56 protein-coding genes and 1 other annotated feature are annotated in these 57,671 nt (G+C 43.0%); of the genes, 38 read left to right on the forward strand and 18 right to left on the reverse strand.

Annotated features, from left to right (window positions below):
* Positions 1–94: 94 nt before the first annotated feature.
* Positions 95–1,012 carry a COX15/CtaA family protein gene (locus HPK16_RS00830; RefSeq protein WP_181675121.1) on the reverse strand — a complete coding sequence of 306 codons (918 nt, stop codon included), beginning with the start codon at positions 1,010–1,012 and terminating at the stop codon, positions 95–97.
* 323 nt (positions 1,013–1,335) lie between these two features.
* Between HPK16_RS00830 and cyoE the strand changes: the two genes are divergently transcribed.
* The 7 genes from cyoE (at position 1,336) to HPK16_RS00865 (ending at position 6,620) form a co-directional block, all read left to right on the forward strand.
* Positions 1,336–2,244, forward strand: a complete 909-nt coding sequence (gene cyoE / locus HPK16_RS00835) for a heme o synthase (RefSeq protein ID WP_181675122.1) — start codon at positions 1,336–1,338, stop codon at positions 2,242–2,244.
* Positions 2,245–2,366: 122 nt separating this feature from the next.
* Complete coding sequence (locus tag HPK16_RS00840; protein WP_181675123.1) at positions 2,367–3,419, forward strand: CAP domain-containing protein; 1,053 nt, start codon at positions 2,367–2,369, stop codon at positions 3,417–3,419.
* A gap of 69 nt (positions 3,420–3,488) precedes the next feature.
* Positions 3,489–3,938 (forward strand): YlbF/YmcA family competence regulator, encoded by a 450-nt coding sequence (locus HPK16_RS00845; protein WP_181675124.1) that lies wholly within the window; start codon positions 3,489–3,491, stop codon positions 3,936–3,938.
* 15 nt (positions 3,939–3,953) lie between these two features.
* The gene (locus HPK16_RS00850) at positions 3,954–4,235 is read left to right on the forward strand and encodes a YlbG family protein (RefSeq protein ID WP_181675125.1); all 282 of its coding nucleotides are present in this window, start codon (positions 3,954–3,956) and stop codon (positions 4,233–4,235) included.
* A gap of 277 nt (positions 4,236–4,512) precedes the next feature.
* Positions 4,513–5,085 (forward strand): 16S rRNA (guanine(966)-N(2))-methyltransferase RsmD, encoded by a 573-nt coding sequence (rsmD, locus tag HPK16_RS00855; RefSeq protein ID WP_181675126.1) that lies wholly within the window; start codon positions 4,513–4,515, stop codon positions 5,083–5,085.
* A complete protein-coding gene (gene coaD / locus HPK16_RS00860; RefSeq protein ID WP_181675127.1) occupies positions 5,078–5,578 on the forward strand; it encodes a pantetheine-phosphate adenylyltransferase in 501 nt (166 codons plus the stop codon). The genes rsmD and coaD overlap by 8 nt, the downstream gene beginning before the upstream one ends.
* The gene (locus tag HPK16_RS00865; RefSeq protein WP_181675330.1) at positions 5,574–6,620 is read left to right on the forward strand and encodes a SepM family pheromone-processing serine protease; all 1,047 of its coding nucleotides are present in this window, start codon (positions 5,574–5,576) and stop codon (positions 6,618–6,620) included. Before coaD ends, HPK16_RS00865 begins: the two co-directional genes overlap by 5 nt.
* A 145-nt stretch (positions 6,621–6,765) precedes the next feature.
* Here the strand turns inward: HPK16_RS00865 and HPK16_RS00870 are convergent, their stop codons facing one another.
* Positions 6,766–7,950, reverse strand: a complete 1,185-nt coding sequence (locus tag HPK16_RS00870) for a nucleotidyltransferase (RefSeq protein WP_181675128.1) — start codon at positions 7,948–7,950, stop codon at positions 6,766–6,768.
* A gap of 254 nt (positions 7,951–8,204) precedes the next feature.
* Between HPK16_RS00870 and HPK16_RS00875 the strand changes: the two genes are divergently transcribed.
* The 4 genes from HPK16_RS00875 to HPK16_RS00890 all read left to right on the forward strand — a co-directional run bounded on the left by HPK16_RS00875 (position 8,205) and on the right by HPK16_RS00890 (position 10,557).
* Positions 8,205–8,732, forward strand: a complete 528-nt coding sequence (locus HPK16_RS00875; RefSeq protein WP_181675129.1) for a YceD family protein — start codon at positions 8,205–8,207, stop codon at positions 8,730–8,732.
* 96 nt (positions 8,733–8,828) lie between these two features.
* Positions 8,829–9,005: a 50S ribosomal protein L32 gene (gene rpmF, locus HPK16_RS00880; protein ID WP_036064226.1), complete on the forward strand. Its 177-nt coding sequence runs from the start codon at positions 8,829–8,831 to the stop codon at positions 9,003–9,005.
* Between the two features lie 281 nt (positions 9,006–9,286).
* On the forward strand, positions 9,287–10,177 hold the full coding sequence (locus tag HPK16_RS00885; protein WP_181675130.1) for a 2-dehydropantoate 2-reductase: 891 nt from the start codon (positions 9,287–9,289) through the stop codon (positions 10,175–10,177).
* A gap of 14 nt (positions 10,178–10,191) precedes the next feature.
* Positions 10,192–10,557, forward strand: coding sequence for a DUF3397 domain-containing protein (locus HPK16_RS00890; protein ID WP_181675331.1), 366 nt, complete (start codon positions 10,192–10,194; stop codon positions 10,555–10,557).
* On the opposite strand, the gene HPK16_RS00895 is transcribed toward HPK16_RS00890, so the two are convergent.
* Positions 10,554–12,284 (reverse strand): ABC transporter substrate-binding protein, encoded by a 1,731-nt coding sequence (locus HPK16_RS00895; protein WP_181675131.1) that lies wholly within the window; start codon positions 12,282–12,284, stop codon positions 10,554–10,556. The genes HPK16_RS00890 and HPK16_RS00895 overlap by 4 nt on opposite strands.
* 101 nt (positions 12,285–12,385) lie before the next feature.
* Here HPK16_RS00895 and HPK16_RS00900 point away from each other — a divergent pair, with 101 nt between their 5' ends.
* Positions 12,386–13,633, forward strand: coding sequence for an MDR family MFS transporter (locus tag HPK16_RS00900; RefSeq protein WP_181675132.1), 1,248 nt, complete (start codon positions 12,386–12,388; stop codon positions 13,631–13,633).
* 60 nt (positions 13,634–13,693) lie between these two features.
* Here HPK16_RS00900 and HPK16_RS00905 read toward each other — a convergent pair whose 3' ends face one another.
* Positions 13,694–14,431, reverse strand: a complete 738-nt coding sequence (locus HPK16_RS00905) for an ankyrin repeat domain-containing protein (RefSeq protein ID WP_425487903.1) — start codon at positions 14,429–14,431, stop codon at positions 13,694–13,696.
* 493 nt (positions 14,432–14,924) lie between these two features.
* Here HPK16_RS00905 and mraZ point away from each other — a divergent pair, with 493 nt between their 5' ends.
* The 20 genes from mraZ (at position 14,925) to HPK16_RS01005 (ending at position 36,522) form a co-directional block, all read left to right on the forward strand.
* Positions 14,925–15,356: a division/cell wall cluster transcriptional repressor MraZ gene (gene mraZ / locus HPK16_RS00910; protein ID WP_181675333.1), complete on the forward strand. Its 432-nt coding sequence runs from the start codon at positions 14,925–14,927 to the stop codon at positions 15,354–15,356.
* 19 nt (positions 15,357–15,375) lie between these two features.
* Positions 15,376–16,311 (forward strand): 16S rRNA (cytosine(1402)-N(4))-methyltransferase RsmH, encoded by a 936-nt coding sequence (gene rsmH, locus HPK16_RS00915; RefSeq protein ID WP_181675133.1) that lies wholly within the window; start codon positions 15,376–15,378, stop codon positions 16,309–16,311.
* 18 nt (positions 16,312–16,329) lie between these two features.
* Complete coding sequence (gene ftsL / locus HPK16_RS00920) at positions 16,330–16,701, forward strand: cell division protein FtsL (protein WP_181675134.1); 372 nt, start codon at positions 16,330–16,332, stop codon at positions 16,699–16,701.
* Positions 16,698–18,944, forward strand: a complete 2,247-nt coding sequence (locus HPK16_RS00925; protein WP_181675135.1) for a penicillin-binding protein — start codon at positions 16,698–16,700, stop codon at positions 18,942–18,944. Before ftsL ends, HPK16_RS00925 begins: the two co-directional genes overlap by 4 nt.
* 231 nt (positions 18,945–19,175) lie before the next feature.
* Complete coding sequence (locus HPK16_RS00930; protein ID WP_181675334.1) at positions 19,176–20,663, forward strand: UDP-N-acetylmuramoyl-L-alanyl-D-glutamate--2,6-diaminopimelate ligase; 1,488 nt, start codon at positions 19,176–19,178, stop codon at positions 20,661–20,663.
* 51 nt (positions 20,664–20,714) lie between these two features.
* Positions 20,715–21,692, forward strand: a complete 978-nt coding sequence (gene mraY / locus HPK16_RS00935; protein ID WP_181675136.1) for a phospho-N-acetylmuramoyl-pentapeptide-transferase — start codon at positions 20,715–20,717, stop codon at positions 21,690–21,692.
* 34 nt (positions 21,693–21,726) lie between these two features.
* Positions 21,727–23,094 (forward strand): UDP-N-acetylmuramoyl-L-alanine--D-glutamate ligase, encoded by a 1,368-nt coding sequence (murD, locus tag HPK16_RS00940; protein ID WP_181675137.1) that lies wholly within the window; start codon positions 21,727–21,729, stop codon positions 23,092–23,094.
* Positions 23,091–24,185, forward strand: a complete 1,095-nt coding sequence (murG, locus tag HPK16_RS00945) for an undecaprenyldiphospho-muramoylpentapeptide beta-N-acetylglucosaminyltransferase (protein WP_181675138.1) — start codon at positions 23,091–23,093, stop codon at positions 24,183–24,185. The genes murD and murG overlap by 4 nt, the downstream gene beginning before the upstream one ends.
* Before the next feature lie 22 nt (positions 24,186–24,207).
* On the forward strand, positions 24,208–24,996 hold the full coding sequence (locus HPK16_RS00950; protein WP_181675139.1) for a cell division protein FtsQ/DivIB: 789 nt from the start codon (positions 24,208–24,210) through the stop codon (positions 24,994–24,996).
* A gap of 347 nt (positions 24,997–25,343) precedes the next feature.
* The gene (gene ftsA / locus HPK16_RS00955; RefSeq protein WP_181675140.1) at positions 25,344–26,618 is read left to right on the forward strand and encodes a cell division protein FtsA; all 1,275 of its coding nucleotides are present in this window, start codon (positions 25,344–25,346) and stop codon (positions 26,616–26,618) included.
* Positions 26,619–26,666: 48 nt separating this feature from the next.
* The gene (gene ftsZ, locus HPK16_RS00960; RefSeq protein ID WP_181675141.1) at positions 26,667–27,848 is read left to right on the forward strand and encodes a cell division protein FtsZ; all 1,182 of its coding nucleotides are present in this window, start codon (positions 26,667–26,669) and stop codon (positions 27,846–27,848) included.
* Between the two features lie 26 nt (positions 27,849–27,874).
* On the forward strand, positions 27,875–28,552 hold the full coding sequence (locus tag HPK16_RS00965; protein ID WP_181675142.1) for a YggS family pyridoxal phosphate-dependent enzyme: 678 nt from the start codon (positions 27,875–27,877) through the stop codon (positions 28,550–28,552).
* A gap of 19 nt (positions 28,553–28,571) precedes the next feature.
* Positions 28,572–29,063 carry a cell division protein SepF gene (locus HPK16_RS00970; RefSeq protein WP_181675143.1) on the forward strand — a complete coding sequence of 164 codons (492 nt, stop codon included), beginning with the start codon at positions 28,572–28,574 and terminating at the stop codon, positions 29,061–29,063.
* A gap of 56 nt (positions 29,064–29,119) precedes the next feature.
* Positions 29,120–29,368: a YggT family protein gene (locus tag HPK16_RS00975; protein WP_220132227.1), complete on the forward strand. Its 249-nt coding sequence runs from the start codon at positions 29,120–29,122 to the stop codon at positions 29,366–29,368.
* Positions 29,369–29,548: 180 nt separating this feature from the next.
* Positions 29,549–30,325: a YlmH family RNA-binding protein gene (locus HPK16_RS00980; RefSeq protein WP_181675144.1), complete on the forward strand. Its 777-nt coding sequence runs from the start codon at positions 29,549–29,551 to the stop codon at positions 30,323–30,325.
* 148 nt (positions 30,326–30,473) lie between these two features.
* Entirely contained in the window at positions 30,474–31,016 is a 543-nt protein-coding gene (locus HPK16_RS00985) for a DivIVA domain-containing protein (RefSeq protein WP_181675145.1), read from the forward strand.
* Positions 31,004–31,246, forward strand: a binding site (T-box leader). (Overlaps the previous gene by 13 nt.)
* Positions 31,247–31,422: 176 nt before the next feature.
* Positions 31,423–34,188 carry an isoleucine--tRNA ligase gene (gene ileS, locus HPK16_RS00990; protein WP_181675146.1) on the forward strand — a complete coding sequence of 922 codons (2,766 nt, stop codon included), beginning with the start codon at positions 31,423–31,425 and terminating at the stop codon, positions 34,186–34,188.
* Positions 34,189–34,256: 68 nt separating this feature from the next.
* Entirely contained in the window at positions 34,257–35,246 is a 990-nt protein-coding gene (gene dapF, locus HPK16_RS00995; RefSeq protein WP_181675147.1) for a diaminopimelate epimerase, read from the forward strand.
* A 16-nt stretch (positions 35,247–35,262) separates the two neighbouring features.
* Positions 35,263–35,955: a phosphatase PAP2 family protein gene (locus tag HPK16_RS01000; RefSeq protein ID WP_181675148.1), complete on the forward strand. Its 693-nt coding sequence runs from the start codon at positions 35,263–35,265 to the stop codon at positions 35,953–35,955.
* A gap of 366 nt (positions 35,956–36,321) precedes the next feature.
* Complete coding sequence (locus HPK16_RS01005) at positions 36,322–36,522, forward strand: cold-shock protein (protein ID WP_181675149.1); 201 nt, start codon at positions 36,322–36,324, stop codon at positions 36,520–36,522.
* Positions 36,523–36,652: 130 nt separating this feature from the next.
* Here HPK16_RS01005 and ilvA read toward each other — a convergent pair whose 3' ends face one another.
* The 9 genes from ilvA to ilvD form a co-directional block, all read right to left on the reverse strand.
* Positions 36,653–37,921, reverse strand: a complete 1,269-nt coding sequence (gene ilvA, locus HPK16_RS01010) for a threonine ammonia-lyase (protein ID WP_181675150.1) — start codon at positions 37,919–37,921, stop codon at positions 36,653–36,655.
* 21 nt (positions 37,922–37,942) lie between these two features.
* Positions 37,943–38,524, reverse strand: a complete 582-nt coding sequence (gene leuD, locus HPK16_RS01015) for a 3-isopropylmalate dehydratase small subunit (protein WP_181675151.1) — start codon at positions 38,522–38,524, stop codon at positions 37,943–37,945.
* Entirely contained in the window at positions 38,502–39,899 is a 1,398-nt protein-coding gene (gene leuC / locus HPK16_RS01020; RefSeq protein ID WP_181675152.1) for a 3-isopropylmalate dehydratase large subunit, read from the reverse strand. The genes leuD and leuC overlap by 23 nt, the downstream gene beginning before the upstream one ends.
* A 2-nt stretch (positions 39,900–39,901) precedes the next feature.
* Positions 39,902–40,954, reverse strand: coding sequence for a 3-isopropylmalate dehydrogenase (leuB, locus tag HPK16_RS01025; RefSeq protein WP_181675153.1), 1,053 nt, complete (start codon positions 40,952–40,954; stop codon positions 39,902–39,904).
* Positions 40,951–42,492 (reverse strand): 2-isopropylmalate synthase, encoded by a 1,542-nt coding sequence (locus HPK16_RS01030; protein ID WP_181675154.1) that lies wholly within the window; start codon positions 42,490–42,492, stop codon positions 40,951–40,953. Before HPK16_RS01030 ends, leuB begins: the two co-directional genes overlap by 4 nt.
* A gap of 115 nt (positions 42,493–42,607) precedes the next feature.
* Entirely contained in the window at positions 42,608–43,603 is a 996-nt protein-coding gene (ilvC, locus tag HPK16_RS01035; RefSeq protein WP_181675155.1) for a ketol-acid reductoisomerase, read from the reverse strand.
* A gap of 67 nt (positions 43,604–43,670) precedes the next feature.
* Positions 43,671–44,153, reverse strand: a complete 483-nt coding sequence (ilvN, locus tag HPK16_RS01040; RefSeq protein ID WP_036080183.1) for an acetolactate synthase small subunit — start codon at positions 44,151–44,153, stop codon at positions 43,671–43,673.
* Complete coding sequence (gene ilvB / locus HPK16_RS01045) at positions 44,154–45,857, reverse strand: biosynthetic-type acetolactate synthase large subunit (RefSeq protein ID WP_246369192.1); 1,704 nt, start codon at positions 45,855–45,857, stop codon at positions 44,154–44,156.
* Between the two features lie 18 nt (positions 45,858–45,875).
* Positions 45,876–47,567 carry a dihydroxy-acid dehydratase gene (ilvD, locus tag HPK16_RS01050; RefSeq protein WP_181675157.1) on the reverse strand — a complete coding sequence of 564 codons (1,692 nt, stop codon included), beginning with the start codon at positions 47,565–47,567 and terminating at the stop codon, positions 45,876–45,878.
* Between the two features lie 638 nt (positions 47,568–48,205).
* Here ilvD and HPK16_RS01055 point away from each other — a divergent pair.
* Both HPK16_RS01055 and HPK16_RS01060 read left to right on the forward strand, forming a co-directional pair.
* Positions 48,206–48,739 (forward strand): GNAT family N-acetyltransferase, encoded by a 534-nt coding sequence (locus HPK16_RS01055; RefSeq protein ID WP_181675158.1) that lies wholly within the window; start codon positions 48,206–48,208, stop codon positions 48,737–48,739.
* Positions 48,736–49,203, forward strand: coding sequence for a DUF6884 domain-containing protein (locus HPK16_RS01060; RefSeq protein ID WP_181675159.1), 468 nt, complete (start codon positions 48,736–48,738; stop codon positions 49,201–49,203). The genes HPK16_RS01055 and HPK16_RS01060 overlap by 4 nt, the downstream gene beginning before the upstream one ends.
* A 154-nt stretch (positions 49,204–49,357) precedes the next feature.
* Here HPK16_RS01060 and HPK16_RS01065 read toward each other — a convergent pair whose 3' ends face one another.
* The 3 genes from HPK16_RS01065 to zwf form a co-directional block, all read right to left on the reverse strand.
* Positions 49,358–49,498, reverse strand: coding sequence for a hypothetical protein (locus HPK16_RS01065; RefSeq protein ID WP_103034920.1), 141 nt, complete (start codon positions 49,496–49,498; stop codon positions 49,358–49,360).
* 13 nt (positions 49,499–49,511) lie between these two features.
* Positions 49,512–49,949, reverse strand: a complete 438-nt coding sequence (locus HPK16_RS01070) for a YueI family protein (protein ID WP_181675160.1) — start codon at positions 49,947–49,949, stop codon at positions 49,512–49,514.
* A 308-nt stretch (positions 49,950–50,257) separates the two neighbouring features.
* Positions 50,258–51,727: a glucose-6-phosphate dehydrogenase gene (zwf, locus tag HPK16_RS01075; RefSeq protein WP_181675161.1), complete on the reverse strand. Its 1,470-nt coding sequence runs from the start codon at positions 51,725–51,727 to the stop codon at positions 50,258–50,260.
* A 322-nt stretch (positions 51,728–52,049) separates the two neighbouring features.
* Here zwf and rnz point away from each other — a divergent pair, with 322 nt between their 5' ends.
* From rnz to HPK16_RS01095, 4 genes are all read left to right on the forward strand, one after another.
* Positions 52,050–52,964, forward strand: a complete 915-nt coding sequence (rnz, locus tag HPK16_RS01080; RefSeq protein ID WP_181675162.1) for a ribonuclease Z — start codon at positions 52,050–52,052, stop codon at positions 52,962–52,964.
* A 16-nt stretch (positions 52,965–52,980) separates the two neighbouring features.
* On the forward strand, positions 52,981–53,769 hold the full coding sequence (locus HPK16_RS01085; RefSeq protein ID WP_181675163.1) for an SDR family NAD(P)-dependent oxidoreductase: 789 nt from the start codon (positions 52,981–52,983) through the stop codon (positions 53,767–53,769).
* Positions 53,770–53,912: 143 nt separating this feature from the next.
* Complete coding sequence (gene dinB / locus HPK16_RS01090) at positions 53,913–54,983, forward strand: DNA polymerase IV (RefSeq protein WP_181675336.1); 1,071 nt, start codon at positions 53,913–53,915, stop codon at positions 54,981–54,983.
* A gap of 71 nt (positions 54,984–55,054) precedes the next feature.
* Positions 55,055–55,585, forward strand: coding sequence for a GNAT family N-acetyltransferase (locus tag HPK16_RS01095; RefSeq protein WP_181675164.1), 531 nt, complete (start codon positions 55,055–55,057; stop codon positions 55,583–55,585).
* 53 nt (positions 55,586–55,638) lie between these two features.
* On the opposite strand, the gene HPK16_RS01100 is transcribed toward HPK16_RS01095, so the two are convergent.
* Positions 55,639–56,871, reverse strand: a complete 1,233-nt coding sequence (locus HPK16_RS01100; protein WP_181675165.1) for a toxic anion resistance protein — start codon at positions 56,869–56,871, stop codon at positions 55,639–55,641.
* Positions 56,868–57,512: a 5-bromo-4-chloroindolyl phosphate hydrolysis family protein gene (locus tag HPK16_RS01105; protein ID WP_181675166.1), complete on the reverse strand. Its 645-nt coding sequence runs from the start codon at positions 57,510–57,512 to the stop codon at positions 56,868–56,870. The genes HPK16_RS01100 and HPK16_RS01105 overlap by 4 nt, the downstream gene beginning before the upstream one ends.
* Between the last annotated feature and the right edge of the window lie 159 nt (positions 57,513–57,671).

The raw sequence follows: 57,671 nt of genomic DNA on the forward strand, positions 1-57,671 counted from the left end.
CCGATTACCTACTTTCTGATTATATAATATACCTATTCTATCACAAAAAACCGCCAAACTCATCTGGAACGCGAGTCTGGCGGTTTTAATCGTACTATCTAATACGTAATCGATTCTGCTTACTACGACTAGCGAGCAGGCAAAGGTAGGTCATCAAGGCGAACATCATCGTGATAATGAGGCTATGTGCTAATGCGACGTAAAGATTCACGTTTGTTACAACAGACATGATACCTGTAAACGCTTGGGCAGCAACAAAGATGATTTCAAGTACCATCGCATATTTTAAGACGCGATAATGACTATATTCGCGGAACACAATCCATGTGACGTACAAAATCCAGACGACGAGGATCAGTGCTGCAAACCGGTGTAAGTATTGTACGTAATCTTGCACGTTGGTTGGCATGACGAACTTTCCATCTACAAATGGCCATGCTGGAACGGCGAGGCTGGCTTTTTCATGACGAACGAGCGCGCCTGTGTATACGGAAAGATACGTGTAGATCGTTAGTAGATAAATGTTGACTTTTAGCTTGGTGCCGATGACCATGTTGCGCGCGTCGAACTTGTTGTCTACTTCAAAAATAAGCAGGCAAAGTAGCACGATAGCAGCGTAACAAATGATGGAAATTCCGAAATGGAGTGCCATGATATACGGGTTTTGGCCCCACATAACAGCCGCCGCCCCCATAAAGGCTTGCAATACTAAGAAAGCAACAGCAACGATAGCTAACGGTTTTGTTTCGCGGCGATCTTTAATATAAATCCATGCTAAAATAGCTAAAACAATAACGAAAATCGAGCTAATTCCAGTTGTGAGTCGGTGCATAACCTCGATAATTTTTTCGGGTGTAATGTCTGTTAGGCGAACAAATTGGCCGTTACAAAGTGGCCACGTGTTTCCGCATCCGTCTGCTGAGCCGGTCTTCGTTACTAACGCGCCACCAAACACAACGAACGTCATGCAGAGGATTGTTAGGACGGACCAGACTTTTAGAAAAGTTTTCATTTTTTTATGGTTTCCCCCTTCAATATGTATTAATTCAAAACTGAGCATACATAAGTAGTCTGTATTGCCATATACCATCTTATTTTAACTTGTTTGCCAGTGTAAGTAAAGGGCACGGCTTGTGAAATATAAAGGAGAACCAAAAGTTACAGATACAGTTCTTCGTGCTCAAATGAAGTCCAAAGGCTTGACAAAGTAGGTGTTTATTTCCGATAATAGTTAGGATGGAGTTCATAGTAAGTTTGTGAACAAGTAAGCAATGTAGACGTGATTGTCTATGTGAATAATGTGTAAAGCGCAACAGATGTTAAGGGGGAAAACAAGTGAATCAAATGGATAAGACGGCAAAAATTGAAGATGCTACCAAGTTCACTGTGAAAGATTTTACGGAACTTGTGAAAATTGGGATTGTTAATTCCAACACGATTACGGCTTTTACGGGTATGTGGCTGGCATTTCAGTTAACAGGGGTTTCTTTTATACAGAATCTCGACATTCTTATTTTTACTATTTTAGGATCGGGAATGGTTGTGGCGGCGTCGGGTGCTTTTAATAATGTTATCGATCGCGATATCGATGGGATTATGGAACGGACGAAAAATCGTCCAACGATGACAGGTAAAATTTCCGGGAAACGGGCGCTACTTGTGGCCGCGGTGCTTGGTGTTGTCGGAGAGGCATTGCTATTTATGACTACGTGGCAGGCGGGAGTTATCGGGCTAATTGGTATTTTCCTATATGTCGTTGTTTACTCGATGTGGGCAAAACGAAAACTGGTCAGCAATACAGTTATTGGTAGTTTCTCAGGTGCTGTGCCACCGCTTATCGGCTGGTTTGCAGTAGAGCCAACGTTTAGCGCTGTGCCGATTATGTTATTTCTCGTGATGTTCTGCTGGCAACCGCCGCACTTTTATGCGATTGCGATTAAGCGGAAAGAGGAATATGCAGCTGCTGGAATCCCGATGTTGCCGGTTGTAAAAGGTATCGAACGGACGAAGTGGAGCACGCTTTTCTGGGTTGTATTACTAACTATTTTGCCATTCTTTATGTGGGAGTTGGGTCTCGTTTATGTGATTCTGGCTACCGTTTTGAATGTGATTTGGTTGGCGCTATGTTTATACGGATTTAAAATGGAAGATAGCATGAAATGGGCGCGGATTAGTTTTGTGTACTCGATTAATTACATGACGATTCTGTTCGTATCGATGGTTGTTATCGGTGTATTTTTATAAGAGGTAGGGCCTGACTTTCGAGTTGGGCTTTTATTTTGCAAAAAAATGTCGATTTTCTCACTAGTAATTTTCGGGAAAAGCCGATACAATAGAGGGAGTAGCATGAAGGAGTGCAGAAGTCTATGCGATTTATTTTACGAACAATTTGTGTGGTAGTGGTGTGTCTCTTTGTGGGCTACTATACGGATTTATTTTTTGAAACGCCTACGGAAGTGAATTCTGTGGATGATAAGGCAGTGCAACAAGGAAATGTGGATAAGAATAAAACGAATGAAAGTGGCCCGAATGCGGAGACTCAAGCGAGTCTTGCGGCTTATATTAATAAAGATGTGGCGCTACTTGTGAAGAAATATGGTGATCCTAAGCGAATCGATGCTTCGCCATATAGCTATCAGAATTATATTTTCCACCAGACGGATGATCAGTATATGCAGGTTGGTGTGATGAACAAGAAGGTGCAGACGATTTATGCGCTGGGAGATAAGTTGCCACTGAAGCCGTTTGAGATCGATATGCCGACGGAGAAAGTTTTTTTGAACATGAAATTGCAGTCGGAGATTACGTTTAATTATGAGGATAATTACTACCGGTTTGAGTTATCGGAGGATGAGCTGAATATTCGTCCGCTCGTGAGTTTGGGGAATGGTGTTTATGCGCAGGTGAACTTTGATAAATTTGAGTCAAAAGTGATTAGCGTTCGCTATTTTAATAAATTATCGCTTATAAAGATGCATCCGTATGAGATGACGTATCAAGGAGATATTTTTAAGGATACGGTGACGGATGAGCAGTGGGATAAGGTGGATAAGGCCTCGGATCAGCAGGTTTTTGATATTTCGAATATATTCCGCGAGCGTTATGGGAAGAAGCAGTTAGAGTGGAATGAAGATGTTGCGGAAGTCGCGTACGGGCATAGTGTGGACATGTATCAGAACAAGTATTTTGATCATAATTCGCCGACGTATGGGACGCTTGCAGATCGTATGAATCGCGCGAATATCGATTATATGAAGGCGGCGGAAAATATCGCTTCCAATTATTTGGATGGACCCGCGGCAGTGGAAGGCTGGTTGAATTCAGCTGGGCACCGCAAAAATCTATTTGATGACAGCTTTACGGATATGGGAGCTGGAACTTATCGGAAATTTTATACGCAGAACTTCTTGCAAAAGTAAAGCGTTTTTCAGGGAATCGTGCTATAATGGAGCATGTAATTTGATTTACGATGGAAAGAAGGTGGCAACATGCTTGCTACAATGGAAAATCTGGCGTTGCTTGACATGTCAGATGATCTTGCATCGATGATTTTGGCGTCGGCGGAGGCAGATCGATATCGCGAATGTCTGCACCAGATGACGACGAATTTGCTCACACAACAGCGTATTAAGCGCTTGGCAAAGATAAAGGAACAATACGATGAAGTGCAACGTTTTGGTCGCTATCATCCAGATTATAAAGAAGTGAATCGTCTGGCTCGTCAGTATAAACGTGATGTTGATATGGATGATCATGTCGCAGCGTTTCGACAAGCGGAGATGGATTTGCAAAGTTTACTCGACGAAATTAGTTTTATTTTGGCAGATGCTGTCTCGGAAAATATAAAAGTCCCAACTGGAAATCCGTTCTTTGAAACGAAATCTTCTTGCTCGACAGGTGGATGCGGTTCAGGCGGCGGTTGTGGCTGTTCAGCTTAAAGAGGGGGAAAGGCAATGGAGAATGAACGTCAATCCATCATTATTTGGATGAATCATTTGAAGCAAGTACGTTCTTTAAAGCGTTTTGGAAATGTGCACTATGTTTCTAGGAAGTTGAAATATGCGGTTTTATATTGCGATATGGCAGAGATTGAAGATGTTGCTGCCAAGTTATCGCGGTTCCATTATGTGAAACGAGTGGAACTTTCGTATCGGCCGTTCTTAAACACCGAATACGAATCGAAGAAAGACATGAAATTCCGTGACCGCATGGACGACGTACAAATCAGTATTTAGAAATAGATGATAAGCAAGATAAATCGGCGAGAAGCGTTCGCATTCCACAAGTTTGGCGGACTTCCGGTTCTCACATACACGAGTATGCTCCGCTTCCGGCTTCCACCAAACTTGTGGAATACAAACGCTTTCGCTCGATTTGTTTGAAGCCGAATTTTCATCTTACGCAGTTAAGTGATTTTATTTTGATTGGTTTTTAAATTTAGTGGCATGATTCGATTCTCGTTTTTTCGAGATTGGGTTGTGTCGCTTTCTATTTTTTGGAGGTACATAATAGATGAGAGTTATTGCAGGAGAACGTAAAGGGCATCATTTGAAGGCGGTGCCGGGAACGAACACAAGGCCGACGACGGACAAAATTAAAGAGTCGTTGTTTTCGATTATTGGGCCTTTTTTTGATGGGGAAAAGGTGCTTGATTTGTTTGCTGGAAGTGGTGGACTTGGCATCGAAGCGCTGAGTCGCGGGGCAAGTGAATGTGTGTTTATTGATCAAGCGCAGGCGGCGGTAAAGACGGTGCATTTGAATGTGTCGGCGTGTCATTTAGAGGAGCAGGCGCATATTTTTAGAAATGAAGCGAAACGGGCATTGAAGGTTTTGGCTAAGAATGAGTGGGCGTTTGATTTGGTGTTCCTTGATCCGCCGTATAAGAAGCAGCAGTTGGAGCAGTTGATGGAGTCGCTTTCGGAGCTTGAATTGGTGAATGATGCGGCGCTTGCGATTTGTGAACATGACGCGGACGCGGTTTTGCCAGATGCGGTTGCTGGATTTAAAAAAATTCGGGAAGAGCGCTACGGGATTACGGTGCTTTCGATTTTCGAATATGAGAAGGAAGTGGCTGAAAATGAATAAAGTGGCGGTGTGTCCGGGTAGTTTTGACCCGATTACGAATGGTCATTTGGATATTATTACACGTGCGGCGAAGGTTTTTGATGTGTTGTATGTGGCAGTTTTGAATAATTCGTCGAAAAAGTCGTTATTTGATGTGGAAGAGCGGATTTATTTGATGGAGCAGGTGACGAAGCATTTGCCGAACGTGCGCGTGGAGAGTGCGACTGGATTGCTAGTTGATTATGCGAAAGAGAAAGAGGCGGACGTGATTGTTCGCGGGTTGCGGGCGATTAGTGATTTTGAATATGAGATGCAGATTACGTCGATGAATCGGGTGTTGGATGATCATATCGAGACGTTTTTTATTATGACGAGTTCGCAGTATTCTTTTCTTAGCTCGAGTATTGTGAAGGAAGTGGCGCAGTATAACGGGAATATCGCGGAATTAGTGCCACCGATTGTGCACCAAGCGTTGTTAAATAAACTAGGAATACAGGAGAAAAAAGATGATTAAAAAGAATTGGAAAAAACTATTAGCCGGACTGATTGTGCTGGCGTTGGTTGTGGCATTTTTTGTGCCGTTGCCGTATTATGTGACACGACCAGGAAGTGCAGACAAACTTAGCCCGCTAGTGACGGTGGAAGGGCATGCAAGCAACAGTGAAGGCGTGTTTCGGCTGGTAACGATCGCAATGGGGCAGGCCAATATTTATTCGTACTTAGCAGCAAAAGTGTTGCCGTATCAGGAGATTGAGAAAGAATCAGACGTCCGTGGGGAAAATGAAACGGATGAGGAGTACAATGTTCGTCAGTTATCGCTCATGAATCAGTCTAAAAACAATGCGATTCAAGTGGCGTACAAAGCGGCAGGGCAATCGGTGAAAATCGAATATCGCGGTGTGTATGTTTTGAGTGTCATGCCAGATGTACCAGCAGCGAAAGTACTGGAAGCAGGCGATTTAATCACAGCCATCGACGGAAAGTCATTTGAATCAAGCAAGGAATTTATTGATTATGTGCGCAGTAAAAAAGTGGGCGATAAAGTCGAGGTAAGCTACAAGCACCAAGATAAGTCTGAAAAAGCATCGGTCGAATTAATCGATATTGATAAAAAAGGAACACCTGGAATTGGCATTTCACTTGTGGATGATCAAAAATTAGTGACAGATCCCAAAATCACGATCGATTCAGAGAAGATTGGTGGACCATCTGCTGGTTTGATGTTCACGCTTGAAATTTATAATCATTTTGGCAAAACGGATTGGACGAAAGGTCATAATATTGCAGGAACTGGTACGATTGACGTAGATGGCAATGTCGGTCGGATTGGCGGTATTGATCAGAAAATTGTAGCGGCAGACCGCGATGATGTGGAGATTTTCTTTGCGCCAGATGATACGATAACACCAGAAATGAAGAAGGCGCAACCTGGTGTTGTGAGTAATTATGACGATGCAGTGAAGACGGCGAAAGCGATTGATTCTAAGATGAAAGTCGTTCCGGTGAAGACATTCCAAGATGCATTGGATTATTTGAAAACGGTGAAAGAGAAATAGGTATACGAAAAACGAAGCAGAGACATAAGTAAAATCTAGCTTTGAAAACTCAAAAACAGAACAGCAGGAATCTTTGTATAGAGCCATTTTAGAAATGGAGTATGCAAAGATTCCTGCTTTTTTAAAATTCTAGAGCTCCTTTTGATCAGGTTCTTCTGTACGGAGAGGCATGAAAGTCACGCAAAATCTGGTTTTCTAGTGTAGGTGCAAAAGAGTATAGTTTTGTCGCGCGAATATCGTTTTCAATCAACGCAGGGCTTGCCTTCGAAGCTGTACTGACGATTGGTAACTCGATGTCTTTTTTGACCTGGCGGAGGTATTGTTGCCCAATGGCCGATATGCCTAGAAGTCGGATATAATTTTGCGTTGGTATCGTAGTTTCTGTCTGTTGCGCCAGTATTTGAAGTGCGGTGCGCTTGATGCGGGAGTTACTATAGCGTTTCGTTGTTGCGGCTGCTAGGAATTCATCGAAACTGGCCGCGTGAAGTGCCGCTTGTTGCAATCGGTTTTCGATGCCTTCTGAGACACCACGGATGTTTTGAAGCTGGGCGGCGGGTGCGGTAATAAGCTGGTATTTAAGTAGTGGCCAAAAATCGTCCCAAGACACAAAGGAATGCGTTTCGCGGAATTTCTGCAAAAGGAACAATGTGGAATCGGGAACGTATTGGCGCGCTTTTTCCCAGTCGTTGGCAAGCAACATGGTTCGAATAGCGGTTGCACTCGCGATAGAATGATGCGTTGGATCCGTGTCATGATAGGCCGCATTTTGTCGAGCCATTGTCGCAATTTTGATTTTTTCCCCTTGTTCAGCAATCGCGAGTGCATAGTGGAAACCGAGGATATTATTCGGCTGCGCTAAATCAAGCGTCAAATCGGGCGCTAGTTCGTGAAACGCGGCATTCCAAGCTGTTGCATAACTATTCGCCTTATCGTCCAAAAAACGCCGCATAGACGCTTTAAAGAGGACACTTTGTTCTGTCATTAGCTTGGCAGCAGAACTAAAAACATTTGCATCCCCATTTTCACTACCAAAAAAGATGGAATCGGTCTCTAATGCACCTAAAATTTCGATGGCTCCATTAGCAAAAATCGCGGCTTGCTGTGTTGCGAAATGGAATGGAAGTTCAATAACCAGATCCACACCAGCATCAACCGCCATTTGCGCACGCTCCCATTTTGGCAGAAGGGCAGGTTCACCCCGTTGCAAAAAAGAACCGCTCATCACGGCGATAATGACATCCGCCTGGGTCTGCTTCTTTGCTTCTTGTAAGTGGAATAAATGGCCATTGTGGAACGGATTATATTCTACGATAATGCCAGTTGCTTTCATTTTTTATCAACTCCATGTCACGATAATATCGATTAGCTCTCAAAGCTTGCTAAGTCTACTATTTGAGTTTAGCAAGTAAATCATGTTAGACTAAAAAAGGATGCCGTTTAAAGGGATTCGTTGGTTACTATTTCTGATTACTTCCAGAATACCACAAAATTGGGCGGGAGAACATGGTTCGCTTAGGAAATAGGGATTGACAAAAGGCTTAGAAAAGTCTATAATATTTTTTGTTGCGCTTGGAGTGATAAACGATGAAATGGTCATTAATTCAACTACAGAAATACCGTGGCAAGAAAGTGCCATTTGAACAGGAGATAGATGTAACGGAATACTTGAAAGAGCACAATCATGATGTTCGTTCAGCGAGCCTAGTAAAGGTTTCTGGAAACATTACGGTGCGTCAAGATTCGGTTTTGATTGACCTTGTTTTAGATGGAACCTTTGTATTGCCATGTGCCAGAACGTTTGAAGATGTTCTTTATCCGTATCATATCGAATCTGTGGAAACATATGTGAACAAAGAGGAGAAGGTACTGGACGAGACACATCATATGATGGACGGCGATAAAATTGATGCGTTGCCAGTGATTGAAGAATTACTTTTGTTAGAGATTCCGATGCAAGTTTACAGCGATAATGTAGAGAATGCGTTATCAGAAGGAAACGATTGGAATGTTATCACGGAAGAAGAGCTGGAGCAACAAGCGAAGCAAGAAGAAACAAAAGTGGATCCTCGTCTTGCGGGATTAGCCGATTTCTTTGAGAAGAAAGAAGACTAATTCTAAGAGCTGGAATATATTTTAAGAGAAAGAAATTTTTCTTAGATGGATTGCGATCAAGGAGATATCCTGAAGTCGCGAAGGAGGTGTATGGAAATGGCAGTACCTTTTAGAAGAACATCTAAAGCGAAAAAACGCAAGCGTCGTACGCACTTCAAATTACAAGTGCCTGGTATGGTTGAATGCCCTAATTGTGGCGAGTACAAACTTTCTCACCGTATTTGTCCTGAATGTGGTCAATATAACGGCAAAGAAGTAGTAGAAAGCAACTAATTTGCGTGAACAAAACAAGCGATACGTACGCTTGTCACATGAAAACCCCCAGAAGACGCCATGGATCTTCTGGGGGTTTTCTGTTGATGAACTTGCGATGCGTCCTTAGCTGAGTTAGGTCATCAATTTACATACCGACAAAGCAACCAAGCAATCCCCGGTGTCCTTACAATTCTGAGCTAAGACTCCCACCAAACCAAACACCGCCACTATCCTCAAAAATGCAAACCCCTACAAATTTTGCTAAAATAGAGTCAAGCTATACAAGAGGAGTGAACGACATGACTTACCGAGTAGGTATTATTGGAGCAGGCGCATTAGGACTCTTATATGCAGGTTTACTGCGAGCTAATGTGACGCTTTACACACGCACAAAGAAGCAAGCGGATATTATCGAAAAAAAAGACGGTATAACCCTTGTTTCCGATAATACAAAGACCCATATCAATGTTCACGCAACCCCGCTTTGTAACGCTGACTTCACAACCGTGGATTTCGTCATCATAACCGTGAAATCTTACCAGCTGGAAAATGTGATGGAAACCCTTAGGAAGGTACCTGCAAACATCCCGCTTTTATTCTTACAAAACGGTATAGCTCATTTAGCGCAGCTCCCTAGCCTGCCACAAAAAACAATCCTAATCGGAACATGTGAGCACGGCGCTGGAAAAATGGATGCGACAACAGTAGTATGGCGTGGTGTGGGTCAAACAAATTGGGCTGTGTATCAAGGCAAGGCGAACTCGAACTTACGGACTGTGCTGACGGCTAATCCAGATTTTCTTTTTTTAGAACAAGCGGATTTTGAAGAAATGGTTTATAATAAGTTATTGGCGAATGCGGTAATTAATCCGTTGACAGCCGTTCTAGGCGTGCCAAATGGTGCTTTGCTACATAATGAATACTGGTATGGCCTGTTAGAAAACCTAACGCGAGAAGTGGCAGACGTCTTGCATCGTGAGGACGCGCTAGAGAAAGTGACTGCGATATGTACAGCGACATCGGCTAATTATTCCTCAATGGCGACGGATGTGCGAGAGAAGCGGCAGACGGAGATTGCGAGTATTTCGGGAGCTGTAGTGACGCTCGCTCGGGAACAGGGAAAGGTAGCGCCGATTTCAGAAACATTATACGGCCTAGTGAAAGGGCTAGAAGGAGAATACTTACAGTGAGTTGGTTAACGAATATGACGGCGCTTGTTATCATCGCCCCAGTACTTATTTTTACAGTGACTTTCATGGTGACGCAGCATATGACAAAGAGAACGCCAAAAGCGGTGAAACGGAGCGCAGATGTGACGACGTTTTTCCTGATTTTAGCGGATCATTTTTTCATGATTGTGTTATTTGATCAGTCATTTTTATTGTATATTCTGTTGCTATTATTCTTGATTGGCATTCTATTTGTTGCGTTATACGCCAAGTCGCAAGGAGATATTAATTTTCGCAAAGTAATCCGTGGTTACTGGCGCATTTGTTTCTTTGCTTTTGCAATTTTGTATTTACTACTGTTCGTGATAGGTATTGTGAAAAGTATCGTATTAGTTTTTTAGTCAATCCATAGCTTTTTCAAGTTTAAGTGACCGTATAGATGTTTGTCTTCGGTCTGTATGGTGGCATGGATGAATTGATGTTTCGTGAGATGTTCTAAGAAAAGAAATAGGTGATTATCGCGCACGAAGCTCTCTATCTGGTCGTAAAAATGATCGCGATCACTGAATCGAGTGCATTGCCGCGCTTGATGTAGTAGCTCCTCTATTTGCTGGAGCTCTTTTTTTGCCAAAAAACGTTGTGGCGCCAGATTAGGGTTTCCGTAAAAATCCATGAAAGCCACCTCAATATCACTGCTTGGGACATCGGCGCCCATGCTAATATCAATATCTTCCCAGTGGCTTGTTTGATAAAATTCAGAGCTGATATCGATAATATGCAAGTCGAGTGAAATGCCAAATTTGGCTGCCTGCGCGACAATCCATTGGCCCTGGTGAATGGTTTTTATGTGTGACAGAATCGCAAATCGCAATGTTTCACCGCTATAATGAGCACTTTTAAGTAATGTTTGAATTTTGCTTGCATCCCTTTGTTGTGCGCTAGATTTATGAAAAAAGTAGCTGGAAGCCTCGGACTCCTCATGATTTTCTAGGTCACGGAGCATTTTCTGGGGATCGAGCAGGTGGTAAAAGGCTTCGCGGAATGCGGGATGATGTGCAAAAGCGCAATGCTTGAAATTAAACGTAACGATATTGACGCCATAATCTTTCGTTGCGTGATCTGTATAGTCTGGATTATCAGTATTTCCCATATTTGTGACAGTGATGACAGGGTTCGTCTGGTCCTTCACGAGCCAGAACTCAATACGATCGAGAAACGGACGTTCTAGGAAATGGGAATCGAATGCTTCTAAAACTAGTTTTTGAGAACTTCTTTGTGCTAATTGGAAGGCACCAGTGCTGATCCATTTATATTCGTCAAATGGGGTGTCGTGCGGCAGGATGACAAGATTTCCTAAACAAAGGTAGCGAATGAAGAAAGGATTTGGTTTACGGAGATGAATCGTGATTTTAGTTTCAGATAGGAGCTCGATTCGTGTGATATCCGTTAGATACCAATGGGTCACAGTTCCTTTTTGCATCGCTTTTTCAAGGGTGTGGCGAATATCGGTGCTCGTCAATGTCCTACCGTGATGAAAACGAATGCCTTTTCGAATGTAAAATGTCCAAATGGTGCTGTTATTCTCGGCTTTCCAATGATGCGCGATACAGGGCATAACGGTGTTGGTTGTCGTGTCAAAACGAACGAGCGGGTCGCCGAGCTGAAGTAGCAGGGAGCTCTCCATATTAATCGACGTATGAAGTGGATCAAGGATGCTAAAAGGGCGTGCAATGACGAGGCGCAATATATCTTGATCGCCTTTTTCGGTATGAAGTCCAAATAGTTCGTTCATTTCGGAGGACACGGCGCTAAACCATTCGCGTGGAATATCTAGCTGCAAAAGGGTGAGCAGTTTATCTAGATTTTCTTGCTCTACTGCGTTACGTATAAAGTCCTCGATTTCTGACTGGAAGCTCTGTGTGAATGTTATTTTCGACGCATTGCCCCGTCCACGACCAGGTTGATAATGGCAAAATTCGAGTTCTTGATATTTTTTTAGTTTTCGCTTGACGTTTTTGTCGCTGCATTCCCATTTTTCAGCTAGTTCGTTCAGGCGGAATGTGGCTGTGTTATCTATTTGTCTTTCCAATAAAAAAGCACGCATATCGTAATAGGCTAGATCACGCATGGTAGAACCTCCTTATAATATAAAAGGGGACAAAAATATATGATATTATCCCTTTTTCTCCTTTTTAAAACTAGTTATACTATGTTTAGGAGGTGAAGTCAATGTTTCGTACATTGCATCCAAATATAAAAGCGCGGATTGGTATTTCGTTTTTAAGCAAGCTGATTGGTTCGATGGTATTTCCGTTCATGGCGATTTATTTTGCGAAGGAGATTAATATTGGTGTCGCTGGTATTTTGCTGATGATTAATATCGCTGTGCAGTTTATGGCAAGTATTTATGGCGGGCATTTGGCGGATCATATCGGACGGCGAACATTGATGGTTTGGGGAGAATGGGTGAAAGTTGGGGCGTTTGCGCTGATGTTGTTCGTGAATTCGCCTTGGATGGTGTCCCCGTGGCTGACATTCGTAGCGTTACTTTTGATTGCGGTGTCACAAGGTTTTACAATTCCTGCAAGTGACGCGATGTTGATTGATGTGAGTACGCGAGAGGAGCGGGCTTACATGTATTCCATTAATTACTGGGCAAATAATTTATCAGTGATGATGGGTGTCGTCATTGGTGGCTGGTTTTTCCAGAGTTACTTATTTGAACTGCTCATCGGTTTGCTTGTGATGTCGCTTGTGACAACGTGGTTGACGATTAGGCTGATTACAGAAACATTGGAGCGTGGGGACAAGGATGTGTCTAGCGATGCGGGGATAAGAAGTTTGTTTCGAAGTTATCGGAAAATTTTGTATGATGCGCGTTTTCTATGGTTCACGGCGGGAGGAATCGCGGTATTATCGATCGAGTTCCAACGTAATAATTTTATTTCGGTAAGGCTAGCTGATGTGTTTCCGCCGATGATGTACCATTTTGGCTGGCTAGGAAATATACCTTTTGATGGTGTAAAGTTGGTCAGTATTTTGACATTAGTCAACACGTTGATGATTGTGCTTTTTACAGCCCCGATTGCAAAATGGGTTCGAGATCGTAATTTGCAAAAGTGGATGTATGTTGGTTTTATGATTTTTGCATTCGGATTTGCGGTGTGTGCGCTTACGGATAGTGTTTGGATACTTTTTGGTGCCACGGTTATTTTATCTGTTGGGGAGTTACTTTATGTGCCAACACGGCAGACGATTCTGGCGGATATTGTAGATGATGCGATGCGCGGGACTTACATGGCTTTTAACGGCTTTGTTTTTCAAATCGGAAAATTAATCGGAGCCGGAAGTTTGATGTTTTCGCCGTATATTGGGAAGTATGGTATGGCTTTATTCATCTTATTGTGCGGATTTGTTGGTGTGGTGCTGACATTCTGGGCGCTTAAACCGACAACGAGGACAGTGAAACAGGAATAGGAAAAAGAAGAGACACGACCGATAGAATCAATTTCGGTAGATTTCTCTTCTTTTTTTGCGTTATTTTGCGCCATGAGTTGTTAGTAAATCGGCGATAACTTGATAGCCTTGCTGTTTCGCGTGTGCAAGAGGTGTGACGCCATTTGAGTCTGCGATGTTCGGGTCAGCGCCGTTTTCAAGTAGTGCTTGGACGATTTGCTGTTGCGTTTTGCCACCATCAGAAAGCACGATAGCTTCTAAAAGTGCCGTCCAGCCTGGGTTATTGACGTGATTCACATCGATATCGGTTTCGGCTAAAAGTAGTCGAACGTTGGCGAGATGACCTTTTTCGGCGGCTGGAATCAGTGCGGTTCCTCCAAAACGGTTGGTTAGCGTATAGTCGGGGTTATGCGAAATCATTAATTTTAAAATCTCCGTCCGGCCTTCTGCACCAGCGTATAAGAAGGAGCTATCTTTTATTTTATCTTGCAAATTGACGTTAGCGCCGTATTGGAGAAATAGTTTTGCCATCGGAATATTGTTTGCGTGCGTGGCAACGAGTAACCCGCTTTCGCCGTGAGTATTGACTGTGTCAACCTGTGCGCCTTGTTGTAATAGGGATTTCAGTTGTTGGATATCGTCGGCTTCCGTTGCTTTAAGTAGTTCTTGATTTAAATTTGCCATATTTTTTGTCACAGTTTTCTCCTCCGTTTCTTTTTTAGTCGCGGTTTCTGGTGTTTTTGCGGTTGGTTGTTCTGTGTGGGCATTCGAGCAGGCTGTGAGTGTGAATGCCATGAGTATGATAATTAATTTTGCCATCAGATAACCTCCTCTTTAGTCTAATTATGCCATATAAAGATAAACTAGAGATTAACTGGAGCTTAAAATGTGCTTTAGCGTGTCGACAAACGCCTATTTTCGTTGTTAAAAGTTTCATTCCGATGCTCGCGTACTCACTTTTGCTTAGAAACTGGACATAGATGGATAGCGGATAAATTAGCTTTCTCTGCATATTGGAGTACTAACTCATTTCATATCGAAGGACGCCAACAACACGCTGAGGTTTGGAGAAACGGCTAGGTTTTGCGTGATATATAGTTTTTCTACAGTTTGTGGGGTTATTTTTTGTTATCTTTTTTACTATATGCCCCACTAACACCCACATTTTTTTAGGATGATAAAATGGCTCTATAACATGGATTGAGGTGCTTGTTTTTTGTGAGGCAGCTCTTTTTTACGCTTTTTTTTAGTTTATGGTGGTACGAAGTGGGGAGTTGTGGTAAAGTTGTCTATAAGAAAGTGGGGATGGACTATGTTCATGGGCGAATATCAACATAACATTGATATAAAGGGCCGTTTAATCGTGCCATCTAAATTCCGTGAACAATTAGGGGATCAATTTGTCATTACCCGAGGGCTTGATAAATGTCTTTTTGCTTATCCGCTTGATGAGTGGACGAAAGTGGAAGAGAAGATCCAGACACTCCCACTGACTAAAAAAGATGCTCGTTCTTTTACCCGTTTTTTCTTTTCTGGAGCTTCGGAATGTGAGCTTGATAAGCAGGGCCGGATTAATATTCCGTCCAATTTAACAAGCTATGCGGAACTCGAGAAAGAGACGGTGATTGTCGGGGTCGCAAGTCGTATTGAAATTTGGAGCAAGTCGGAATGGGATAAATTCTTTGATGAAGCCGAAGATTCGTTCGCCGATATTGCCGAAAATATGATTGGCTTTGATATTTAAAAAGAGGAGGGGCACAAAGATGTTCCAACATGAGACAGTATTATTAAAAGAAACCGTTGATAGCTTGAATATAAAACCGGATGGTGTGTATGTGGACTGTACGCTAGGTGGTGCAGGGCACAGTTCTTACTTATTAAGCCAGCTTTCAAGCGCAGGACATTTATTCGCGTTTGACCAAGATAACAAGGCGCTCGCTCACGCCAAAGAGCGATTACAAGAATACGAAGGACAGGTCACGTTTATCAAAAGCAACTTTAGATATATTAAGGAAGCATTGCTAGAAGTTGGGATTACGGAAGTGGATGGAATTTTGTATGATTTGGGTGTTTCGTCACCACAACTAGATGAACGGGAACGAGGATTTAGTTATCATCAAGATGCACCGCTAGATATGAGAATGGATCAAGAGGCAGAACTTACGGCACGGGATGTCGTGAATGATTGGCGTTACGAGGATCTTGTGCGTATTTTTTTCCGTTATGGTGAGGAGAAATTTTCGAAGCAAGTGGCGCGTGAGATTGAGCGTAGGCGTGAAGTGGCTCCAATTGAGACGACTGGGGAATTAGTGGATGCGATTAAAGCCGCGATTCCAGCACCAGCAAGGCGAAAAGGTGGACATCCGGCAAAACGGGTTTTCCAAGCGATTCGGATTGCAGTGAATGACGAGTTAGGGGCAGTGGAGGATTCGCTGAAAGAGGCGATGGATTTACTGAAACCCGGCGGACGAATCAGCGTGATTACATTCCATTCTTTAGAAGACAGAATTACAAAACAAATGTTTACAGAGGAAGCCAAGGGGCCAGAACTGCCGCCAGGGTTACCGATTATTCCAGATGAGTATAAGCCAAAAATGAAGTTAGTAACAAGAAAACCGATTTTGCCGTCTGAGGAAGAACTGGCAGCGAACAACCGTGCACGCTCAGCAAAACTTAGAGTGATAGAACGGAATATTTAGGAAGTAGGAGTGAAGTAGATGAGTAACAATGTAGCCTACAAAACGAATGCGGAACCGAAACGCGTACATAGGGAAGCGCCGCAACCACAACCTAAAAAACAAATTTTAAAACGTGGTAAAATAACGTTGGGTGAGAAATTAATCGCCTCTGTATTTATTATCGTTATTGCGGTATTTGCTTTCAAAATTATTCATGTACAAGCGCAAGTATATAGTGTGAACCAAGGCATTCAAGAGAAACAGGCAGATGTGGATAAACAAGTGAAGGCGAATGAGGATTTGTCAGCAGAAGTGGCGGATCTTAGCCGTTATGAACGCGTATGGGAAAAAGCGAAAGAACTTGGATTGAAGCTTGATCCAGATAATGTGAAGGTAGTGGAAGGTAAATGAAAAAACGAGTAGGAAACATGAGACGAGGCGCCCTGGTTCTTTTTATCATCTTTGGAGTTATTTTTCTGTCGGTTATCGGACGCTTCTTTTACATGCAAGTCGTTGGCGATGTTAACGGCGTTCCACTTGCGGCCAAAGCGGCTAAACAGCATTTACGAAGCAGTGTCATTGAAGCAAATCGCGGCTCTATTTTAGATCAAAAGGGCGAAGTGATTGCTAAGGACACTGCTTCTTATACGTTGGCGGCGGTGCTCGATCCGAAGCAGACGGTGGACCCGAAAAATCCGCATCATGTGGTGGAAAAAGAAGAAACGGCAGCCGTTTTAGCGAAATATTTGCCAATGAAAGAAGCGGATATTTTGAAAAAACTGCAAAAGAAAGATATCTTCCAAGTCGAGTTTGGAAAAGCGGGTAAGAATTTATCGGCGGAAGTGAAGGATAAGATTGAAGCGTCGAAATTACCGGGATTGGTGTTCACGAAGCAGGCGGAACGATTTTATCCGAATGGCGTTTTTGCCTCCCATCTGATTGGTTATGCGCAGCAAGAAACTGGCAAGGATGGCATTTCGAAATTAATCGGTAAAATGGGTATTGAGAAGGCGTATAATGATATTTTGACTGGTAAAAATGGTTCGATTAATTATGATGCGGATAAATATGGTTACATTTTGCCGAATGCGAAGAGTGTGGTGAAAGAGGCGCAAGATGGGCAAGATATTTATTTGACGCTTGATAAGAAGATTCAGACGTTTTTGGAGGATACGCTAAATACGGTGGATGCGAAATATAATCCGAAAAATATGATGGCGGTTGTGATGAATCCGAAAACGGGCGAGATTTTGGCGATGAGTCAGCGGGACACGTTTAACCCGACGACGAAGGAAGGTTTGACGGACCAATGGGCGAATTTGCCAGTTGAGATTACGTACGAGCCTGGTTCGGTTATGAAGATATTTTCGCTCGCCTCAGCAATTGATTTAGGTGTATATCATCCGAATGCATACTATCAATCAGGGACGTATAACGTTGGGAACATCCCGATTCATGACCATAATGCTGGTGTTGGTTGGGGCTCGATTACGTATCGTGAAGGGGTTGAGCGTTCGAGTAACGTTGCTTTTGCGAAACTTCTAGCTGGTATGGGACCGGATAAATTCAAAACGTATTTGCAAAACTTTGGCTTTGGTGCAAAAACGGGTATCGATCTTCCGAATGAAGCGACGGGTAAAATTCTATTTGATCGGAGAATCGAGCAGGTGACAACGGTTTTCGGTCAAGGAACAACGGTAACGATGATGCAAATGCTTCAAGGTGCGACGGCGATTGCGAGTGATGGTACGATGAAACAGCCGTATGTTGTGTCAAAAATTGTCGATCCGAATACTGGTAAAGTGACGGAAACGAAGACGGTCACAACTGGGAAACCAATCAGCGCGGCAACGGCGAAACAGACGCGTGAAGAGTTGCGAAATGTTATTACGGGCAAGGTTGGAACAGGGAAATTATACGCGATTGATGGCTATGATATTGCTGGGAAAACTGGAACATCACAGATTCCGAATCCGGATGGTGGTGGCTATATGACGGGGAATGATAATTATATTTTCTCCTTCATGGGCATGGCACCAGCGAAAGATCCGGAGCTTGTGATGTACGTGACGATGCAACAGCCGCAATTATCTGGAACGGAGACGGGCGGAAAAGCGGTGTCGGAAATTTTTAACCCGGTGATGAAAAACAGTTTGCAGTATTTGAATATTAAATCGGCGGATACGGCCAAGCTGAAAACCGTTGAGATGACATCGATGGCTGGTAAGACGCCAGACGTTGCGAAGAAAGAATTAGAAGCGAAGAAATTGATTCCAGTCGTCATTGGGAACGGCAAGAAAATTGTGCAACAGTTGCCGCTAGCTGGCGAGAAAATTTTGGAAGGACAACGGGTTATTTTGATGACAGAAGGCGACATGACAATTCCGGACATGAAGGATTGGGCGAAGAATGACATGCTCAAAGTCTCGGAAATAACGGGTGTTCCTTTTAAAGTCAATGGAGATGGCTATGTGTTGAAGCAGAGCCTTTCTGCGGGATCGGTACTCAATGATAAGTCGCAGGTGACGATTGATCTCGCGACACCGGACAAAATTCCAAATTTCAATAAGGTCCCGAAAGTAGAGAAAAATGAAGAGACTTCGGCGGATACGACGGTGGAAGAGGCAACGGGGCTAAATGCTTTATTAAATTAGTAAATGGGGTAGGCGCACACTTTTTCGGAAATCGTAAGCGTGATGTGCCTACCTATTTTGATAGCAGGGGAAAGATTGCTAAAAGACTAGTATTTCGCCGCTGTTTTTGCTAATATAGAATAGAAGATTTGTCATCGTTACGCGCGCTGATATGCACTCGTTTTTTTAGAGATTGCGATATCATTTTTTGCGTTGGACTTTGGAGGCGATGAGATGGAAGGGACGTTCGAAATGGAATTAGAGAAGCTAATAGAGGCAATTCCTTACAGCCAGCTGGTGCAAACCGAGGAAGATACGCTACATATAGAAGTGAAAAGTGTCGAGCAGGACAGCAGACAGGTGACGGCGGGTACGTTATTTGTATGCATTGACGGGGAAGTGGTAGACGGACATGCGTTTGCAAAAACGGCGCAGGAACAGGGCGCAGTTGCGATTGTAGCGGAGCGGATGCTTTCGGATATTACGATACCGGTCATTTTGGTACAGGACGGGAAACGGGCGATGGCGATGCTTGCCGCGGCTTTTTACACATATCCAACGACGGAAATGAATTTGATTGGGATTACGGGAACAAACGGTAAGACGACGGTGAGCCACTTAGTGGAGTTCATTTTAGCGGATAACGCCGTGACGACAGGTTTGATTGGTACGATGTATCGCAAAATTGGCGCGGAGATTTTGGAAACGAAAAACACGACGCCGGACAGTTTGACGTTGCAAAAGACGTTTCGGCAAATGCGTAATCAGGAAGTGACGACGGCGATTATGGAGGTGTCCTCGCATGCGCTTGTGCAAGGTCGTGTCTATGGTTCCGAATATGATATAGCGGTATTTACGAACTTGTCACAGGATCATTTGGATTATCATAAAACGATGGAGGAATATGCCCACGCGAAAAGCTTATTGTTCGCCCAACTCGGAAATGGCTATGGTGGCTCTTCGAAAGCGGCGATCATTAATGCGGATGACCCTCATGCCAAAATGATGATCGAGGCGACAGGCGTGAGTTTGCTGACATACGGCATTGATGGTGAAGCGTCTTTCCGAGCTAGTGATATTAAGATTAGTAGTAAGGGGACGGGATTCCAGCTTCATTTTCAAGATGAGGTTTTCCAAGTGCAGCTGAAATTGATTGGCAAATTTAATGTGTATAATGCACTCGCTGCGATCGCGACGGTTTATGCGACAAATGAAGCGCCATACACGATTCCAGAAATTATCGGATCCCTTGAGAAAGTGCAAGGTGTAGCGGGACGTTTTGAACTCGTTGATGCTGGGCAGCAGTTCCCGGTCATTGTGGACTACGCGCACACACCAGATGGTTTGGAAAATGTATTAAAAACGGTGACGGAATTCGCTACAGGACGCATTTTTGTTGTCGTCGGTTGTGGTGGTGATCGTGATAAAGGGAAGCGCCCGCAGATGGCTCAAATCGCTGTGAAGTACGCGACAGACCCAATTTTCACATCGGATAACCCGCGGACGGAAGTGCCGATGCAGATTATTGAGGATATGCTAGCTGGCGTGCCTGACGCGGCGTATACGGTGAAAGAACACCGACATGACGCCATTCGTTTTGCGGTGCAACAGGCTAATCCCGAAGATGTTATTTTGATAGCTGGAAAAGGGCATGAAACGTATCAAATCATTGGCGATGTTGTTCATGATTTCGATGATCGCAAAGAAGCACGCGAAGCCATTTTAGCAAAAATATTATAACGAGACATTTTACGATAGCGAAAGATACAAAATAGATTGGAGCGAAAAAGCGTGTCATTATATTGGATAGTTACAACATTTGCGATGGCTTTCATTATTACCGTCATCGGGGTACCTTTATTTATCCCGTTTTTACAAAAATTAAAGTTTGGTCAAAGTATTCGTGAGGAAGGTCCACAAAGCCATCAGAAAAAATCAGGAACACCGACAATGGGAGGCCTCGTATTCCTTCTCGCGATGATTATTAGTTTCGTGATTATGACGCTAATCGGCGGCTGGTTTGGTACTGAAGCATTGCTACTACTCATTCCGCTCGTATTATTTGGCGCATTAGGATTTTTAGATGATTATATTAAAGTCGTGAAAAAGCAAAACTTAGGATTACGTTCGAAGCAGAAGTTTCTCGGACAAGTTGTTATTTCAGTCTTGTTCTACGTGATTTATCATTGGAATGGCTATCCGGAAACACTGACGATTCCGTTCACATCAACAGAGGTTAACCTAGGTTGGTTCTTCCTCATCTTCGTGATTTTCTGGCTTGTAGGATTCTCGAATGCTGTGAATTTAACAGATGGCTTGGATGGCTTGGTTTCAGGACTTTCTGTTATTGCTTTTGGCGCATTAGGAATCATCGCGATTTTCCAAGACCAAGATGTCGTAGCGATGTTTTGTTTAGCGATTGTCGGAGCGATGCTAGGATTCCTACTTTTCAACAAGAACCCGGCAAAAATTTTCATGGGGGATACAGGATCGTTAGCGCTCGGTGGTGCGATTGCCGCAATTTCGATTCTACTACAACAAGAATGGATGCTACTTTTAATCGGACTCGTATTCGTTATTGAAACAGCCTCGGTTATCATCCAAGTCTTTTATTTTAAAGTTACAAATGGAAAAAGATTATTCAAAATGAGTCCGATTCACCATCACTTTGAGCATGTCGATATCGGCTGGTCAGAATGGCGTATCGTCTTCACTTTCTGGGGTGCGGGGCTTGTCTGTGCGATTATTGCACTGTTCGTCATCCTGTAAAAAATGGGAATGAGTTGAAATTGGGGGAATAAAAATGAAAAACATTATTCAATATAAGCATCGCAAAGTACTTGTATTGGGCTTAGCGAGAAGTGGTGTCGGTGCGGCGTCCCTTCTTCATAAACTCGGCGCCTTTGTGACAGTGAATGATCAAAAGCCGTTTAGTGAGAATCCAGAAGCACAAGGTTTGCTAGAACAAGGAATTAAAGTAATCTGTGGCTCGCATCCTGTGGAACTTTTAGACGAAGGATTCGAACTTGTCGTGAAAAATCCAGGCATTCCATATGACAACCCGATGATTAAAAAAGCACAAGATTTGATGATCCCGATTATTACCGAAGTCGAGTTAGCCTATCAAATTTCCGATGCACCAATCATTGGTATCACTGGTACAAACGGGAAAACGACGACGACGACCATCGTGCACCATATGCTAAATGAAATGACACCAAATAAATCACTACTTGCTGGGAACATCGGTTTTCCAGGTTCAGAAGTTGCCGAAAAAGCGACGGCGGATCAATATATCGCGATGGAGCTTTCCTCGTTCCAACTGATGGGGATTCGCACGTTTTGCCCGAAAATCGCGGTCATCACGAATATTTATGAGGCGCATATCGATTATCATAAAACACGTGAGGATTACGTAAAAGCGAAATGGCGCATCCAAGAAAATCAAACAAAAAATGAATTCTTAGTTATCAACTGGGATCAAGATGAATTACGGAATATGACGAAGCGTACAAAAGCGAAAGTCATCCCGTTCTCACCAACGCAAAAATTGGGCGAAGGTGCGTATGTCAAAGATGGTAATATCATGTTTTACGATGAAATTATTGGTAAGCGTGATGACATCTTACTCCCAGGCGAACATAATTTAGAAAATATTCTTGCCTCCATCGCAGTCGCTAAAATCTGCGAGGTGAGTAACGAGCAAATCATGCAGGTGCTGGAAACGTTCAAGGGCGTAGAACACCGGACGCAGTTTGTCAAAGAACTAAACGGCCGCAAATTTTACAACGATTCCAAGGCAACGAATATTTTGGCAACCCAGAGCGCGCTTAGCGGTTTTAATAAACCAGTGGTGCTTCTGGCTGGTGGGCTTGATCGAGGTATCGAATTCGATGAACTCAAACCATTTTTCAAGAACGTGAAAACATTGATTACTTTTGGCGAAACGGCTGAAAAAGTAGGCCGTGTTGGTAAAGAAGCAGGCGTGGATGTGCACCGTGTACATGATGTGACTGCTGCTGTGCCGCTTGCTTACGAGCTATCCAATCCAGGCGATATCATTTTACTGTCACCAGCATGCGCAAGTTGGGATCAATACAGAACGTTCGAAGTTCGAGGCCGTGCCTTTATGGATGCCATCGAAGAATTGCCAGATGAGGTGGAAAAATGAAATTTGTTATAAGCGGTGGCGGAACGGGCGGACATATTTATCCAGCCCTTGCGCTAATCCGAGCAATAAAAAAAAGAGACCCTGAAGCCGAATTCCTCTATATTGGGACTGAAAAGGGGCTCGAATCAACCATCGTAAGGCGTGAAGGAATTCCTTTTGAAGCAATCGAAATCACAGGCTTTAAACGCGCGCTATCCTTTGAGAACGTCAAAACAGTGACGCGCTTTTTCAAAGGTGTGACGCGTAGCAAAGCATTGATTCGCGCCTTCAAACCCGATGCGGTTATCGGTACAGGCGGTTATGTGTGTGGACCTGTCGTGTATGCGGCGGCGAAACTCAATATCCCAACACTCATTCATGAACAAAATAGTGTGGCTGGTCTGACGAATAAATTTTTAAGTCGTTATGCTGACCGTGTCGCGATTTGCTTTGAAGAAGTGAGCGATTCTTTCGCTGCTGAAAAAGTTGTTTTCACAGGTAACCCGCGAGCATCAGAAGTTGTAGGTATCGAATCAGGGGATGTTTTAACGGAATATGGCTTAGAACAAGACAAGCCAACAGTCCTTGTTTTCGGAGGTAGCCGCGGTGCCCGAGGAATTAACGAAGCCGTTGAAGCCAATCTTGCCAAAATCGGTAAGCGCAGTTATCAGCTACTTTATGTTACCGGTGATGCCCATTTTGAGAAAATCAAAGAAAAGCTAGCAGGTATGGAGCTAAATAATAATATTAGCATTCAGCCGTTCATCTACGACATGCCAAAAGTACTTAACGTCAGTACCTTAGTCGTATCAAGAGCCGGGGCCACATCGCTCGCAGAACTGACAGCACTAGGCGTACCGAGTATCTTAATTCCAAGCCCATATGTGACAGCGAACCACCAAGCAAAAAATGCAGAATCATTGGCTAAAAAAGCCGCAGCATCCGTTATCGCAGAGTCCGATTTATCGCCCGTGCGCTTACTAGATGAAATCGATACAATCATGGGGAGCCCTGAAAAATTAGCAAAAATGCAATATGAAGCTAAGCAATTAGGTGTTCCTGATGCGGCAGACAAGCTTGTAGATGCAATCTACGACATAATCAACAAATAAAACAGATGAGGAGGACGACCACATGGCGAATAATAAAAAGATAGTTTCTATCGAAAGCAGAATTCCAGAACTAAAAAAATATCGCAAAAAGAAACTAATTCGTCATATGTCGATTCTAATTAGTATCTTCGTTCTTCTCATTTTAATTACGCTCTATTTTCTTTCACCACTAAGTAAAGTCCAGCGTATCTATGTCGATGGAAATCATCAAGTCGATGAGAAAACCATTTTGACAGAAGGTGATTTAAATCTAGAAGCATTCGTTTTTGGGATAAATAAGTCGCGAAGCATTGATGCACTAGAGAAAAATCCGTTGATTAAAGAAGCAACAATCGAGCTGCAAGGGCTAAACACACTACGCGTCCATATTACAGAAAATAAAACGATAGGCTATCAAGAAAAGAACGGTCAGTATTTCGATATTTTAGAAACAGGTAAGCTACTCACGACACAGCCAAAGCAATTCCCAATTGGAAATAACCCTATTTTTAGCGGTTTCAAAAATGGGCGAGTGTTAGAAGACATGGTATCACAGCTCAACCAACTACCAGAAGGCGTTCTGCTATCGATTTCAGAGATTCATTTTGCACCAACAAAAAGTGACGATGAGCATATTAGTCTCTATATGAACGATGGAAACCAAGTCTCGGCAACAATCTCGACCTTCGCTGAAAAAATGGCACACTATCCATCTATCGTCGCGCAATTAAAAGAAGATCAAAAAGGTATCATCGATTTAGAAATTGGTTCTTATTTCCGCACTTATTTAAAAAATAAAGAAGAACAAGCCGCGCTAGATAAGAAAAATTGATAATTATACTACAAAGAAACTCAGGATGAAACGTATGATTTAACACATAATCGCTTGTTGGATAAGAATACACGTTCCTCTTTTTGCGTTGAATTTAAAGAAAAGCTAAAAAGTTGCTGAAAAATATCCTTTGTGCTTTTATTAGCATGCTTCTTGGTGTAGACTGTAGATATGTGTTGATTGAATAGTGTACCTTTTATCTTCTACTATTATGTTTGCTGGAGAGGGGAATCTCGAAGGACAAACACCAACCATTAAACTAAACTTTCAAATAAAACTTACTACTAAATTTTTGCGTATAGGCAAATAAAATAAGACAGATTATGAAATAAAGGAGGTGCCGATAAATGGGAGAAAACGAAATTTATGTAAGCTTGGATATTGGAACATCATCTGTGAAAGTGATTATAGCGGAGATGGCCAATGACAGACTCAATATTATCGGTGTGGGTAATGTGGCGTCCCAAGGAGTTAAAAAAGGCGTCATTGTTGATATTGATAAGACAGTAGAATCGATTAAAAAAGCCATTGAACAGGCAGAACGGATGGTGGGCGTGCATGTATCCCAAGTAATTGTTGGGATCGTCTCTAGCCAAGTTCGACTAGAAGCTTGCCGCGGGGTCGTTGCGATTAGTGGTGAGAATCGCGAAATTACGGACGATGATGTGTGGAATGTCATTGATTCCGCGCAGGTCATTTCACTAGCTCCTGATCGAGAAATTATCAATGTGATTCCCGATCAATATGTGGTCGATGGCTTTGAAGGCGTGAATCCAAGAGGAATGATTGGTGTGCGTCTAGAAATGGAAGGAACACTTATTACTGGTTCAAAAACGATCCTACATAATACGCTGCGTTGCGTAGAACGTGCTGGGTTAGAGATTACAGATATTGTGCTTCAACCACTCGCAGAAGGCTCGGTTTCCTTAACAGAAGATGATAAAGAATTCGGTACGGCTCTGGTCAATATTGGTGCTGGTACGACTACAATTAGTGTATTTGAACAAGGGAAATTAACGTACACAACCGTATTACCAGTCGGTGGTGAGCATGTGACGAAAGATTTGTCGCTTGGTCTAAATACATCGACAGCCAACGCCGAAAAAGTGAAATTAGAGCATGGTTATGCTTTTTACGACGATGCTTCGGCTGATATCGCATTTGGCATCGATGTTATCGGCAGTGATCAACAGCAACATTTCACACAGCTAGAAGTAGCCGATATTATTGAAGCTCGCATGGAAGAAATTTATACGTTAACATTAGAAGAGCTGGCTCGCGTTGGCAAAGAGCATCTGCCTGGTGGTTACGTGTTAACCGGTGGCGCGATGGCGATTCCAGGAGCTATTGATCTCGCTGGTAAAATATTTCAAGCGCATGTAAGATTAGCAATTCCAGATTATATTGGTGTTCGTGAGCCGAGTTTCACGACTGCTGTTGGTTTAATAAAATATGCCTATCAAATGGCTGAAAAAGAAGGCAGAAGCTTAAATTCCGAACCATCCGAAACAACAGAAATTCATGAAGAACAGTATCCAAAACCAAAGCAAAAACCAAAGAAAACAGAAGAAGAGAAGGTTTCCACCAAGATGAAGAATTTCTTCGGTGCATTTTTCGATTAGAAGAAGCAAGTGTTTTCGTTAAAAAGGTAAAATTAGGAGGCAAATAGTATGTTAGATTTTGACACGAGTGCAGAAAGCTTAGCAACAATTAAAGTAATCGGAATCGGTGGCGGCGGAAATAATGCTGTCAACCGAATGATTGAACATGGTGTCCAAGGTGTCGATTTTGTCGCAGCAAATACGGATGCACAAGCTTTGAATCTTTCTAAAGCTGAAGTTCACTTGCAAATAGGCACGAAATTAACGCGTGGACTAGGAGCGGGAGCTGTTCCTGAAATTGGGAAAAAAGCAGCAGAAGAAAGTCGCGAAATGATCGAAGAAGCGCTAAAAGGTGCAGACATGGTTTTCGTAACGGCTGGTATGGGCGGCGGAACTGGAACGGGCGCAGCGCCTGTTATCGCGACAATTGCAAAAGAAATGGGTGCCTTAACGGTAGGTGTTGTGACGAGACCATTTGGTTTTGAAGGTCCAAAACGTTCGAAACAAGCAGCGATTGGTACAGAAGCAATGAAGGAAGCAGTAGATACATTGATTGTGATCCCGAATGATCGTTTACTACAAATTGTTGATAAAAATACACCGATGTTAGAAGCGTTCCGTGAAGCGGATAATGTTTTACGTCAAGGTGTACAGGGGATATCAGATTTAATTGCTGTTCCTGGTTTAATCAACTTGGATTTCGCTGATGTAAAAACAATTATGACGAATCGTGGTTCAGCATTGATGGGAATCGGCATTGGTACCGGTGAAAATCGTGCGGCAGATGCGGCGAAAAAAGCAATCTCATCTCCACTGCTTGAAACATCGATCGACGGTGCAAAAGGCGTGCTGATGAACATCACTGGTGGTTCTAATTTGAGCCTCTATGAAGTGCAAGAAGCAGCTGAAATCGTATCTTCTGCGTCAGATGAAGATGTGAATATGATTTTCGGTTCGGTTATCAATGATGATTTGCAAGAAGAATTGATTGTGACGGTTATCGCGACTGGTTTTGACGAAGCAGCTCAAGCAAAACAACAAGCGCAAACACAAAATCGTCCTAATCCAGCAATTCAAGTCAACCGTCCTGGTTATGCTGTGAAGGAAGAACCTAATGCGCCACAACAACAACAAACACAACCGCCGAAAGAAGAGCAACAACAAGCAACGCCTCACGTAGAAGAGCAGCGCCAAAATCTCGATGTAGAAGTGCCAGCATTCATTCGCAACAGAAATCGTCGAAATCAATAAAAGTATGAAAAAATAGGTGATATGTGATGAGCTATAACGAAAACTTACAAGTGATTGAAGATAAAATTTCTAACGCAGCGAAAAAAAATGGTCGCGATGCGGCAGACATTCATTTGGTTGCTGTAACGAAGACTGTCGATGTTGCTGCGATGGAGAAACTGTACAATCTCGGCATTCGTCATTTTGGTGAAAATCGAGCGGAAGTTTTTGCGGAAAAAGTAGAAGCTTTTGCTGATAAACCTGATATTGTTTGGCATTTTATCGGATCATTACAAACACGAAAAGTGAGAGCCATCCTACCATATACGCATTTTTTGCATTCATTAGATCGCAAGTCCTTAGCTGATGAAATTGAAAAACGTGCGACTCAGAAGGTATCTTGTTTCTTACAAGTAAATATCTCTGAGGAAGAATCAAAACACGGTTTTAGTGCGGAGGAAGCCATCGCGTTTGTGCAAGCACAGAGCTATGAACATGTTGAAATTGTTGGATTGATGACAATGGCTCCAAACACCGATGATGAGCAGACTTTACATCACGTTTTTCAAGGATTAAAAGCAGTGCAACTAGAAATAGAGAAACTTGGAATCCTGAATGTTCCATGTCACGAATTATCGATGGGAATGACGAATGATTTTGAGATTGCAATCGAGGAAGGCGCAACGTTTATCAGAGTAGGAAGAGCTTTAGTAGAGGAAAACTAAATGTGGAGGTGTAAATCAGATGGGATTAAAAAATAAATTTAAATCTTACTTTTTCTTAGATGAGGAAGAGGGCGAAGATTATTATGAAGAAGAACCGGTTGCGACAAAACCTCAACCACTTCGCGAGGTTCCAACTGAGAAAAAAATGAAAAAACCAACAGGAAAAAACTATTTTACGAATCAAAGCGAAGTAGCACCAGTCGATGAACATAAAGTAGTAAGCATGAATGGCGCTCAATTTTCGAGTCAAATGGTACTCGTGGAACCGCGTGTTTATGCAGAAGCGCAAGAGCTTTCTGACTACTTGAAGGAATACAAAACGGTGGTTGTGAATTTACAACGTATTAGCCACGACCAAGCAATCCGAATTGTGGACTTTTTGAGCGGGACTGTGTATGCTTTAGGTGGAGATATTCAACGTATTGGCAACAATATTTTCCTCTGCACACCAGAAAACGTCGAGGTTGATGGCGCTATTTCTGAGATGTTAGAAGAACAAGATTTTATGTAAATGAGGTGTAACACATTATATTAGCATATCAAATCGCACACTATGTCTTTCTAGTACTGGATTATTTCCCGTACGTACTGTTTGTTTATATTTTATTATCTTGGTTTCCAGGTGCTTACGAAACGACATTTGGCCGCTTTTTAGCGAAAATTTGTGAACCTGTTTTAGCACCATTCCGGAAAATCATTCCGCCAATTGGTGGGGTCCTTGATTTATCACCAATCATTGCCTTTTTTGCAATAAGAATGGCAACGTTTGGGCTACAGTACTTAGTGTATAATTATTTATTGCCACTATTTTTCTAAATGTTGATACCGAAATGAAAGCTATCTGGAGATCAGGAGTGCTTTCATTCGGTATTTTTTGGAATTGTGTGGGTGTTAAAAAACGGGGAAGCGTGCTATAATGGGAGTTATAAAAGTACGACTATATTGCAAAATGACTTTTTGTGAGAGGCATTTTGTTGTTAAAGGGAGTAAGGGAACATGGAAGGGATTTATCAACATTTTAGAGCAGAAGAGCATAGTTTTATTGATGTAGCGTTAGAGTGGATTGTGCAGGTCGAGGATCAGTACACGCCGCGTTTGACGGATTTTCTTGATCCACGTCAGCGTCTAATCTTGGAGTCGGTTGTTGGTGGCTATGATCATATCAAGGTGAAATTCTGGGGTGGGGTAGCGCATGCCGAACGTCGCCGCGCGCTTATTTATCCGGATTATTATGAGCCGACCGATGCAGATTTTCAGGTTACATTGTTTGATATTCGCTATCCGGTTAAATTCACGACATTATCGCACCAATCGATTCTCGGAACAGTGATGTCGCTTGGGATGAAGCGCGATATTTTCGGTGATATTTTAACGGAAAATGAATTGTGGCAGTTTTTTGTGATGAGTGAGATGAAAGAGTATGTTAGTTTGCAGCTTGATAAAATAGGGAAAGTGAATATCATGTTGGAAGAACTAGATCTAAATCAAGCGTTACCTGTTCGTACGGATTGGGACTATGTTGGGACAACAATTACGAGTTTACGCCTGGATCTTGTTGTGGCAACAGCGCACAATATTTCACGTCAAAAAGCAAAACAACTCGTACAAGGGAAACTGGTGAAGGTGAATTGGAAAATCGTTGAAAATCCTGATTTTGAATGTGAAGAATTGGATATTATTTCAGCGCGTGGCTTTGGTCGTGTGAAGCTTGGCGAAATCAATGGACACACGAAGAAAGACAAGATTCGGATCGAAATTGGCTATTTACGCTAATATTTTCGTTTTTTGAGAAGATAATACTTGCGAGATAGTCAGAATTTTATTATAGTAAGAGACAGGTATATATGGAATGAAGTTTTATGTTATAATAGAAGGGCTAGCCTAGATTTAGTTAGGTTTTGACCATATGGAGGTGTTGAACATGCCATTATCACCGCTGGATATACATAATAAAGAGTTTAGCCGTGGTTTTAGAGGTTACGAAGAGGACGAGGTAAATGAATTCCTTGACCAAATTATTAAGGATTATGAACAACTGATTAAAGAAAAGAAACGCTTAGAGGAGACGCTATCTTCAAGAGATGACCGTTTAGGACATTTTACAAATATTGAAGAAACGCTAAATAAATCCTTGATAGTGGCGCAAGAAGCTGCGAACCAAGTCATTGATAACGCGGATAAAGAAGCGAAATTAATCGTGCGTGAAGCGGAGAAAGATGCGGATCGTATTTTGAGTGATTCGCTATCAAAAGCCCGCAAAATTGCGATTGAAATTGAAGATTTGAAACGTCAATCAAAAGTGTTCCGCGAACGTCTGCGCTTACTAGTAGAAACACAAATGGATCTGATTAAGAGTGATGATTGGAAGCAATTGATGGAATATGAAGTCGATGCAACCGAATTGAAATCAGCAGAACCAGAGAAATTAGAAGTAGTAGAAGAAAACGATATTGAGAAGCAATAATAGAGACAAGTACACTTTCTAAGATATTCTATTTTTAAAGCGAGCTGGGGATGGTGAGAGCCTTGCAAGTAGGATAGAAAGTGGAAATCACTCTGGAGCTCTTTTTTTGAACGGCATGCGTGCCAATTAGAAAGAGGCGTACGTCGGCGTTAACGATGTAACGAAGTGGGCAAAGATGTATGATCGATGTCAACAAGGGTGGTACCGCGACTATTAGACTCGTCCCTTTTTTGAGGGAGGGGTCTTTTTGTGTTGAAAAGGTGAAAGAGCTCGTTATGTTGATGAACTCGCAAAGCGTCTTGTGCTTTTTAGAACCGCAACATAGCTAGATCTGAAAACGAGATACGAAAGCTTTGCCAAATACAAGAGAACAAAAAATAATCATAATATAAAGGAGAATGAACTGATGGAATACAAAGATACGTTATTAATGCCAAAAACAGAATTCCCAATGCGAGGTAATTTGCCAAATAAGGAACCAGAATGGCAAGCGAAATGGGAAGAGATGGATCTATACGACAAAATTCAACAAAAAAATGCGGATAAGCCAACGTTTATTTTGCATGATGGACCGCCTTATGCGAATGGTGAGCTACATATGGGCCATGCGATGAATAAAGTAATCAAGGATATGATTGTTCGTCAAAAATCGATGAGTGGGTTCCGTTCGCCATATGTTCCTGGCTGGGATACACATGGTTTACCGATTGAACAGGCGCTTGCGAATAAAGGCGTAAAACGGAAAGAAATGTCTGTTGCCGAATTCCGTAAACTTTGCGCAGAGTATGCGTATAAACAAGTCGATATCCAACGCACAGGTTTTAAACGTCTTGGTGTAACTGGTGAGTGGGCGAATCCGTACATCACCTTACAACCGGAATATGAAGCAGAACAAATCAAAGTTTTCGGTGAGATGGCTAAAAAAGGCTACATTTACAAAGGAAAGAAGCCAGTTTATTGGTCGCCATCTAGTGAGTCTGCTTTGGCTGAAGCGGAAATTGAATATCAAGATAAGAAATCTGCCTCCATTTTTGTGGCGTTTAAAGTAACAGATGGCAAAGGTGTGCTAGAAGAAGGAACGAATATCGTGATTTGGACAACGACACCGTGGACGATTCCTGCGAATAAGGGGATTACGGTAAATCCGGATTTAGAATACGTTGTTGTAGCGGTTGCTGGCGAAAAATATGTCGTAGCTGAAGCGCTTTTCCCAAGTCTGCGCGAAACATTAGGTTGGGAATCGGCTGAGGTTGTGAAAACCGTGCGCGGCTCCGAAATTGATCGCGTTGTGACGAGACATCCATTTTATGATCGTGATTCGCTCGTGATGAACGGTGGACATGCAACGGCAGAAGCTGGTACTGGCGCGGTTCATACAGCACCTGGACATGGGGAAGACGACTTTATCATTGGTCAAAAATATGGTTTAGAGACATTAGCACCACTAGATGATCGTGGTGTTTTCACAGAGGAAGCACCGGGCTTTGAAGGTGTGTTTTATGATACAGCCAATAAAATGGTGACGGAGAAGTTGGAAGAAGTCGGTGCGTTATTAAAATTAGAATTCATTACGCACTCGTATCCGCATGATTGGCGTACGAAGAAACCAGTTATTTTCCGTGCGACACCGCAATGGTTTGCATCGATTAATGCCTTCCGCCAAGAGTTGTTAGACGCAGTACAAGGTGTGACTTGGACGCCTGCATGGGGTGAAACGCGCTTATTCAACATGGTTCGCGATCGCGGTGACTGGGTTATTTCGCGTCAACGTGTATGGGGCGTCCCACTTCCGATTTTCTATGCGGAAAACGGCGAGTCTATCATCACGGATGAAACGATTAATCATGTGTCCGAATTATTCCGTGAGCATGGTTCAGACATCTGGTTCGAGCGGGAAGCGAAAGATTTATTACCAGCCGGATTCACGCATGAAGCGAGTCCAAATGGCGAATTTACGAAAGAGAACGATATTATGGATGTTTGGTTCGATTCAGGATCAAGTCACCAAGCTGTTCTTGCGGCGCGCCCTTACTTGAATCGCCCAGCGGATCTTTACATGGAAGGTTCTGACCAATATCGCGGTTGGTTTAACTCCTCGCTAACGACGAGTGTTGCGATCAGTGGTGAAGCGCCGTACCGCAATGTTTTAAGTCACGGTTTTGCCTTAGATGGTGATGGTCGTAAAATGAGTAAATCACTTGGAAACACGATGCTTCCAGGGAAAGTTATCAACCAATTAGGTGCGGATATCGTCCGTTTGTGGGTTGCGTCCGTGGATTATCAAGCAGATGTGCGTATCAGTGAGAATATTCTAAAACAGGTTTCCGAAGTCTATCGTAAAATTCGGAACACGATGCGTTTCTTGCTTGGAAATATTTCTGATTTTACACCGGCAACGGATGCGATTGCGTATGAAGATTTGCGCGAAGTGGATCAATATTTACTAATTAAACTGGATGAGCTCGTTAAAAATGTTCGTGCGAGCTATGATAAGTATGAGTTTTCAACGATTTATCACCAAATTAATAATTTTTGTACAGTAGAACTTAGCCAATTTTATATGGATTTTGCAAAGGATGTTGTGTATATCGAAGCAGCTGACAGCAAAGATCGTCGTGCGATGCAAACTGTATTCCATGAAGCGGTCGTTGTTTTGACGAAGTTATTGGCGCCAATTTTGCCACATACGGCGGACGAGGTTTGGTCGCATTTAACGGATCAAGAGGCGGCGAGCATTCATTTGACAGAGATGCCGGAAATGAAGAACTATCCTGCAACAGAAGCGATCACGGAGAAATGGGATCAATTCATGCAAATTCGCGATGTTGTTCAAAAAGCATTGGAAGAAGCGCGTAATGAAAAGATTATCGGTAAATCAATGTTGGCAAAAGTGACGCTATTCGTTGATGGCGAAGCGAAGCAATTATTTGATTCATTGGAAGGCGACTTCGCACAACTGCTGATTGTGTCTGATTTTGAATTAGTGGAAGGCTTAGAAGGAGCGCCAGCCAATGCGGTGAAAGATCATCATGTTGCCGTTGCGATTACGGTAGCAGAAGGCGAGACATGCGAACGTTGTCGTGTTGTGAAGAAAGATGTTGGCGAGAACCATGATCACCCGACGTTGTGTAAACGATGCGCGGATATTGTGGTTGCGAATTATAGTAACTAATAGTGAGGTTCTACTGGGATATCCCGGTAGAACCTTCACGCATAAAAATGGAGAATGGAGGAATAAGGATGCCACATATCGAGTTTATTAAAGTTCATGGCTCTCAAAATGATTTTTTCTTGATTGATGAGATAAAAAACAACTTAACCGACTGGGAAGATGCCGCACGTGCTAAGTTAGCCGTTCGAATTTGTAATCGTGATGAAATGTTGGGTGGCGCGGATGGTATCTTGTTCGTCTCAGAAAGCTCGGATAAGGGCTCTATCGGCCGTATGCGCGTTTTTAATGCAGATGGCTCTGAAGCATCGATGTGTGGGAATGGCTTGCGTACGGTGGCGCGTTACCTGCTAGAACAGCATGACTTACAGGAAGCAACGGTTGAGACGATGAAAGCGACGCTCCACGTTTCGAAAGCGGAAGAAATCGGTGCTGATATTCCAACCTATCAAGTGGAAATTTCACCAGTCTTATTTGCGCCAGAAACGCTACCGCTAAACTGGGACGAAGCGCAGATGATGGATGAGTTGGTTCCTGCGTTTGACGCTGATTTACGTTTTTCAGCAGTAGCCGTACCGAATCCTCATTTAATTACGTTTGTGGATCAAGAAACGCTCGATTCAGATAAACAAACGAAGCTTTCCACGTACCTTAATGGAGAAAATCCTTATTTCACAGACGGTGTCAATGTTAGCTTTGTCAAAGAACTTGGGGAAGACGCGATCTATGTTCGGACTTTTGAACGTGGTGTGGGTTTTACAAATGCTTGTGGAACGGCAATGTCGGCCTCGAGTCTGATGAAAAAATTGCTTCATAATGATAAGCTGGAAACGCCTGTTCATGTGTATATTAATGGCGGCCGTGTCAAGGTCACAGCTAGCAAAGATGCAGACGGTGCGCTACATTTGCAATTGATTGGTAATGCGACTTTTGTGTATCATGGCACGCTTGCAGTCACTGACACGACAATCAATCTACTTGAAAAAAGCGATACTAAGGAACAAGCGCAATATCAAGCAATGGTGGAAGAAGTACAAACCTTCCTACAAAAAAACAAGTGAAGTTAGGAGTAAATTTATGAATACAAACAAAAAGAAAGCTATACCGTTATTCACAATTGGTGGTTTCGCCTTGTTAATCTTCGTCATTGTCGCATTAGCAGTTAATTCCGAGGCTCGATGGGTTGTCAAATTTGATTTAGACTGGATCAGTCGTATCCAAACAAACATATCGGCCTCTAAAACGAGTCTAATCGAGAATTTAACGTTCTTTGGAAGTGCAGAATTTGCGATTATTTTAACGGTAATCGTCGTTGTTATCCTCTTCATATTGCGTAAATTTGTCGTTGGTTTATGGTTTGGTGGAACAGTGCTTGTGTGCGCGATTTTGATGAACGCGGTTCTAAAGCATGTCTTTGAGCGTCAACGTCCAAGATTTGACCAGTTGATTGCAGAAACTGGCTTTAGTTTTCCGAGTGGACATGCGACAGGAACAACGATTTTCTACGGGTTAGCCGCGATGTTCTTAATTTTCACCGTGAAACAAATGTGGGCTAAAATCGTGATTGGTGTCGTTGCTTTAGGCTGGATAATCTTTATCATGTGTTCTCGCGTATACCTAGGCGTTCACTATCCAACCGATGTATTTGGCGGCTTCTTATTCGGGATCGCATCCATCTTCATCTCGCTTGGCGTGTACTTCCTCGTCCGCGAACCATTGCACAACTTATTAGTGAAATGGCGTATAAAAGATCGCAGTGTTATTAAATAAAAACAAGACCGTGAAGGAGCGTCGCATAAGCCGTTACTTCATGGTTTTTCCACTTTTGGAAAGTTGTCGCAATAATGGCGCACTTAGGTAAATATTGCTTGCATTTTTGGAATGAAAGCGTTAAAATGATTGTATCGATGAAATTAATATTGCCCTTACAAATGCGTTGTTGGGATGCTGTAGGTGCTTAGCAAGAGCTTATTCACATGTTATAAAGGGTACTGATCCTTAAACTATGAGTATCTTTTATAATATGTGAATTTTTATATGAAAACCAAGGTGAGCTTGTTGTTTAGCAGTTTCCCAGTAAGTTTTTTATTTGTAAAAGGAACATATTAAGAAAAAATTTTTGGAGGTTTTTGACACATGCAAGAAGGTACAGTGAAATGGTTCAATGGCGAAAAAGGTTTTGGATTTATCGAAGTTGATGGTGGCGATGATGTATTCGTACATTTCAGCGCGATCGAAGGAGAAGGTTTCAAAACACTTGACGAAGGTCAAAAAGTGGAATTTGAAATCGTAGAAGGACAACGCGGACCTCAAGCTGATAAAGTAACAAAACTTTAATTCTAGCGCGAGAACGTGAAACGAGATTGAGTGATTACCATATGTTTGGTAGTTGCTCAATCTTTTTTAATTTGAAAAACAGTCTGTAGATTCTCACCAGAAAAAGGAGAGAACGTACAGACTGTTTTTTTCATACGAGTAACGTATAGAGCATTTGATTGTCGTTGATTGGCATAAAGCTAGGATCAAAAACAGCAATGCGCTCGAGTAATTTTTCATAGTCATTAGGATTTTCTAACAAGACACCGATGATAACAGGGCCTTGATTCCGGTTTACTTTTTTCGTATATTCGAACTTCGTGATGTCATCATATGGACCGAGAACGTCATTTACGAACTCACGCAAGGCACCTGGACGTTGTGGGAAATTGACGATGAAATAATGCTTCAGACCTTCGAAAACGAGGGAACGTTCTTCAATTTCCTGCATCCGGTTGATATCGTTGTTACCACCGCTGACAATGCACACGACGTTTTTACCCTTAATTTGTGGGCGGAAATGGTTGAGTGCTGCAACAGAGAGGGCACCGGCTGGCTCCGCGACAATGGCTTGCTTCGTATACATATCTAGAATCGTCGAGCAAACTTCGCCTTCATCGACTTCTGTCACTTCATCCACGAGCTTCTCGCAATGTTTATACGTCAGTTGGCCGACTTGTTTCACCGCAGCGCCATCGACAAATTTATCGATTTTTGGCAAATTAACAACTTTACCAGCAAGTAATGATTTGGCCATCGATGGGGCACCGCTTGGCTCTACACCGATAATAGTGGTATCAGGACGCACCGCTTTTACATAAGAAGCAACGCCAGAAACTAAGCCACCACCACCGATTGCTGCAAAAACGAAATCGCAATTTTCCGAACCGAGGTCATCCAACATTTCAACAGCAACCGTTCCTTGACCGGCGATAATATCTGGATCGTCAAATGGGGCGATAAACGCTTTGTTATGCTCTTCGCTAAATTTCTTAGCTGAATAAGCCGAAGCGTCAAATGTATCACCAGTGAGGCGAACTTCGACAAACTCTCCACCGAAAAAGCGAACTTGCGATACTTTTTGTTGTGGTGTCGTCGTTGGCATGAAAATTGTTGCTGGAACACCAAGTTTTTGACACGTGAAGGCGACTCCTTGTGCATGATTTCCGGCACTGGCGCATGTGACGCCGTTTTTCAGCTGTTCTTCGGTTAATTGAGCGATGGCGTAATAAGCACCGCGTAGTTTGAACGAACGAACCCACTGTAAATCTTCGCGTTTTAAGTAGACGTTGCAGTCATATTTTTGTGATAAGTAGTAGTCTTTTTCGAGAGGTGTGTGCTTGACGATAGATTTTAATGTATCATACGCATCGAGCACGTCTTGTTTGCTAACTAAAGCATCGACATCAACCATTTCCATAACATCCTCACATCCTCATTTTTAATAGGCACGTGCCTTGTTTTCGTAATCGGTAATCATGGATTCATGCTCCATTGTTTGGGCAATATCATCGAGGCCTTTGATGAATTTCTCTTTCCAGGTCGCATCGATGTCAAAATCATACGTACCCACCGAGCTAATGACTTGTTGTTTCGGCAAATCGATAGCAATCTCTTCGTTCGCTGGAATTGCTGCCAGTTTCACGCGTACTTCTTTTGGCAAACTAATTGGCAAAATACCATTTTTCGTGCAGTTCATGTAGAAAATATCGCTGTATCCGCCGGCAATAATGACACGGAAACGGTAGTCGAGTAGGGCCCAAGGAGCGTGTTCACGACTAGAGCCACAGCCGAAATTCTCACCGGTGACAAGGATGGTAGCTTCTTGTCGGTCAGGAGCATTTAGCGGAAACTCTGGATTCAAGGAACGATCGGGGAGATAGCGCCATTCGTCAAAGAGAAATTCGCCAAATCCGGTTCGTTCGATACGTTTTAGAAATTGTTTCGGGATAATTTGATCGGTATCAATGTTATCGTTCATTAGAGCTACTGTTTTTCCTTTATGCAACACCATTGCTTCCATTTTGCCACACTCCTTTGCGAATATCGATAAAGCGGCCATGAATTGCGGCTGCTGCGGCCATTGCTGGACTCACCAAATGTGTTCGTGCGCCTTTTCCTTGACGTCCTTCAAAATTACGGTTGGATGTTGAAGCACAATGAACACCGTCTGGAACTTGGTCAGGGTTCATGCCAAGGCACATCGAGCAACCAGGTTCACGCCATTCAAAACCTGCATCGATGAAAACTTGATCAAGACCGATGCGCTCTGCAGCTAGGCGGACTTGGCGGGAACCAGGAACGACCATTGCGCGGATACCGGATGAGACTTGATGGCCTTTCACAATTTGGGCGGCTTCTTCGAGATCAGAAAGTCGTGAGTTGGTACAAGATCCGATGAATACATACCCGAGATTGATTTCAGAAGCTGATTGGCCGGGTTCGAGCCCCATATACTGATAGGCACGCTCGTCATCGATGCTTTGGATAGCTGGGAAGCTTTCTGTAACTGGAACGCCCATACCCGGATTGGTTCCCCAAGTAACGTATGGCGCAAGTTCAGAAACGTCAATTTCGATGTCACGATCGTATGTTGCACCCGGATCACTTGGCAATGTCGCCCAATCGGCAATCGCTGCTTCCCAATTTGTTGGTGCGTATTCGCGTCCTTTGATGTAGGCGAATGTGGTGGCATCAGGTGCCATCATGCCCATTTTGGCGCCGCCTTCGATGGACATATTGCAGATTGTCATCCGTTCTTCCATCGTCATATTCTGAACCGCTTCCCCGTAGTATTCGACGGCATATCCGTTACCAAACGCGACGCCATATGTTGCAATCAGATGCAGAATAACATCTTTTGCATAGACACCTTTTGGAAGAGTACCGTTAATTTTGACACCCATTGATTTTGGTTTTTGTTGCCAGATGGACTGCGTAGCAAGGACATGTTCTACTTCACTCGAGCCAATGCCAAAAGCCATCGCTCCGAAAGCGCCATGTGTTGCGGTATGCGAGTCACCACATACGATTGTTTTGCCAGGTTGAGTTAGCCCCGTTTCAGGTCCAACCATGTGCACGATTCCTTGGCGTTCGCTACCGACATCAGCAAGCGTAACGCCAAACTCTTCACAATTTTTGCGAAGCGCATCGATTTGTTTTTTTGCAACGACGTCCTGAATGTTGAAAATATCTTCGGTTGGAACGTTGTGATCCATCGTAGCAAACGTGCGATCCGTGCGGCGAACCTGTCTTCCTTCCATTCGCAATCCTTCAAAAGCTTGAGGGGAGGTAACTTCATGTACCAAATGCAGGTCGATGTATAACAGTTGCGGCTCACCTTCTTTTCCAAATATGACGTGACGATCCCACAACTTATCGAACATTGTTTTAGCCATTGCTATTCTCCTCCTTTAACTCGTTTTTTAACTTCATTTGTAAAATCAGTAGTCGATGTATTTCCGCCCAGATCTTTGGTTAGAAATCCTGCTTCCATCGTATCGGCAGCCGCTGTATCAAGATAATCTGCCGCTTCGAAAAGTTGGAAAGATTGGCGTAGCATCATTGACACAGATGAAATCATCGACATCGGATTGGCAATATTTTGACCGGCGATGTCTGGTGCGGAACCATGAATCGGCTCGTACAACGATGGACCGGATTCTGGATGACTCGCAGATGGTAGCATGCCCAGCGAGCCAGTGATTACGGAGGCTTCATCACTCAAAATGTCACCAAACATATTTTCCGTAACAATCACATCAAAAGTGGTAGGGCGCTGAATGAGGATCATTGCTGCAGCGTCTACATATAGATGCTCCAACGTAACCTCAGGATAGCGCTTGGCAACACGTTCCACGACTTGGCGCCATAGTTTGCTTGACGCTAATACATTCGCTTTATCAACCGAAGTAACCTTATTACGACGCGTTTTTGCAAGTTCAAATGCTTGAACAGCGATGCGCTCGATTTCGGAGGCGGTATACGTTAACGTGTCCACCGCACTAGTTTCATCCCAATGTTTTGGCTCGCCGAAATAAATACCACCTGTGAGCTCACGGACAACGATAAAATCGGTACCTTCGACAATTTCCTTTTTTAAAGGAGAGAGGTGCGCAATCGTGTTGGGAACTTGAATAGGGCGGATATTTGCGAATAGGCCAAGTGCTTTACGCAATGCTAGTAGGCCTTGTTCTGGGCGTTTCGGCGCATCATCCCATTTCGGACCACCAATAGCACCAAGCAAAATGGCATCCGCTTTTTGACAAGCAGCAAGTGTTGTTTCTGGAAGTGGATCGGACAAGGCGTCAATGCCAGCCCCGCCAAATGGGTGTGTTTCAATTTTAAAATCTAGCTGGAATTTCTCGGCAAGGGTTTCGAGAATCTCTAGACCGCTCGCCATGATTTCTGGCCCAATCCCGTCGCCAGGAAGGGCTGTAATGGAATAGGTCACTTGACTGGTACCTCCTCGTTTGTTTGTTGTTTTGCCTCATTGGCTTTTGCGCTTGCGTGAAGGTACGACTTGGCGGAAGCAGTTAGAACGTCATTGTCAATGCCGATGCCATGATACGTTGCGCCGTCTTTGTCTTTGACGATAACATGAACCTCGGCTTGTGCATCGTGTCCAGCCGTGATCGCTTGAATCCGGTAATCGGTGAGCTCAACATCTTGCTCCATCAGACGGTTAATCGTATTATAAATCGCTTCGATACTACCAGCCCCAGTCGCTGCATCTTCTAAAACAGAACCGTCTTCCGTATGGATGCGGACAATCGCGCCTTGTACGCCTCCTGTCACATACTGTACTTGCAAATGATTCAATTCATAGTCATCCGCTTTTTCGGACGTCTGACCAAGAATCAACGCGTGCAAATCGTCTTCTGTCACGTCTTTTTTCACATCTGCCAAATGCTTGAATCGTTTAAATGCATCATTTTTCTCCTCGTCGGTCATCGTATAGCCAAGTTCCTCCATACGCGTAACAAAAGCGTGGCGACCAGACAGTTTTCCAAGTGGAAGCGAGTTTTTTTCAACACCAACCAAAGCAGGCGTGATAATCTCATATGTTGTCGGTTCTTTCAAAACGCCATCTTGATGGATACCCGATTCATGCGCGTAAGCATTGCCACCAATAATCGCTTTATTGCGCGGTACAGGCATACCAGAAAGGCGGCTAATCAGGTCACTCGTTTTCTTCGTCTGATTCAAAATGATACCAGACTCTGATTTGTAGTAATCATTGCGAATATGGAGTGCCACAGCGACTTCTTCAAGCGCGGTATTTCCAGCACGTTCGCCGATTCCGTTCACCGTACCCTCCACACGTCGCGCCCCATTTTCGATGGCAGCAAGCGCGTTGGCAACGGACATTCCAAGATCATCATGACAATGTGTCGAGAAAATAACCTCATCAAAACGCGGAATATTTTCACGCAAGTAGCGGAAGAGGGCACCAAATTCCGTCGGGTTCGTAAAACCAACTGTATCGGGAATATTAATCACGGTCGCACCTGCATCAATGGCCGTTTGAACCGCTTGAACTAGGAACGCCGGATCCGTTCTTGTCGCATCCTCAGGAGAAAATTGAACAATCGGGAAAAGTTTGCGAGCATGCGTGACGTGATGTTTAATACTTGCCAACACCTCAGGCCTGCTCATATTTAATTTATGCTTCATATGTACATCACTAGTAGCAAGAAAAACATGAACTTGAGAACTCTCGGCATCACGTAATGCCTCATAAGCACGGTCGATATCACGTTCCACAGCACGAGCAAGCCCGCAAATCGTTGCATTCTTAATAATACTAGCAATCTCTTTCACCGAATGAAAATCACCGTCAGACGCGATAGGGAATCCAGCTTCGATCACATCAATCCCATAAGTTTCAAGCTGACGCGCAATCTGAATTTTTTCCTGTTGATTAAAATTGACGCCAGGCGTTTGTTCGCCATCACGTAGCGTTGTATCGAAAAATTGAATATAAGCCATAATTTATCCACCTCATATTAGAAAAGGGGAGCAGCGTGCCGACAAACGCTTATTTTCGTCATCAAAGTATTTGTCGAAACGCTGCAGGTTGCCTAAATCCCCATTTCTCTTCCTATTAGTTTTGTGGTTTTACGAAAGGCATCATTTCGCGCAAGCTCGCACCAACCGATTCGATTTGGTGGCCTTTTTGTTCTGCGCGCAAACGATGGAATTCTTTGAAACCATTTTTATTATCATCAATAAATGCTTTGGCAAAGTTACCGTTTTGAATATCCGTCAAGACTTCTTTCATTGCTTTCTTCGTGTCGCTCGTTACAACGCGAGGGCCAGAAACGTAGTCGCCGTATTCCGCTGTATTTGAGATGGAATCACGCATTTTTTCCATGCCGCCTTCATACATCAAGTCAACAATCAGTTTCAACTCATGTAATACCTCAAAATAAGCAAGTTCCGGTTGGTATCCAGCTTCCACTAATGTTTCGAAACCAGCTTGCACTAAATGCGTTGTACCACCACATAGAACGGCTTGCTCACCGAATAAATCAGTTTCAGTTTCTTCTTTAAATGTCGTTTCGATAACGCCAGCACGAGTTGCGCCAATGCCTTTTGCGTAAGATAAAGCGACATCTGTTGCTTTTCCAGTAGCGTCTTGGTAAACCGCGAATAAACCTGGAACCGCGCCACCCTCAACGAATGTACGACGAACTAAATGTCCTGGACCTTTTGGTGCTACTAGGAACACGTCTACGTCAGCAGGTGGTTTAATTACGTCAAAATGAATGTTAAAACCATGCGCAAAAGCTAACGCGTTGCCAGCCTCTAGGTTCGGCTTGATTTCAGCTTCATAAGTATCTCCTTGTGTTTCATCTGGTAAAAGGATCATCACGACATCAGCCGCTTTTGTTGCATCTGCTACAGACAAGACTTCAAAACCGTCATTGCGAGCCGCTTCTGCTGATTTTCCTTCACGAATCCCGATAATGACATTGTTCCCGTTATCGCGTAAGTTTTGCGAATGCGCGTGGCCTTGTGAACCATAACCGATTACTGCAACTTTCTTACCTTGTAACGCGCTTTCTTGTACTGCATCTTCATAATAAACTTTTGTCATTTTCCTAACCTCCATAAATTATATCTTTTTATATTTCTCAGAAAAGGTTTTCTGGGATTCAAAATAATTATTTAGCGCTACGAGTAAAGCCCGTAACACCAGTGCGAGCCATTTGTTGAATGCCGTAGGGGCGAATGCTGTCAACAAAAGCATTGACTTTTTCACTCGTTCCAGCGACTTGCACAACAACGCTCGTTTTACCAACATCGATAATCGTTGCACGAAACGGCTCAATAATAGAATTAAGTTCCGCTCGTGTTGTTGCAGGGGCGTTGACTTTAATTAAAGCAAGTTCGCGCTCCATATGCGGGTCATCGGTAATATCACTCACTTTTAACACATCAATTTGTTTGTTTAACTGCTTCGTCACTTGTTCAATTTCATAGAGTGAATCGACATGAACGACGATGGTAATGCGGGAAACATTCGGCGTTTCAGTCCAGCCAACAGAGATACTATCAATATTGTATTGGCGACGAGAGATAACACCAGTAATCCGATTAAGCACACCACTTGAGTTATTAACAGTCGCTGTAATGATACGTCGCATTTATTCCACTCCTTCCATTTGATGATTCGCTTTGCCCGGTGGAATCATTGGTAATACCAGCTCACTCGGCGACACGACACATTCGATAACAATCGGACCAGGGTGAGCAAATGCCGCTGCCAAATCTTCCTCCAAGGTTTCCGGATTCTCAAGCCGAACTCCTTTAACACCGTAGGCTTCTGAGAGTTTCACGAAATCAGGCTGACTTTGGAAAATGGAGTGGGAGAAGCGTTCATTATGAAACTTCTCTTGCCACTGCCGAACCATACCAAGCGATCCATTATTCAAAATGACCGTTTTCAAATTAATATTGTAATCATTCAAAATCGCCAGCTCCTGATTGGTCATCTGGAAACCACCATCTCCAACAAAAGCGACAACCGTTCGCTCCGGATAGGCAAGTTGCGCACCGATCGCGGCAGGAAAACCAAAGCCCATTGTGCCAAGCCCACCACTCGTCATGATTTGGTGATCATGGCGAAACGGATAAAATTGTGCGACCCACATTTGGTGTTGGCCAACATCCGTTGCAACAAGCGCATTACCGTCCGTGATTTTCCCGATAATCTCAATGACTTTTTGCGGTTTGATTTCGGCTTTAGAATCGCGATTATACGTGAAAGGGTGCCGTTCTTTGCGCGTCATATTAAGCTTATACCAATGCGTTTTGTCGGCTTCCTCTGTCACGGTCATTTCTAGCAATTGCGTCAACGTTTCTTTAATATCCGCAACAATCGGAATTTTCGTTGGTAAAACTTTACCGATTTCCGCAGGGTCAATATCGATATGGGCAATCACCGCATGTTTCGCGAACTCTTGCGGTGAACCAACCATCCGGTCATCAAATCGCGATCCAAAATTAATGAGCAAATCAGGATCCGTAAGCGCCATATTTGCAGCGTAAGAACCATGCATCCCGCCCATTCCGAGGAATAGGGGATGATCTTGTGGAAAACTACCGAGTCCAAGCAATGTATTCACGACTGGAATCTGATATCGTTCCGCAAAATCAAGCAGTTCAGCCGTTGCGCGTGAATGATTCACGCCAGCTCCGGCTAAGATAACAGGTTTACTAGAAGCCGCCAACGCCTGCATCAATTTTTCAAGTTGCATGCCATTGGGTTTCACGGTCGGCTGATAACCAGGTAGGTTAATCGTGTCATCATTGACTTTATCGGTTGTCGCGATAGACATATCTTTCGGTAAATCAATCACGACTGGACCTTGGCGACCTGTTGTGGCGATATGAAAAGCTTCTTTAATGATTCTCGGAATATCTTTCACATCGCGTACTTGATAATTATATTTAGTAATCGGAATGGTTAAGCCAATCATGTCTGCCTCTTGGAACGCGTCCTTCCCGATACCAGGTGTGGCGACTTGACCAGTGAAAACGACCATTGGAATCGAATCGCTCATCGCGTCCGCAATCCCCGTTAAAGCATTCGTTGCACCAGGTCCACTTGTAACGACAACAACACCGGCTTTTCCAGTAACACGAGCATAGCCTTCCGCTGCATGCACGGCACCTTGTTCATGACGCGTCAGAATATGCGGAATATCGCAATCATAAAACGCATCATATAGTGGTAATACAGCACCGCCCGGATAGCCAAAAATCATCTCTACATCCTGCGCGTTCAGAGCATCAATTAAAAGTTCAGCACCGCTTTTTGTCGTCGTTTCTTTCTCTACTTTGATCATTTTCATCACCTCTCCTTATTACTCTAAGAAATCATCCGGAAGTTGCAGTACGCCACCAGTGTGAGCAGAAGTCACGAGTGCAGCATAGCGAGCCAGATAGCCTTTTTTAATTTTAGGAACAAATTTAGGAATCCCTGCGCGGCGTGCTTCTAAAACATCAGGTGCCACTTCTACGTTCAACGTCCGGTTCGGCAAGTCAATCACGATTGTATCGCCATCTTCAATCAAGGCAATCGGACCACCAGAAGCCGCTTCGGGAGAAATATGCCCAATAGCGATTCCACGCGTCGCACCAGAGAAGCGGCCATCCGTAATCAGCGCCACATCTTTTCCAAGTCCGCGTCCAACGATAGAAGACGTCGGAGCAAGCATCTCAGGCATTCCAGGACCACCTCGAGGACCTTCATAACGAATCACGACAACATGGCCTTCGCGAACCGTATGATTATCAATCGCTTCAACAGCTGCGTCATGGGAGTCGAAACAAATCGCTTTCCCAGTAAAGACGGATACCGATGGATCGACGCCACCGACTTTGATTGCCGAACCTTTTGGCGCAATATTTCCGAAAAGAATGGAGAGACCGCCCGTTTTCGTATACGGATCTTCTTTTGGATGAATCACGTCCGTATTATTAATTTTGGCATTTTCCACATTTTCACGAATCGTTTTCCCAGTTACCGTAATCCGATCGGGATGAATCGCGTTTTCGAGGTCAACCAATTCTTTCATAATAGCAGGAACACCGCCAGCCTCATGGACATCATGCATCGAGTACGCAGAGGACGGTGCGATTTTAGAAAGGTAAGGAACACGACTTGCGATTTCATTAATACGTTCCAAATCATAATCGATTTCCGCCTCGTTTGCTAAAGCCAAAACGTGAAGGACAGTGTTTGTCGAGCCACCCATCGCCATATCTAGCGCGAAAGCATCATCAATCGCATCACGCGTAATAATGTCGCGAGGGCGGATATCTTTTTTCACAAGATCCATCAAATGGAAGGCCGATTCACGAATCAACTCGCGGCGCGCCTCCGATACAGCAAGCGTCGTCCCATTGAACGGAACCGCCATACCAAGTACTTCCATCAAACAGTTCATCGAGTTCGCTGTAAACATCCCAGCACACGATCCACACGTCGGACAAGCATTCGCTTCCATATCTAAAAATTCCTCTTGGGACATGCTACCTTCTTTAAAAGCACCAACCGCTTCGAATACCGAAGAAAGCGTCAAGGCCTTACCAGTTGCTGAAAGTCCAGCCTTCATCGGGCCACCAGAACAGAAGATTGCGGGCACGTTCGTACGTACAGAAGCAAGCAACATACCAGGCGTGATTTTGTCACAGTTTGGAATATACATAACGCCGTCAAACCAGTGAGCATTGATTACCGTTTCCGCAGCATCCGCGATAACTTCACGACTTGGAAGGGAATAACGCATCCCAATATGACCCATTGCAATCCCGTCATCGACACCAATCGTATTAAATTCGAAGGGGATACCGCCAGCTTCACGAATCGCCTCTTTTGCAATATCTGCGAGTTCTCTTAAATGCACATGACCCGGAACGATATCGATATAAGAGTTACAAATGGCGATAAATGGTTTATCCATATCACCTGGACTTTTGATTTGACCAGTTGCGTGCAGAAGACTCCGAGCTGGAGCTTGTTCGACACCTTTTTTGATTTTATCACTACGCATGAGCATATTCCCCGTTTCTTTATTATAATTGTTGGTCGAAGCTGAATTTTTAGAATATATCAACTAGCATGACCTTTTAAAGCGAAAATAACATTGATAACGCATCTTGGCAACAAAAAAGGCATCCCATTTTTGAGTAAAAAAATGGGATGCCTAGATAAGAATCCCATTTAATGATAAACAGGATCTAAACGACTGCTTGTTTTAAACAGTGTTCCAGACCCTTGCTAGAGTAATAAAATTGTAATGACGTAATTTCGGTTAGCTGTTTTCATAAGTCATTAACTCCTCTAAATCAAATTTATCAACAATGAGATACTTCATTCGTATGTAGCCTATGTGAATTCAAATAAATATCAATCAATGTAATATTATTATTAATTATAGCTTTTGGCAGGGAAATGTCAACCGTTATTTGAAAATTTGTTGCTTTTGGATTTCATTGAAAAACTAGAATACATAGCTAAATCAATTGGGAGATAACGATGTAACCGCATACAAACATAATGAAAAAAGTTTTCAAAAAATTAGTATGTGGTGATAATAACAGGTGGTATTCTGCAAAAAGTTTGCGTAATGAGGTAGAATTTGATAATTTTAGAGGGAAGATATATTGAAACGGAAAGCCAGGTATTGACATGGGGAAATTAGAAACGGAACGGTTGCTGTTAGTAGAATACAATTTGGAGTGGATTCAAGCGACGATTGCAGGTGTGGATGAATTGGAACGCGTATCGGGCTATACGGTATCCAGAGAGTGGCCTGGAATCGATTTCTTTTTTTACCTACCATACGTATTAGAAAACGTGAAAAAAGAGCCAGAGATGACGAAATGGACGCATTTAATCGTGTTGAAAGAGGAGAATAAAGTCATCGGAGAAATCGGCGGACAAGGCAAGCCTGAAGAAACAGGGGAAATCGAGTTGGGATACAGCGTTGTGCCAGCGTATCAAAATAATGGTTATGTAACAGAAGCGCTAGGAGAACTGTTGATTTGGCTAAAAAAGCAGCCAGAAATTAAGCGTATTTTCGCTAGAAGCTTCGAGAGTAATCCGCATTCGATTCAAGTTTTGCGAAAGTCTGGATTTTTACACCAGCCGAAATATGATAAAACAGAGGCCCGCGGTAAGATTATTTTGTGGGAATACCCAATGGATGAGGAGTCTTTATGATTATTATACCATCAGGGAAGCCAAAGATTTGGGACAAACAGGAGGATGCAGGCCCAGTTGCGGCTAGTCAAGCATATACAGGAAACTTTCATCGTTTATGCCGAGCCTATGCTGAAAAATTTGATGGTGATTATTTGATTCTGTCACCAAAGTATGGATTTTTAACCCCTGATTCGCTTGTTGTAGGGACATATGATGTGAGGTTTACAGCGCGTGGCGTGACGGCCGAGACGATTTCGTTAGAAGAATTATCGCGGCAATGGCAGGAATTCGCAATCGAGCAAGAGATGATTGTGATGCTGGGAGGAAAGAAATTCGCACCATTGCTTGCGGCGGTTACAGATGGGAAGCAACGATTTTTATTCCCACTTCACGGGACAAGAGGAATCGGCGACATGCAAAAAAGGCTGCGCACAGCGATAGACACCGGCGAGCCATTTAGTCTGGATACCTACTCAGGCTAAATCGGCGGCAAGCGTTCGCATTCCATAAGTTTGGCGGACTTCCGGTTCTCACATACACTAGTATGCTCCGCTTCCAGCTTCCACCAAACTTATGGAATACAAACGCTTTCGCTCGATTTGTTAAAATGCCATGTTTAGTAACTCTATCCTTCATTCAGCCAATTGTAGAAATAATAAGCAATGCGATACCGATGAGCAGGAACATCACGCCCATATCAGTATTTTTGCGTATGAAAAAGTAAATTGTTTGTAAAAACACAAGAATCGCGAGTGCAAGTACAATCGTGTGGAGCATGTATGTCACTTCCTTACTCTTGAAAAATAGCTTTGATTTTGTCGAGCAAACTGACTCTGCCAGTAATATCTTCTGTGATAACTGGTGTTTCATGGAGATGTGTGTCTTCGCGGTTGATTTCATGATCTTCCGCTAGAACGAGACCAATTGGTGTATCATCATCTTCTCGTGCAACTATCGAGAATGGCATCTTATGTTTTTCTGCCAACATGATGTAAGAACGCAATATTTCATAGGAAATGGAGCCGTTTAAGAGTAACTTGGCTTTCGGGTGATCTTTCATTTCCTGTTCTAATTCTTTCGTACAGTATTTTTGAAAAACTTCTTGTTTGCTCATCTGGATTTCGATGCGTTCTCGAAATGTGCCAAGATATTTTTTGCGTTCGGCTGGATTAATTTCTTTTGCGCCATGGATACCGCGATCGATATAATCGTCAATGCTTTCTGGCATATTGATTCTCCTTTTACTGTGTATTCCTCTTAATTGTAACATGGATGTGTGAAAAAGGGAACAACGTCAGGGGCTATAGATAAAGAGATGAAAAACTCCTAGCTTGTTTTACTTCACGGTTTGTGGAGGTAAAACGAGTTAGGAGTTTTTTGATTTTAGAACCTCAATATGCAGTTGAATGCAATGAAACTGCCTTCCAATTCACAGCCTCTCGGAAATTTCGGTGCCTCCGCAAAAACCAAAAGAGGGTTTTCACTGCGCCCCCTAACAATTTCTGTCGAGGCTAAGCGGGCTCTTTCAGCTTTTCGTTATTCAAACCACTCAAACCCATCTTGCGACACCAATTTATCTGCTTCTTTTGGTCCCATAGTGCCGGATGTGTAGTTCGGGAAGTGTTCTTTTGTATTCGACCAGACTGCGGCTACTTTATCAACGAAATTCCATGATAGGGAGACTTCATCCCAATGTGAGAAGTAAGTTGCATCGCCGTTTAGGCAGTCTTGAATCAGTTTTTCATAGGCTTCGGGCGTGTTCATGCCGTCCGGTGATGAGTGCGCGTAGTTAAGGTTGACTGGCATCGTCAGCATTCCTTGGCCTGGTTCTTTGACATTCATGTGTAGCGTGATACCTTCGTCTGGTTGAATATGTATCACCAGCACGTTGCCTCCAAGCGATTGGCCTGGACCAAAGAGGTTCATCGGTACGTTTTTGAACTGAATCGCAATTTGTGTTGTTTTCTTCGCAAGACGTTTACCAGTTCTAATATAAAATGGAACGCCGCTCCAGCGGAAATTGTCAATCATGAGTTTTGCTGCAACAAATGTTTCGGTATTAGAATTGGAATCGACGTTTTCTGCTTGGCGATAACCCAGCAAATCTTCACCGTCCACTTTTCCAGGGCCGTATTGGCCGCGTACGAAATATTTGTACACATCGTCGCCTTCAATGACACGCAAAGAACGGAGCGCGCGTACTTTTTCATGACGAATTTCTTGTGTTGTTAATTTAATCGGTGGCTCCATCGCAAGTAAGGATACGATTTGTAAAATATGATTTTGAACCATATCACGAAGCGCGCCACTTTCCTCGTAATAACGACCACGATCCTCTACACCAAGCGTTTCACTTAATGTTACTTGGACGTTGTCAATATAGCGGTTATTCCAAAGTGATTCAATGATAGAGTTCGCAAAACGAATCACGGAAATGTTTTGAATCATTTCTTTTCCTAAATAATGGTCAATGCGGTAAATCTCGTTTTCATCAAATGCTTGGCGAAGCGACTCATTAAGTTCTTTTGCACTCGCTAAATCGCGACCAAATGGTTTTTCAATGATTAAACGGCTAAATCCTGCATTATCGACAAAACCTTCTGACTTTAATCGACTTGCAATCGTTCCAAAGAAATTTGGCGCCATAGCAAGATAGAATAGGCGATTTCCTTGTAGTTCGTATTTTTTATCGAGTTCATCGGATAAGTCCTTAAGCTCGACATACGATTCACGATTGGTTACATCGTGGGATTGATAGTAGAAATGTGATGCAAATTCTTCTGGATCGAAGCCTTCTTTTTCGATGCCTTTCAATGATTCCACGACTTTTTCACGGAAGAATTCATTGGTCCATGGACGACGAGCTGTACCGATCACTGCGAAATTTTCTTTCAAAAAGCCTTTCGTGAAGAGATGGTATAGCGAAGGGTAAAGTTTGCGATTTGCCAAATCTCCCGTACCGCCAAAAATAGTAATTAAAGCTACTTGTTCTTTCACTTCTGTCATACGTGCTTACCCTCTTTCTTTATTCTATGGAACATACCTCAGACAAATCAGCGGCAAGCGTTCGGATTCGCTCGATTTGCGTAAAGCAAAGACTGCAACTTACCCGATAAATGGGAAGATGTTTCAAAGCTTATTCTGAGAATGAGACAATTAAGATATAATCATAGTCGCCCTCATTATTCCTTACTATTTTAGCCGTTTGATTTCTAATGTGCAACTGATTGAACCGGAAAAGTCGGAAAAGCTTAGCGATGGGAGTGCCATAAAGGGGTTAAATATGGTATGATTAATAGCGGATTAGAGAAAGGATTGTGAGACAAAGATGGAATTGATTTTTCTCGGAACAGGAGCGGGTGTCCCTTCCAAAGGCCGTAACGTAACGGCAATTGCGCTCACGATGCTAAATGAACGAAACAGTATTTGGCTGTTTGATTGTGGGGAAGCAACGCAACATCAGATTTTACGAAGCTCGATTAGATTAAGTAAATTAGAAAAAATCTTTATTACGCATTTACATGGAGATCATATTTTTGGCTTGCCTGGCCTTCTTAGCAGTCGTTCTTTTCAGGGTGGCGATACAGAGCTCACAGTATACGGACCCGCGGGGATTGCGAGTTATATTCGGACGAGTTTGGCGGTTAGTGGTACACATTTAAAGTATCCGCTTGAGATTGTGGAAATTGATGGTGAAGTCGTGTTTGAAGATGCCGCTTTTAAGGTTGTTTGTCGGGAACTGGATCATGGTATTTTGAGTTATGGTTACCGAATTGAAGAGGCTGATAAGGCGGGATCGCTTGATGCTGGAGCTCTTTCGGCGCTTGGTGTGAAGCCTGGTCCGATTTTTAAGGAGCTAAAAGAAGGTAAGACAGTGGTGCTTGAAAATGGTGAGGTTGTTGATGGCAGCCAGTTTATTGGACCTGCGAAAAAAGGACGGATTATCGCGATTTTTGGCGACACACGAGCAACAGGAAATGAGCTAGTGATTGCAGATCAGGCGGATGTCATCGTTCACGAAGCGACATTTGGCGCTGAGATGGGCGACATGGCTGGAGAATACATGCATTCTACGACATTAGAGGCTGCAAATTTGGCTAAAAAAGCGAATGCAAAACGACTGATTATCACGCATATTAGTTCACGGTACAGTCGCGAGGACAATCGCGAACTCGTCTCGGAATGCCAGACTATTTTTCCAAATACAGAAATAGCGACCGATTTTGCCATATTTGAACTATAAAGGAGTTTTGAGAAGGATGAATGACTTTCTGAAAGGGAAGACAGTGATGATTACTGGTGCATCGAATGGATTGGGAGCAGAAATGGCACGGCAAGTTGCGGCGCAAGGAGCTCACACGATTCTGACGGCGCGTCGTACGGAAAAATTAGCAGAGTTAGCAACACAAATTCAAGCGAACTATGGTGTCGTCAGCGCTTACCATAAGATGGATATGACGAACTTCGAAGAAATAGCAAATGTGATGCAGAAAATAGGCGATACCAAAATCGATGTCTTAGTAAATTGTGCAGGATTTGGGATTTTTGAAGAGGCAGTAACGACTGATTTTACAACCGTTGAGCGGATGTTTGATACAAATGTTCTAGGTTTGATGCGTTTAACCCAGCTCGCTTTACCAGACATGTTGGCGCGCAAGTCGGGGCATATTATCAATATCGCCTCCCAAGCTGGAAAAATCGCGACGCCCAAATCATCGGCATATTCAGCAACCAAATTTGCGGTTCTAGGCTACTCCAATGCATTGCGAATGGAAACTAAACCCTCGGGTATCCACGTCACCACGGTGAACCCTGGACCAATCGCTACTAGTTTTTTCGATATTGCCGATAAATCAGGGGATTATTTAGACAACGTGGGTTTCTTAGTTTTGAAACCTGAAAAAGTAGCGGCGAAAATTGTGGCTATAATGGGGAAACCAAAGCGTGAAATAAATCTACCGTTTCTGATGAACATCATCTCGCGAATGTACCAAGTCATGCCACGCGTTATTGAATTTTTTGGTAAAGGCGCATTTGAGAAGAAATAAAAAAAGTGAGGCTACTTAAAAATAGTCTCGCTTATTTGTTATTCAATAGTTAGTCGAATCAAGCTTGCATTATTCAAGTAGGAAGAGTATAATTGAAATAAGAACAAATGTTCGTTTTTAGGTGTAGAAAGGTGATGGGTGAAGTGGATAAGACACGTAAAATTATTCATATTGATATGGATGCTTTTTTCGCTTCCGTTGAGGAGCGGGACCATCCAGAATATCGAGGCAAGGCACTTATCATTGGTGGGGATCCAAACAAACGAGGCGTGGTCTCGACATGTTCCTATGAGGCTAGAAAATTCGGTGTCCATTCTGCAATGCCAACGAAGCAAGCATATAAACTATGTCCACACGGCATTTTCATCCATGGGAATATGGAACATTACCGAGAAGTATCCGCACAAATTCGTGAAATATTTCATCGGTATACAGATTTGGTGGAGCCAATGTCTTTAGATGAGGCTTATTTAGACGTTACCGAAAACAAAAAAGGTATTAAATCCGCGATGAAGATAGCCTTAGAAATCCAATATGCGATTTATAATGAACTTGGTTTGACTGCATCAGCAGGCGTTTCATACAATAAATTCATTGCAAAAATTGCTTCAGATTTTAAGAAACCAGCAGGAATGACTGTCGTATTACCTGAGGAGGCAGAGGCATTTTTAGAGAGCTTACCGGTTACGAAATTCCATGGTGTTGGAAAAGTGACAGCAGAGAAATTACATCGATTAGGCATTCATTCAGGGGCGGATTTAAAAGCCTGGGATGAGTGGGATTTAATTCGAGAGTTAAATAAGCAAGGCTATCGTTTATATCGAGCAGTACGAGGTTTATCTGATTCTAAAGTAAATCCGCATCGAGAGAGAAAGTCGGTTGGTAGAGAAACGACATTTGCGAACAATATTTTTGATGAGCGGGAAATGCAGGAAATGTTGCTTTTATTTTCACAGAAAATAGAGAGTTCGCTGGAACGAATCGGCAAACATGGAAAGACCGTTGTTTTAAAGTTGCGCTACAGTGATTTTAGTACAATTACAAGAAGGTTATCTTTAATGGAGTATACACGAGATGCACGTGTTATTTATGATGCAGGGGTTAGTTTATTGCGTGACGTTTACGGCGGAGAAGAGAGCGTTCGGTTGGTCGGTTTAACAGTAACGAACTTGAAACCACTACACTTTGAGAATTTAAAGCTGGAAGGATTTTAAGGAAATGGCTTGTTTATTGTACCATATCATTGTTATACTTAATCTCGATAATGAGTGTTGGGAGTTGTTGGATGATGAAGAGGGAGCCAAGAAGAATTCGACCAATCAGACGAGAAGATGTGCCAGGAATGCATGTATGGGAGCTTGATGAAGAAATCGCGATGGCAAGCGGTATTACGAAGCCGCGTTCTTTAGAGGTTTTTCAAACGATGTACGAGAAATATTTTTTAAAGGTGAATCATTCGTTACAGCTGTATAGTATTATTTTGGACGGGCGAGTCATTGGTCGTGCAGAATTAGGGTTAATCGATCGGGAAAATGGTCACGCAGCTTTTGGAATTGTCATTGGGGAACGAACGAGCTGGGGAAACGGCTATGGAAAAGAAGCTATTTTAGAGTTGTTGGGCGTGGCCTTTGAAGAACTGCACTTACATAAAGTTTATTGTGAAGTATATACGTTTAACGAGCGATCGCTAAACATGATGAAGTCCCTTAGATTTCGCCAAGATGGCATATTACGAGACCATGAATTTTTTCATGACGCCTACCATGACTTAGCTGTTTTTAGTATGATGGACACAGAATTTAGAGCTGATTTGTAAGAAAAAGGTGTAGTATTTGTTGATTTAACCAACAAGTACTACACCTCTTATTATTATTTCATTTCTAATAAGCGATCCTTTAATTCTTGTTCCATAGATACAAGTTCTTTTTCTGCAACGGCGCGTTTAGCACGGCCTTCTTGCTGAATCTTCAAGGTTTCTTGTAATGTTTCGATGAGGCTTGATTGTGTTTCTTTTAGTGTTTCGATATCAACAATACCCCTTTCGTTTTCGCGGGCTGTTTCGATAGCATTTGTTTTTAACATATCAGCATTGCGTTTTAGAAGCTCATTTGTTGTTTCAGCTACTTGACGCTGCGCTTCCGCTGCTTGTTGCTGACGTAGTAGGGTAAGTGCGATTGCGACTTGATTTTTCCATAATGGAATAGCGGTCATGATAGATGACTGAATCTTTTCCGCAAGTACTTGATTCGTGTTCTGGATAAGACGAATTTGCGGAGCTTGTTGGATAGTGATTTGACGGCTAAGCTTCAAGTCATGGACACGTTTCTCAAGGCGATCTGCGAATTGTGTGAGATCATTTACTTCCTGGAAATCCATTTGATCGCCGGATTGTTCTGCTTTTTTGCGCAGTTCTGGAAGTAGTTTTGTATTTATTTCTTCTTGTTTTAGTTCACCAGCTGCGATATAGATATTTAACGCTTGGAAGTAGTCTTTATTCTTATCGTAAAGCTGTTCTAAGAAAGAGTTGTCTTCCATTAAACGTTTTTTTGCATGTTCTAGTTTCAAGGCAATTCGATCGATTTGCGTGCCCATTTTTTGATATTTAGACGTAATTTCATTGATGGATTGCTTGACGCGAGAGAACATTTTTGTGAAAACGTTCTTGTTGCGCGCGGCAAGTTCGTCTGGGTCGGCTTCTTGTAAGCGGAACATTAAATCACTGATGATTTCGCCGATTGGTCCGACGTCTTGTTTTTGAACTTGATTGAGCATGGAATGGGAAAAATCGTGTAACTTTGCCTGTGCTGGTGCGCCGTATCCGAGGATAGCGGCTTGGTTTCCAGGCTCAATTTGTTTGGCAAGTTCCACTGCTTGACGACGATTGGCTTCGGGAAGCATGTCAACCAAGCGTGGAGCTTTGTCTGTTTCGTTATTCACGATTTCTTGAACGGTTTGTGAGCCGTTTGTACCAAATGGATCAGCAAGTAAATCATCCAATGTTTTGTTGAAGTTAGCATCGATGACCTCGGCTTTCGGTTGTTCATATGTTGGTGTTTCTTTTGTTTCTAATTCAGGTTCGTTTGGCTTTTGGTTCTCGGTCATTTGGGTGTTCTCCTTTCAAATTTCTTTTCCTGTTTGGAAATAGAATTCTTCGCAACTTCTAGTTCGAAATCAAGGCTTGATACGTCCTTGTTAAGCAGTGCAAAGAGGTCTTTCTCAATCACACGACCTAAATCATTCAAAAGTGCGCGCGTGTCAGAAAGTGTTTGGTAAATCTTTTTGTCTTTCACAGGTTGGCTGTTTAGGAAAGCATATTTTTCTGTTAGCTCGACTAAAGAGTCCAAATGGGAGAAAAAGAAATCTTCTGCATCATAAAAGCGTTTCGGCTCTTCTTTCACAATACCGTAGATACGTTTTGTCAGTATTAACGTTTTATCTCGTTCTTGGAATGTGAAAAGAGTACGGTGAGCAGCTGTGATTTTTTGCAAACGAAGTATTTTTGCTCGTGATTCTTCTAGATTTGTGCGAATGTATTTGTATTCTTTTTTTGTAAGCCCAGTCTGAATTGCATGTGCCTTGTCTCCCGCTTTTGCAGAAAAGAAGAACAGGAAGGCGGCCACGACAAGTGTTACGGCGCTAATAAGTAACCAGTTGTTCACAAAGATGTTTGCCAAGATGCCGAACAAAATGAGTGTTAAAACGATTGAGCCAGTGAAGGCCATAAATTTTTTGAAAACTACCATGTCTATCTTCTCCTTAGGCTTCCTTATTTTTTTAAGGATTAAGTATTTGTGAAAATTGTTTTAGAAAATCATTTGAAAAGGCTAACTGATTTGAGTATATCATACCATATTGGCGGAAAAGATGTTATCAGTCGTGCGATGTAAATTCCCCTCAGACTT

The organism is Paenilisteria rustica (assembly GCF_013820765.1).
Taxonomy (GTDB): domain Bacteria; phylum Bacillota; class Bacilli; order Lactobacillales; family Listeriaceae; genus Listeria_A; species Listeria_A rustica.

Excerpts from the sequence above, each read along its gene's own strand:
- HPK16_RS00830 (WP_181675121.1), bottom strand. The coding sequence starts at position 1,012 with ATGAAAACTTTTCTAAAAGTCTGGTCCGTCCTAACAATCCTCTGCATG.
- HPK16_RS00840 (WP_181675123.1), top strand. The coding sequence starts at position 2,367 with ATGCGATTTATTTTACGAACAATTTGTGTGGTAGTGGTGTGTCTCTTT.
- HPK16_RS00845 (WP_181675124.1), top strand. The coding sequence starts at position 3,489 with ATGCTTGCTACAATGGAAAATCTGGCGTTGCTTGACATGTCAGATGAT.
- HPK16_RS00850 (WP_181675125.1), top strand. The coding sequence starts at position 3,954 with ATGGAGAATGAACGTCAATCCATCATTATTTGGATGAATCATTTGAAG.
- rsmD (WP_181675126.1), top strand. The coding sequence starts at position 4,513 with ATGAGAGTTATTGCAGGAGAACGTAAAGGGCATCATTTGAAGGCGGTG.
- coaD (WP_181675127.1), top strand. The coding sequence starts at position 5,078 with ATGAATAAAGTGGCGGTGTGTCCGGGTAGTTTTGACCCGATTACGAAT.
- HPK16_RS00870 (WP_181675128.1), bottom strand. The coding sequence starts at position 7,950 with ATGAAAGCAACTGGCATTATCGTAGAATATAATCCGTTCCACAATGGC.
- HPK16_RS00875 (WP_181675129.1), top strand. The coding sequence starts at position 8,205 with ATGAAATGGTCATTAATTCAACTACAGAAATACCGTGGCAAGAAAGTG.
- rpmF (WP_036064226.1), top strand. The coding sequence starts at position 8,829 with ATGGCAGTACCTTTTAGAAGAACATCTAAAGCGAAAAAACGCAAGCGT.
- HPK16_RS00885 (WP_181675130.1), top strand. The coding sequence starts at position 9,287 with ATGACTTACCGAGTAGGTATTATTGGAGCAGGCGCATTAGGACTCTTA.
- HPK16_RS00890 (WP_181675331.1), top strand. The coding sequence starts at position 10,192 with ATGACGGCGCTTGTTATCATCGCCCCAGTACTTATTTTTACAGTGACT.
- HPK16_RS00895 (WP_181675131.1), bottom strand. The coding sequence starts at position 12,284 with ATGCGTGATCTAGCCTATTACGATATGCGTGCTTTTTTATTGGAAAGA.
- HPK16_RS00900 (WP_181675132.1), top strand. The coding sequence starts at position 12,386 with ATGTTTCGTACATTGCATCCAAATATAAAAGCGCGGATTGGTATTTCG.
- HPK16_RS00905 (WP_425487903.1), bottom strand. The coding sequence starts at position 14,431 with ATGGCAAAATTAATTATCATACTCATGGCATTCACACTCACAGCCTGC.
- mraZ (WP_181675333.1), top strand. The coding sequence starts at position 14,925 with ATGTTCATGGGCGAATATCAACATAACATTGATATAAAGGGCCGTTTA.
- rsmH (WP_181675133.1), top strand. The coding sequence starts at position 15,376 with ATGTTCCAACATGAGACAGTATTATTAAAAGAAACCGTTGATAGCTTG.
- ftsL (WP_181675134.1), top strand. The coding sequence starts at position 16,330 with ATGAGTAACAATGTAGCCTACAAAACGAATGCGGAACCGAAACGCGTA.
- HPK16_RS00925 (WP_181675135.1), top strand. The coding sequence starts at position 16,698 with ATGAAAAAACGAGTAGGAAACATGAGACGAGGCGCCCTGGTTCTTTTT.
- HPK16_RS00930 (WP_181675334.1), top strand. The coding sequence starts at position 19,176 with ATGGAATTAGAGAAGCTAATAGAGGCAATTCCTTACAGCCAGCTGGTG.
- murD (WP_181675137.1), top strand. The coding sequence starts at position 21,727 with ATGAAAAACATTATTCAATATAAGCATCGCAAAGTACTTGTATTGGGC.
- murG (WP_181675138.1), top strand. The coding sequence starts at position 23,091 with ATGAAATTTGTTATAAGCGGTGGCGGAACGGGCGGACATATTTATCCA.
- HPK16_RS00950 (WP_181675139.1), top strand. The coding sequence starts at position 24,208 with ATGGCGAATAATAAAAAGATAGTTTCTATCGAAAGCAGAATTCCAGAA.
- ftsA (WP_181675140.1), top strand. The coding sequence starts at position 25,344 with ATGGGAGAAAACGAAATTTATGTAAGCTTGGATATTGGAACATCATCT.
- ftsZ (WP_181675141.1), top strand. The coding sequence starts at position 26,667 with ATGTTAGATTTTGACACGAGTGCAGAAAGCTTAGCAACAATTAAAGTA.
- HPK16_RS00965 (WP_181675142.1), top strand. The coding sequence starts at position 27,875 with ATGAGCTATAACGAAAACTTACAAGTGATTGAAGATAAAATTTCTAAC.
- HPK16_RS00970 (WP_181675143.1), top strand. The coding sequence starts at position 28,572 with ATGGGATTAAAAAATAAATTTAAATCTTACTTTTTCTTAGATGAGGAA.
- HPK16_RS00980 (WP_181675144.1), top strand. The coding sequence starts at position 29,549 with ATGGAAGGGATTTATCAACATTTTAGAGCAGAAGAGCATAGTTTTATT.
- HPK16_RS00985 (WP_181675145.1), top strand. The coding sequence starts at position 30,474 with ATGCCATTATCACCGCTGGATATACATAATAAAGAGTTTAGCCGTGGT.
- ileS (WP_181675146.1), top strand. The coding sequence starts at position 31,423 with ATGGAATACAAAGATACGTTATTAATGCCAAAAACAGAATTCCCAATG.
- dapF (WP_181675147.1), top strand. The coding sequence starts at position 34,257 with ATGCCACATATCGAGTTTATTAAAGTTCATGGCTCTCAAAATGATTTT.
- HPK16_RS01000 (WP_181675148.1), top strand. The coding sequence starts at position 35,263 with ATGAATACAAACAAAAAGAAAGCTATACCGTTATTCACAATTGGTGGT.
- HPK16_RS01005 (WP_181675149.1), top strand. The coding sequence starts at position 36,322 with ATGCAAGAAGGTACAGTGAAATGGTTCAATGGCGAAAAAGGTTTTGGA.
- ilvA (WP_181675150.1), bottom strand. The coding sequence starts at position 37,921 with ATGGAAATGGTTGATGTCGATGCTTTAGTTAGCAAACAAGACGTGCTC.
- leuD (WP_181675151.1), bottom strand. The coding sequence starts at position 38,524 with ATGGAAGCAATGGTGTTGCATAAAGGAAAAACAGTAGCTCTAATGAAC.
- leuC (WP_181675152.1), bottom strand. The coding sequence starts at position 39,899 with ATGGCTAAAACAATGTTCGATAAGTTGTGGGATCGTCACGTCATATTT.
- HPK16_RS01030 (WP_181675154.1), bottom strand. The coding sequence starts at position 42,492 with ATGGCTTATATTCAATTTTTCGATACAACGCTACGTGATGGCGAACAA.
- ilvC (WP_181675155.1), bottom strand. The coding sequence starts at position 43,603 with ATGACAAAAGTTTATTATGAAGATGCAGTACAAGAAAGCGCGTTACAA.
- ilvN (WP_036080183.1), bottom strand. The coding sequence starts at position 44,153 with ATGCGACGTATCATTACAGCGACTGTTAATAACTCAAGTGGTGTGCTT.
- ilvB (WP_246369192.1), bottom strand. The coding sequence starts at position 45,857 with ATGATCAAAGTAGAGAAAGAAACGACGACAAAAAGCGGTGCTGAACTT.
- ilvD (WP_181675157.1), bottom strand. The coding sequence starts at position 47,567 with ATGCGTAGTGATAAAATCAAAAAAGGTGTCGAACAAGCTCCAGCTCGG.
- HPK16_RS01055 (WP_181675158.1), top strand. The coding sequence starts at position 48,206 with ATGGGGAAATTAGAAACGGAACGGTTGCTGTTAGTAGAATACAATTTG.
- HPK16_RS01060 (WP_181675159.1), top strand. The coding sequence starts at position 48,736 with ATGATTATTATACCATCAGGGAAGCCAAAGATTTGGGACAAACAGGAG.
- HPK16_RS01065 (WP_103034920.1), bottom strand. The coding sequence starts at position 49,498 with ATGCTCCACACGATTGTACTTGCACTCGCGATTCTTGTGTTTTTACAA.
- HPK16_RS01070 (WP_181675160.1), bottom strand. The coding sequence starts at position 49,949 with ATGCCAGAAAGCATTGACGATTATATCGATCGCGGTATCCATGGCGCA.
- zwf (WP_181675161.1), bottom strand. The coding sequence starts at position 51,727 with ATGACAGAAGTGAAAGAACAAGTAGCTTTAATTACTATTTTTGGCGGT.
- rnz (WP_181675162.1), top strand. The coding sequence starts at position 52,050 with ATGGAATTGATTTTTCTCGGAACAGGAGCGGGTGTCCCTTCCAAAGGC.
- HPK16_RS01085 (WP_181675163.1), top strand. The coding sequence starts at position 52,981 with ATGAATGACTTTCTGAAAGGGAAGACAGTGATGATTACTGGTGCATCG.
- HPK16_RS01095 (WP_181675164.1), top strand. The coding sequence starts at position 55,055 with ATGATGAAGAGGGAGCCAAGAAGAATTCGACCAATCAGACGAGAAGAT.
- HPK16_RS01100 (WP_181675165.1), bottom strand. The coding sequence starts at position 56,871 with ATGACCGAGAACCAAAAGCCAAACGAACCTGAATTAGAAACAAAAGAA.
- HPK16_RS01105 (WP_181675166.1), bottom strand. The coding sequence starts at position 57,512 with ATGGTAGTTTTCAAAAAATTTATGGCCTTCACTGGCTCAATCGTTTTA.